The sequence below is a fragment of the Holdemania sp. 1001095H_141210_F2 genome (genome assembly GCF_015558105.1).
In the GTDB taxonomy this organism is placed as follows: domain Bacteria; phylum Bacillota_I; class Bacilli_A; order Erysipelotrichales; family Erysipelotrichaceae; genus Holdemania.
The window spans coordinates 1-48955 of sequence record NZ_JADNPO010000021.1; the positions used below are offsets into that span (position 1 = coordinate 1).

49 protein-coding genes and 1 other annotated feature are annotated in these 48955 nt (G+C 52.1%); of the genes, 31 read left to right on the plus strand and 18 right to left on the minus strand.

Annotation, left to right across the window (positions count from 1 at the left end; translation table 11 throughout):
- Positions 1-350: 350 nt before the first annotated feature.
- Genes I2G61_RS11730 through I2G61_RS11740 form a run of 3 tightly spaced genes read right to left on the minus strand, consistent with a single transcriptional unit; the run spans position 351 to position 2830 of the window.
- Entirely contained in the window at positions 351-614 is a 264-nt protein-coding gene (locus tag I2G61_RS11730) for a hypothetical protein (protein WP_072683096.1), read from the minus strand.
- Between the two features lie 6 nt (positions 615-620).
- A complete protein-coding gene (locus I2G61_RS11735) occupies positions 621-1334 on the minus strand; it encodes a response regulator (protein WP_072683097.1) in 714 nt (237 codons plus the stop codon).
- A complete protein-coding gene (locus I2G61_RS11740; protein WP_229100751.1) occupies positions 1331-2830 on the minus strand; it encodes a DUF4118 domain-containing protein in 1500 nt (499 codons plus the stop codon). The genes I2G61_RS11735 and I2G61_RS11740 overlap by 4 nt, the downstream gene beginning before the upstream one ends.
- Before the next feature lie 358 nt (positions 2831-3188).
- Here I2G61_RS11740 and I2G61_RS11745 point away from each other — a divergent pair, with 358 nt between their 5' ends.
- Both I2G61_RS11745 and I2G61_RS11750 read left to right on the plus strand, forming a co-directional pair.
- Positions 3189-4226: a diguanylate cyclase domain-containing protein gene (locus I2G61_RS11745; protein ID WP_072683098.1), complete on the plus strand. Its 1038-nt coding sequence runs from the start codon at positions 3189-3191 to the stop codon at positions 4224-4226.
- Between the two features lie 64 nt (positions 4227-4290).
- Positions 4291-5754 carry a hypothetical protein gene (locus tag I2G61_RS11750; RefSeq protein ID WP_072683099.1) on the plus strand — a complete coding sequence of 488 codons (1464 nt, stop codon included), beginning with the start codon at positions 4291-4293 and terminating at the stop codon, positions 5752-5754.
- A 332-nt stretch (positions 5755-6086) separates the two neighbouring features.
- On the opposite strand, the gene brnQ is transcribed toward I2G61_RS11750, so the two are convergent.
- The 4 genes from brnQ to I2G61_RS11770 all read right to left on the minus strand — a co-directional run bounded on the left by brnQ (position 6087) and on the right by I2G61_RS11770 (position 9644).
- Complete coding sequence (gene brnQ / locus I2G61_RS11755) at positions 6087-7397, minus strand: branched-chain amino acid transport system II carrier protein (protein ID WP_072683100.1); 1311 nt, start codon at positions 7395-7397, stop codon at positions 6087-6089.
- Between the two features lie 40 nt (positions 7398-7437).
- Positions 7438-7672 (minus strand) — a binding site (T-box leader).
- A gap of 283 nt (positions 7673-7955) precedes the next feature.
- Positions 7956-8825 (minus strand): carbohydrate kinase family protein, encoded by an 870-nt coding sequence (locus I2G61_RS11760; RefSeq protein ID WP_072683101.1) that lies wholly within the window; start codon positions 8823-8825, stop codon positions 7956-7958.
- 190 nt (positions 8826-9015) lie between these two features.
- A complete protein-coding gene (locus I2G61_RS11765) occupies positions 9016-9444 on the minus strand; it encodes a hypothetical protein (RefSeq protein WP_072683102.1) in 429 nt (142 codons plus the stop codon).
- Positions 9441-9644, minus strand: a complete 204-nt coding sequence (locus I2G61_RS11770) for a helix-turn-helix transcriptional regulator (protein ID WP_072683103.1) — start codon at positions 9642-9644, stop codon at positions 9441-9443. The genes I2G61_RS11765 and I2G61_RS11770 overlap by 4 nt, the downstream gene beginning before the upstream one ends.
- Positions 9645-10042: 398 nt before the next feature.
- On the opposite strand from I2G61_RS11770, the gene ispF reads away from it, so the two are divergent.
- From ispF to gluQRS, 5 genes are all read left to right on the plus strand, one after another.
- The gene (gene ispF, locus I2G61_RS11775) at positions 10043-10525 is read left to right on the plus strand and encodes a 2-C-methyl-D-erythritol 2,4-cyclodiphosphate synthase (protein WP_072683104.1); all 483 of its coding nucleotides are present in this window, start codon (positions 10043-10045) and stop codon (positions 10523-10525) included.
- Positions 10522-10821: a hypothetical protein gene (locus I2G61_RS11780; RefSeq protein WP_072683105.1), complete on the plus strand. Its 300-nt coding sequence runs from the start codon at positions 10522-10524 to the stop codon at positions 10819-10821. Before ispF ends, I2G61_RS11780 begins: the two co-directional genes overlap by 4 nt.
- Before the next feature lie 357 nt (positions 10822-11178).
- Positions 11179-11673 (plus strand): RNA polymerase sigma factor, encoded by a 495-nt coding sequence (locus I2G61_RS11785; RefSeq protein ID WP_072683106.1) that lies wholly within the window; start codon positions 11179-11181, stop codon positions 11671-11673.
- A gap of 3 nt (positions 11674-11676) precedes the next feature.
- Positions 11677-12531: an anti-sigma-V factor rsiV gene (locus I2G61_RS11790; RefSeq protein WP_072683107.1), complete on the plus strand. Its 855-nt coding sequence runs from the start codon at positions 11677-11679 to the stop codon at positions 12529-12531.
- Positions 12532-12777: 246 nt separating this feature from the next.
- On the plus strand, positions 12778-13716 hold the full coding sequence (gene gluQRS, locus I2G61_RS11795) for a tRNA glutamyl-Q(34) synthetase GluQRS (RefSeq protein WP_139248533.1): 939 nt from the start codon (positions 12778-12780) through the stop codon (positions 13714-13716).
- 57 nt (positions 13717-13773) lie between these two features.
- Here the strand turns inward: gluQRS and I2G61_RS11800 are convergent, their stop codons facing one another.
- A complete protein-coding gene (locus I2G61_RS11800; protein WP_072683109.1) occupies positions 13774-14394 on the minus strand; it encodes a TetR/AcrR family transcriptional regulator in 621 nt (206 codons plus the stop codon).
- A gap of 128 nt (positions 14395-14522) precedes the next feature.
- On the opposite strand from I2G61_RS11800, the gene I2G61_RS11805 reads away from it, so the two are divergent.
- Complete coding sequence (locus I2G61_RS11805) at positions 14523-15422, plus strand: hypothetical protein (RefSeq protein WP_072683110.1); 900 nt, start codon at positions 14523-14525, stop codon at positions 15420-15422.
- Positions 15423-15494: 72 nt separating this feature from the next.
- Here the strand turns inward: I2G61_RS11805 and I2G61_RS11810 are convergent, their stop codons facing one another.
- Positions 15495-16265, minus strand: a complete 771-nt coding sequence (locus I2G61_RS11810) for a ZIP family metal transporter (protein WP_072683111.1) — start codon at positions 16263-16265, stop codon at positions 15495-15497.
- Between the two features lie 369 nt (positions 16266-16634).
- On the opposite strand from I2G61_RS11810, the gene I2G61_RS11815 reads away from it, so the two are divergent.
- The 15 genes from I2G61_RS11815 (at position 16635) to I2G61_RS11885 (ending at position 30410) form a co-directional block, all read left to right on the plus strand.
- Positions 16635-17111 (plus strand): hypothetical protein, encoded by a 477-nt coding sequence (locus tag I2G61_RS11815; RefSeq protein WP_072683112.1) that lies wholly within the window; start codon positions 16635-16637, stop codon positions 17109-17111.
- A gap of 3 nt (positions 17112-17114) precedes the next feature.
- Positions 17115-17588 carry a hypothetical protein gene (locus I2G61_RS11820; RefSeq protein WP_072683113.1) on the plus strand — a complete coding sequence of 158 codons (474 nt, stop codon included), beginning with the start codon at positions 17115-17117 and terminating at the stop codon, positions 17586-17588.
- A 104-nt stretch (positions 17589-17692) separates the two neighbouring features.
- Positions 17693-18556, plus strand: coding sequence for a DUF4438 domain-containing protein (locus tag I2G61_RS11825; protein ID WP_072683114.1), 864 nt, complete (start codon positions 17693-17695; stop codon positions 18554-18556).
- Positions 18557-19074: 518 nt separating this feature from the next.
- Positions 19075-19911 (plus strand): transketolase, encoded by an 837-nt coding sequence (locus tag I2G61_RS11830; RefSeq protein WP_072683115.1) that lies wholly within the window; start codon positions 19075-19077, stop codon positions 19909-19911.
- Positions 19908-20828 (plus strand): transketolase family protein, encoded by a 921-nt coding sequence (locus tag I2G61_RS11835; RefSeq protein ID WP_072683116.1) that lies wholly within the window; start codon positions 19908-19910, stop codon positions 20826-20828. The genes I2G61_RS11830 and I2G61_RS11835 overlap by 4 nt, the downstream gene beginning before the upstream one ends.
- Before the next feature lie 3 nt (positions 20829-20831).
- The gene (locus I2G61_RS11840; protein ID WP_072683117.1) at positions 20832-21656 is read left to right on the plus strand and encodes a triose-phosphate isomerase family protein; all 825 of its coding nucleotides are present in this window, start codon (positions 20832-20834) and stop codon (positions 21654-21656) included.
- Entirely contained in the window at positions 21653-23101 is a 1449-nt protein-coding gene (locus tag I2G61_RS11845; RefSeq protein ID WP_072683118.1) for a lactate racemase domain-containing protein, read from the plus strand. The genes I2G61_RS11840 and I2G61_RS11845 overlap by 4 nt, the downstream gene beginning before the upstream one ends.
- 92 nt (positions 23102-23193) lie before the next feature.
- A complete protein-coding gene (locus I2G61_RS11850) occupies positions 23194-24291 on the plus strand; it encodes a class I mannose-6-phosphate isomerase (protein ID WP_072683119.1) in 1098 nt (365 codons plus the stop codon).
- On the plus strand, positions 24291-24629 hold the full coding sequence (locus tag I2G61_RS11855; RefSeq protein WP_072683284.1) for a PTS fructose transporter subunit IIB: 339 nt from the start codon (positions 24291-24293) through the stop codon (positions 24627-24629). The genes I2G61_RS11850 and I2G61_RS11855 overlap by 1 nt, the downstream gene beginning before the upstream one ends.
- A complete protein-coding gene (locus I2G61_RS11860) occupies positions 24613-25704 on the plus strand; it encodes a PTS fructose transporter subunit IIC (RefSeq protein ID WP_072683120.1) in 1092 nt (363 codons plus the stop codon). Before I2G61_RS11855 ends, I2G61_RS11860 begins: the two co-directional genes overlap by 17 nt.
- A gap of 5 nt (positions 25705-25709) precedes the next feature.
- A complete protein-coding gene (locus I2G61_RS11865; RefSeq protein ID WP_072683121.1) occupies positions 25710-26570 on the plus strand; it encodes a ketose-bisphosphate aldolase in 861 nt (286 codons plus the stop codon).
- 86 nt (positions 26571-26656) lie between these two features.
- On the plus strand, positions 26657-28615 hold the full coding sequence (locus I2G61_RS11870) for a PRD domain-containing protein (RefSeq protein ID WP_072683122.1): 1959 nt from the start codon (positions 26657-26659) through the stop codon (positions 28613-28615).
- Positions 28616-28644: 29 nt separating this feature from the next.
- Positions 28645-29100 (plus strand): PTS sugar transporter subunit IIA, encoded by a 456-nt coding sequence (locus tag I2G61_RS11875; RefSeq protein ID WP_072683123.1) that lies wholly within the window; start codon positions 28645-28647, stop codon positions 29098-29100.
- Complete coding sequence (locus I2G61_RS11880; RefSeq protein WP_072683124.1) at positions 29093-29956, plus strand: hypothetical protein; 864 nt, start codon at positions 29093-29095, stop codon at positions 29954-29956. Before I2G61_RS11875 ends, I2G61_RS11880 begins: the two co-directional genes overlap by 8 nt.
- Before the next feature lie 163 nt (positions 29957-30119).
- Positions 30120-30410 carry a metallophosphoesterase gene (locus I2G61_RS11885; protein ID WP_072683125.1) on the plus strand — a complete coding sequence of 97 codons (291 nt, stop codon included), beginning with the start codon at positions 30120-30122 and terminating at the stop codon, positions 30408-30410.
- A 3-nt stretch (positions 30411-30413) separates the two neighbouring features.
- Here the strand turns inward: I2G61_RS11885 and I2G61_RS11890 are convergent, their stop codons facing one another.
- Positions 30414-31283 (minus strand): hypothetical protein, encoded by an 870-nt coding sequence (locus I2G61_RS11890; protein ID WP_072683126.1) that lies wholly within the window; start codon positions 31281-31283, stop codon positions 30414-30416.
- Between the two features lie 133 nt (positions 31284-31416).
- Between I2G61_RS11890 and I2G61_RS11895 the strand changes: the two genes are divergently transcribed.
- A complete protein-coding gene (locus tag I2G61_RS11895; RefSeq protein ID WP_072683127.1) occupies positions 31417-32355 on the plus strand; it encodes a LysR family transcriptional regulator in 939 nt (312 codons plus the stop codon).
- Positions 32356-32441: 86 nt separating this feature from the next.
- On the opposite strand, the gene pepF is transcribed toward I2G61_RS11895, so the two are convergent.
- On the minus strand, positions 32442-34208 hold the full coding sequence (gene pepF / locus I2G61_RS11900; protein ID WP_072683128.1) for an oligoendopeptidase F: 1767 nt from the start codon (positions 34206-34208) through the stop codon (positions 32442-32444).
- A gap of 236 nt (positions 34209-34444) precedes the next feature.
- Entirely contained in the window at positions 34445-35203 is a 759-nt protein-coding gene (locus I2G61_RS11905; protein ID WP_072683129.1) for an SDR family NAD(P)-dependent oxidoreductase, read from the minus strand.
- On the opposite strand from I2G61_RS11905, the gene I2G61_RS11910 reads away from it, so the two are divergent.
- Entirely contained in the window at positions 35175-35453 is a 279-nt protein-coding gene (locus I2G61_RS11910) for a hypothetical protein (RefSeq protein WP_139248534.1), read from the plus strand. The two genes, I2G61_RS11905 and I2G61_RS11910, sit on opposite strands and share 29 nt — an antisense overlap.
- 401 nt (positions 35454-35854) lie before the next feature.
- Here I2G61_RS11910 and I2G61_RS11915 read toward each other — a convergent pair whose 3' ends face one another.
- The 3 genes from I2G61_RS11915 to I2G61_RS11925 all read right to left on the minus strand — a co-directional run bounded on the left by I2G61_RS11915 (position 35855) and on the right by I2G61_RS11925 (position 39149).
- Positions 35855-36526: a lysoplasmalogenase family protein gene (locus I2G61_RS11915; protein WP_159432744.1), complete on the minus strand. Its 672-nt coding sequence runs from the start codon at positions 36524-36526 to the stop codon at positions 35855-35857.
- A gap of 254 nt (positions 36527-36780) precedes the next feature.
- Positions 36781-38901, minus strand: a complete 2121-nt coding sequence (gene feoB, locus I2G61_RS11920) for a ferrous iron transport protein B (RefSeq protein WP_072683131.1) — start codon at positions 38899-38901, stop codon at positions 36781-36783.
- 2 nt (positions 38902-38903) lie between these two features.
- Entirely contained in the window at positions 38904-39149 is a 246-nt protein-coding gene (locus I2G61_RS11925; protein ID WP_006058412.1) for a FeoA family protein, read from the minus strand.
- A 227-nt stretch (positions 39150-39376) separates the two neighbouring features.
- Here I2G61_RS11925 and I2G61_RS11930 point away from each other — a divergent pair, with 227 nt between their 5' ends.
- Together I2G61_RS11930 and I2G61_RS11935 are read left to right on the plus strand one after the other, a co-directional pair.
- Positions 39377-40111 (plus strand): hypothetical protein, encoded by a 735-nt coding sequence (locus I2G61_RS11930; RefSeq protein ID WP_072683132.1) that lies wholly within the window; start codon positions 39377-39379, stop codon positions 40109-40111.
- Positions 40108-40872, plus strand: a complete 765-nt coding sequence (locus I2G61_RS11935; protein ID WP_072683133.1) for a hypothetical protein — start codon at positions 40108-40110, stop codon at positions 40870-40872. The genes I2G61_RS11930 and I2G61_RS11935 overlap by 4 nt, the downstream gene beginning before the upstream one ends.
- A 299-nt stretch (positions 40873-41171) precedes the next feature.
- Here the strand turns inward: I2G61_RS11935 and I2G61_RS11940 are convergent, their stop codons facing one another.
- Complete coding sequence (locus tag I2G61_RS11940; RefSeq protein WP_195548305.1) at positions 41172-43007, minus strand: FAD-dependent oxidoreductase; 1836 nt, start codon at positions 43005-43007, stop codon at positions 41172-41174.
- A gap of 122 nt (positions 43008-43129) precedes the next feature.
- Between I2G61_RS11940 and I2G61_RS11945 the strand changes: the two genes are divergently transcribed.
- From I2G61_RS11945 to I2G61_RS11955, 3 genes are all read left to right on the plus strand, one after another.
- Complete coding sequence (locus tag I2G61_RS11945) at positions 43130-43834, plus strand: response regulator transcription factor (protein WP_072683135.1); 705 nt, start codon at positions 43130-43132, stop codon at positions 43832-43834.
- Positions 43815-45281 (plus strand): HAMP domain-containing sensor histidine kinase, encoded by a 1467-nt coding sequence (locus I2G61_RS11950; RefSeq protein ID WP_195548306.1) that lies wholly within the window; start codon positions 43815-43817, stop codon positions 45279-45281. Before I2G61_RS11945 ends, I2G61_RS11950 begins: the two co-directional genes overlap by 20 nt.
- 318 nt (positions 45282-45599) lie before the next feature.
- Positions 45600-46061, plus strand: a complete 462-nt coding sequence (locus tag I2G61_RS11955) for a YbaK/EbsC family protein (protein ID WP_072683137.1) — start codon at positions 45600-45602, stop codon at positions 46059-46061.
- A 44-nt stretch (positions 46062-46105) separates the two neighbouring features.
- Here the strand turns inward: I2G61_RS11955 and I2G61_RS11960 are convergent, their stop codons facing one another.
- Positions 46106-46588, minus strand: coding sequence for a type II secretion system protein (locus I2G61_RS11960; RefSeq protein ID WP_072683138.1), 483 nt, complete (start codon positions 46586-46588; stop codon positions 46106-46108).
- Positions 46589-46675: 87 nt separating this feature from the next.
- Positions 46676-47461, minus strand: a complete 786-nt coding sequence (gene proC / locus I2G61_RS11965) for a pyrroline-5-carboxylate reductase (RefSeq protein ID WP_195395697.1) — start codon at positions 47459-47461, stop codon at positions 46676-46678.
- Positions 47462-47607: 146 nt separating this feature from the next.
- On the opposite strand from proC, the gene I2G61_RS11970 reads away from it, so the two are divergent.
- Positions 47608-48846, plus strand: coding sequence for an HD domain-containing protein (locus I2G61_RS11970; RefSeq protein ID WP_195395696.1), 1239 nt, complete (start codon positions 47608-47610; stop codon positions 48844-48846).
- Positions 48847-48955 lie beyond the last annotated feature (109 nt).

Genomic DNA, 48955 nt, shown 5'->3' on the forward strand with positions numbered 1-48955 from the left:
ACAAAAGGCCCTTATAGGGCCAGAGGATACCACCCGTTTTACGGGTGGTTTTGATGGCGATTTTTACATTATGCTTTAAAAAGCAAAGCCGCTGGGGATAAGCTGGATGAAAAAAGACCGCCGGAAACGATCCATTTCGTTTCCAGCGGCCTTGATGCAGTCCTGATCGACCACTTTCTTTGCGCTCGTTTTAAAGGCGCGTTTTTCTGAATTTGCCGGAAAGTGCGTCCAACCGGACATGACGGACTTTTCACGCACCGCAACAACGCCGGATGATTTCCTGCGGCGTGTTCAATCAGGCATTTCGTTATGACCAGCTCTTGTGTCGAACTGTTGCTTTGAAAGTTGAATTATTTATGATTCCAGCCGTAATATTCGGCGTCTTTTTCCAACGAGATCTCGCTCGTTTCCACCGGCTCATAAAGCCAGAATTCCTCTTTGAAGAACAAGGCCTGCCATTCCTCGATGCTTAACGTGAAGCGGCTGTTGGAATTCTGAATCCGGACCCGCCCGTTCACCAGCGCGTAAAACTGCACCTGATCCGCCTGCCGGGTCAACAGGATTTCACCATTTTTCAGCGCGGCCAGCGCTTCCTGTGTTTGTATTTTCTGCATTGTTTTTTATCCTTTCTGCATGTCCTGATCCACCAGCCGGTAGCCGACGCCGATTTCGGTGACGATGTAGCGGGGCTTCGCGGGATTTTCCTCAATCTTGCGCCGCAGCCCGGCCATTAAGGCCCGCAGTGCCTGCGTATCCTCACCATATCCGCTGCCCCAGATCGAGCTGATCAGATAGCGGGTCGTTAAGACCTTGCCGCTGTTGCGCAGAAACAGGCTCAGCAGATTGTATTCCATCGGCGTCAGGTGCAGCGGCTGGCCTCGCAGTGTGACCTGGCGTTTTTCCAGATCCAGCGACAGCTCGCGGACCGTCAGCACCTTCTGGACCGCCGCTGTGTTTTGGCGGAACGCATGCCGGATCGCTACCCGGATCCGCGCCATCAGCTCGGTAGTGGAAAACGGCTTGGTCAGATAATCGTCGGCCCCCAGATCCAGCGCCTGGGCTTTTTCCTGATCCTGATCACGGGCGGAAACGACCAGAATCGGGATTTCCGACCATTCACGCACCTTGCGGATGACATCCATGCCGTCATAATCCGGCAGTCCCAGATCCAGCAGCATTAAATCATAAACATTCGCCGCCAGCAGCGTCATCGCGCTCTGCGCCGTTGCGGCATTGTCGCTGGCAAAGCCTTCGGCGCTCAAGACATAACTGATAAAATTACGAATCTGCGGATCGTCCTCGACGATCAGGATCCGGGTTGTAAACTTGTTCATTGTGATTCCTCCAAAGGCAGCCGGAATGTAAATTCCGCGCCGCAACAATCCGTGCGGTTGCGGGCGCTGATCGTGCCGTGATGGGCCTTGACGATAGATTCGCAGATTGTCAAGCCCAGGCCGATGCCATGCTGCGCGTCCGCCTGACGGGTGCGCGTCGTGTAAAAAGTCTGGAAAATATGCGCGAGGTCTTTGTCCGCGATACCCTCGCCCCCATCCCGGACTGTGAAAACAGCCTCGTTCTGATCACGCCGCAGCGTCAGCGTAATTTCATCCTGCGGCTGAGTATGCTTCAAGGCATTGTCGAGCAGATTGATCAAAACCTGCTGGATCAATTTGCCGTCCATCGGAATCATCAGCACTTCATTCGGAATGGAAACGTTGATCATCCGCTGCGGCGCCCGCTTGGCAATGTGATCGAGAGCGGAAGCGATGATTTCCTCCGCCGCTTCTTTTTCCAGATGCAAATTCAGATGCCCATCCTGAATGCGGGTCAGACTGAGAATGTTTTCCACCAGGGAGTGCAGCCAGTCGGCGTCCTGATAGATATCCCATGCCAGAGCGCGGCGCGGATCGTCGTTTTCGCTCATGCCGAGAATCATTTCCGAGGTGCCCATGATCGCTGAGAGCGGGGTGCGCAAATCGTGGGAGATCGCCCGCAGCAGATTGCTTCGATACCGTTCCTGGGCCGCTTCTTCTTCCGAGCGGATTTTCTGTCTTGCGGCGCGGAAGCGATCCATCGCCAGCGTGATCATTTCGCTTAACGATTGAAGCAGCTGCCGGTCCGATTCGCTCATCGAATTCATGGTTTCCGCCGGTATCCGCAAAACGGCCAGCTGCACCCCTTTGTTCTGTAACGGCAGACTGACGGTTTTTTCGCTTTGATCAGTTTCGCGGCTTTCCTTCCCGGCCGTCAGACCGCCGCAGGGCAGGGAAAGGGCGCTTTGCCCCGGCAGAGCGCGGTAAAGCGATGCCGGCTGTTCGCTTTCGTTCAGGCACAGACAGCTGATTTCCGTGTTCAAGGCGTTGGAAAGAACCTCAGCAGCCAGCCGTGCGATCTGGGGTAATTCAATTTCTTCGTTCAGCCTTCGGCTGAGCGTATAGTAGGTTTTGATCTCCTGTTCCCGCTGCATCGCGCGCCGGGCGCTGAGCTTGGCTTTGGAAGTCAGAGCGCTGGTGATGAAGGCGGTGACGGTCATGATCACAAACGTGATCCAGTAGCTTGGATCATCGACGGACAGCGACCAGTAGGGAGCTGTGAAAAAGTAATTGAAGATCAGCGTGGCGGCTAACGACGCCAGGACGCCGTAACCGTAGCCGCGGGTGATCCAGGCCGTCAGCAGCACGGCGAGCAGGTATAACAGGACGATATTGGTTTCCGGGAAACCCAGCTGGCGGAATACCAGGCCGACAACCGTCGCGGCGCAAAGCAGTCCCAGCATCTGCAGCCCATGCCGCAGCGTCGCCCAGAAAATCGAAATCCGGGAATTTGACATCTCGCTCATCTCCTGGTACTGATTGTAGCTTAAAAAGCGGAAACTGTCCATTTCTCGCTTTCCCTTGAAAGTTGCGGAAGCGGCATCGGGAAGTTGGCAGGCCGAGCCTGATTTACCCCGGGCAGATCCGGAAGCCGGCGGGCAGCGCCGGATTTACCGTTCTCGTTAAAGACATTTATCCGGAAGTTCGTTATAATAGAAACAGCTGATTCAAAAATCGAACAAAACAAGTTTTTGAAAACGCACAGAAGCGATAAAATTTCAGGATATACCGAACGACAGGCCGGGAATTTCATTGCCCGGTCGACCGGATGAAACATGTTTGTAAGCAAGGCTGAAAAATCAAGGAGTTGATCGCATGGAAAATCTGCCTTCCCCCGAAACTTTTTGCCGGTATCTCTGGCATGAATATCTGGAAAAACAAAATTATACTTTATTGGATCATTGTTTTCTGCCGGAAACGACAATCATCGGTACCGGCGAACATGAGGTCAGCCGCAGTTTTGAGATGTTCGTGCAGAAGATCGCCGCGGAAATCAGCGCGCGGACAACGGCGTTTATCATTGAGGATCAGTGGTATCAAAGTCAGCCGGTCAGCGCCGACTGCACGCTTGTGATCGGCGAGCTGCGGGTTCGGGAACAGACCGAGAATCCGCTGGAATTCATCGGCCGGTTCCGCTTTACAATACTTTTGCGTCAGATGGGCAATCAATGGCGGGTTCTGCATGTACATCAGTCGGTTCCTGATCCGGAACAGGGGACGGATGAATTTTTTCCGCACCGTCTGATGGAACAATCCAACCGTCAGCTGAAACAGCTGGTGGAAGAGAAAACACGTGCGCTGGAGGAATCTTACCGCCGGATGGAATACAATGCCCGGCATGATTCGCTGACGCGGCTGCTGAACCGCCGGTGGGTTGAAGTGCAGATCAGCGCGGCGATGCAGGAAGGCCGCCCGGGCGTCATGATCATGCTGGATATCGACTGGTTTAAGCAGATCAATGATACGATGGGACATCCGCTGGGCGATCAGGTGCTGGAAACGCTGGGCCAGGCGATCCTCGCCGTTTTTCCTGACGCCTTAAGCGGACGGATCGGCGGCGATGAATTCATCCTCTATCTCAGATCGGACCGGGATCAAATCAATCCGCTTTCCACCACGGGGATCATAGAGGAAACCAACCGGCTGATGAGTGTCTGGGAAACGCTTCGAAAACAGAAAGGGCTGACGATTCCTGTCAGCGCCAGTCTGGGCGCCGCCCGGTTCCCGGAGCAGGGACAACAGTTTGATCAGCTCTGGTACCATGCCGATCAGGCTTTGTATCAGGCCAAAGCTGCCGGCCGGGGGTGTATGCGCTTCAGCGGGGAAAAGGATGAACCCTTGAATGGATTGTAAGAAAGAAATCAACTTGAATGTGGAATGTGGGTCAGCCGCGCTGATCTCAGGGAGGAAATCAGAAATGGAATTGTGGAAACAGATCGAACTCTGGAACGAAAACGGACAATACACCCAAATCATTGATGCCATCGAAGCGCTGGAAGAGGCAAAGCTCACGCCTGAACTGATCAGCGAACTGGCGAAAGCGTATAATAATGCCGCGGACGTGAATGACCGGGCAAATTTTGAGAAAGCGATCCAGCTGTTAAAGAGGGTCGAAGAACCGTTGGGAAAGGAGCATACCTGGAATTTCCGGATGGCTTACGCCTATTATTATCTTGATCAGGAAGGCCCGGCGCTGACCTATTTTGAACGGGCACTAAACGCCCGGCCGGGCGATGAGGATACGCTGGCGTTGATCGAAGATTGCCGCAGACGCTTAGCTTTACCGCGCTTTGAGAAGCCGTTTCGGCAGCGGGTGCAGGAGAGCTGGCAGCTGTTTGAGCGTGAAGAACAGGTGCTGCGGGTGCGGAGGCGCAATCGGGTTGAGGGTGAGGAAATCATCAATCAGACAACCCGGCTGCTTCATCCGGCATTTTCAGAGATCGCCTTTGAGTTGGGATGCAATCAGGATCGTTATGATCTGATATTGACGCCTGAGGGCGACCGGGTACGCTTGATAGCGCTGGATTATTATCAGAAGCAGATGCCGGAGAGCTTGAAAAAACGCTGGAATGTGATGATCGGCCGCCAGCCTGCGCTCAAAGCGGCGCTGCGGATCGCGGGCCGGGAGCTTTCGGCGGACGAAGTGCAGGTGTGGATTACAGAGCACACTGAAAAAACGGTGTCGCTGGCGGTCTGCTGCCCGGCACTGGCAGAGCTTATGGCGGAAAATGAAAATCAGGTCTGGTGGATTTTGTCTGTTTTCATTGATCAGACATTGGGCGAGATTGCCGCGATGTCGGTGATTGACGAGGTCAAGCTGTACTCGCAGCCGCAAAGTGATGCGGGGATAACACTGGCGGAACTGCCGGAGGCTTTGCGTGAGATGGGGCTGGATCTCAGCCGCGATCCGGCGCGTGTACTGAAGAGCTACACTGCATATCGGATGGAGCCGGACGAGAAACGCCAGGAACAGGTGCGTGGGGATGTGACGGCCGGTTCGACATGCTGCCCGGTGCTGATCCAGCAGTATTTGCGTGGGATAACGCAGGCGGTTGATGATCTGCATAAGGACGGCATCGCCGCCGGCTTCTTCTATTATCCGATCGACGGGTTTCAGGGGGAAGACCGGGCGAAAGCGATCCTGGATTTCCGCGATGAATTGGAAGCGAAGATCAGCGAAAGGGCCGGGATGGACGCCGCAGCCTGGCTGGGCGGGGCTTCCGGATTGAATTGTGGATATCTGGACTTCATCGCCTGGGATCTCAAAGCGGTACTGGACGCGGCGGTGGCCGTATTTGCCGAAGCGCCGGTGAAGTGGGCCGCCTTTCAGACTTTCCGCGTCAACGTCGGCGGAATCCTGTTGAAAAACGACGAGGAATAAGCGGCAGCGGCCTGCCTGAACTGCCTTTTTGCGAATAGGAAAACGAAAAGCTGACTTCCGGATGATCGGGGAAAATCAGCTTTTTTTAACACAACCTGCCAGGGTGATAACTGGATATGGAAGATCACTGTGCAGTAGTGGCACAAGCATCAAAATTCTAACCGAAGGCAAAGTGATTATCGTGATGTAATGGATGAAGAAAGCTGGGGGAAAACAACAGACAAAATAGGAAACAGAAATCAAGAAAAGTAGTATATCAGGACGTGCTTGCCCATGAAAGATAAGTCTGATTTATAAAACATGGCGCTTCCTGTCTGATTGTTAGAAAAAGGTTAACGCCTTGCTTTCTTTCTTCTGCCCAGAATCAGCGAAAGGCCAAACATCACTATTGCGATGCAGATCCAGCTCAGTGACTGCGAGGCCAGCGGCAGACTTTCCAACAGCTGGGTCAGTCCGGGAATTCGTAAACCCAGGGTATCCAGCTCAGCCAGAACGCTGACGACACCCGTGCTGAACACAGTCAATGGATAGATCAGGCGGTTATCCTTATATAAAGGATCGCCCAATCCCAGCAGGATCAGAACCAGCGCCATTGGATAAATCATATTCAGCACCGGAACGGAGATCGACAGAATCGCCGATAACCCAAAATTGGAAACGCCCAGCGCGAACAGCGTCAGGAATAACAACCATTGAGAATAGTTGATTTTCGGCGTCAGTGAGGAAAAGAATTCGCTGCAGCTGGTTAACAAGCCGACGCAAGTCGTCATACAGGCCAACAGGAAGATCAACGCCATGACCCAGCGGCCGCTTTCGCCAAACAGCGAAGTGACGGCCAGCGTCAGCGTCTGCGCACCGTTAGCGCCGATCGGCATGCCGGAAAGGGAAGTGCCTAACAGCGTTAACATGATGTAAATCACGGCCAGAATCAACCCCGCCAGACAGCCGGCTTTCATACTGGTGGACATGACTTCCTGATCGTCGTCAATCCCCAGCGCGCGGATGTTCAAAGAAACGACAATGCCGAAATTGAGGGCTGCCAGCGCGTCCATCGTCAGGTAGCCTTCTAAAAATCCCTTGATTAACGGCCCGGATGCATAATCGGGCTGCGGCAGGGCCGGCTGTCCTAACGGATGCAGCAGCGCGGCGGCAAAGACGGCCACAATCAACACTAACAGCGTCGGCGTCAGGAGCTTTCCCAGCCGGTCGATCAGCTTGCTTGGATTGCGGGAAAGCAGCCAGGCGATCAGGAAAAATACGCTCGTAAACAACAGAAGGGAAAGCTGCGGGGAGCTGCCTTCCGGAAGCAAGGGCAGGATCGCCATCTCAAAGGGCAGCGTAGCTGTCCGCGGCGTTGCCAGCAGCGGTCCGATCGACAGGTAGATCAAAACCGCGAAGAACAGTCCGAATCCGGCATGAACCTTCTGGGCCAGAACATCCAGACCATTGAAGCGGGACACAACGGCGATCCCCAGCACCGGGAAACCCACCGCGGTGATCAGAAAACCGATTAACGCCGGCAGGCTCTGCGTCCCGGCATTTTGTCCCAGGAAGGGCGGGAAAATCAGATTGCCAGCCCCGAAAAACATTGAAAACAACGTCAGGCTCAGCAGGATCAGATTCTTTTTAGAACATTTTTTCATAAAACTCTCCTTCCAGTTCGATCCACAAAAAAACCGTCCAACAAAGGACGGCTTGACCGCGGTACCACCTTGATTCCGGAAAATTCCGGCTCTTTTCCCATCTGTCAATGGGCTGTGTCTTTAACGGGATCAGCGTCCGGCACTTCTTACTGTCAGTTCAGAAGGCTTCTTCAAGAGGACTTCGGCTGGAATTCTGCCTGCCGGCTTACACCTGGATCCGGCTCTCTGGTGAGGTTCAGAAATTTCCGTCTACTTATTCTTGTCATCGAATCTATACCCTGATTGTATTCAATTTCCGCAGGATGTCAATTCTTTTGTGGAAGATCGACAAAATATTGGTCATGATTTACCGCTAATCAATCAGAATTGAGGTGAACCTCTTGATTTTTCTGGCGGAGATAGTCCTAATCCTCTAACCTTGTCATACTGAAGGAATAGATGCAGGATAATCCCGGTTTTCAATCCCCTTGATCGCACCTTCAATCAAGGATAGCGATTAAAATTGAAGGAAACGGAGTTTTATCAATCTTTCTCATTTGGCTTGGCTTATCTGCCGATTTACTGGGGTTGGGAAGCGGTTCGGGGTTTCAGCTGACATAGCTTTTCTGACAATGCGGCAGGCTCCTGCAGCACGATTGCCGCCGCGGCCAAAGCGGGATGCAGACAATGCTCGATCGGTTTCTTTTGCGTCAGACCTAAGAGCAGTCCGCTTAAAAACGCGTCGCCGCAGCCCAGCGGATAAGCGCCGTCCTTCTCCGCTGGATACGGGCGAATCCCATCCAGCGTTACTAACAGCGCGCCATCCTTATCCAAAGTAATAATGATCCAGCTGACGCCTTTTTTCAACAGCGCTTTCGCAGCCTGCGCCATCGGGACTGAGCCGGCGTAAGCTGTCATTTCATCACGGTTGAGCACGATTCCTTCCCATTTGTCCAATGTGGCCTCCGGCGGAATCTGACCGCTGAAAATCCAGCGTGTCTGCGGCGTTTTGGCTAAGAGCGTCGTTAAGAATGTGAGATCGGTCTGATCGGTGATTCCCCAGTCACATTCTCCCAAGACGCAGTAAGGAAGATCTTCCCCTTCGCCATGGAAGAGAAATTCCGGCTGGATGGACGAAAAGTACAGCCCTTTTTCCGGATCGGAAGCCGAGATGAAAACCGGCGTGCTTTGATTGACAACCGGGCCGTAAACGAAACATGTTTTTTTCTGCAGCTCGTTGACGATTGCCAGTCCGGCGTCATCGCGCCCGAACTTGCTGACAAAATGCGTTTCCAGACCTAAACAACCGCAGTTATAAGCGACATTGTGCATTGATCCGCCGAAGCTTCGCACGATCTGCGCTTTGTTGCAATGCTCCATTTCAAAAGTCTGACGGCCGACAACGACAAGATCAATCATTGACGTTCCGATCACGGCGATTCCATTCATGATTCCCACATCCTTTTCCATCATGATAACAGAAAGTCGGCGGAAAGAAAACTGTCAATCCATGCGGAAAGAACGCGAAATTCCGCGGAAATGTTTCGGATTTAAAAGAAAAAAGGAAGTGGCCGGCTTCCCTTGTGAATTTTGAAAAAATCCTGTATTTTTCGTGAGCCTGACTGACTGTTTAGCAACTTCACATTTCTTTGTCAAACTTCACGCGATAGTAAACCGAAATGCCGACGACGCACAGGTAGGCGGCGACCAAGGACAGGATGACAAAGAGATCCGCGTTCATCAGCGCAAACGATACCATTAAAGCACCGAAAATATAGATCATCGCGTCGTAAGCTTTGCCTTTCGCCCGATTGGCGATCTGAACGTTGCGTTCATCCCGCTGATCAATTTCGATTTGCTTCTGAATCTCAGGCGCGTTTTTTAAAGCTTGACGGCTGATCCAGGCGCCTGCGCCATGACCGAAAACGCCGCAGCCAACGCCGATCAAAAGATAAGGCAGAGCGGGCAGATTATCAACGGGAAAAATGGATGTGCGAAGCAGAAGAAAACCAGCGGCAATCAAAAGCAATCCGGCTGCGGCAAGCAGAAGTGCGTTTCTTTTTTTCATTTTGATTCCTCCTCATCAATGAAAACATCTTCAATACTGACGTCAAAATAGCGGGCAATTTTAAAAGCTAACAAAATTGATGGATTATACCTGCCGTTTTCCAGCGAGCCGATCGTCTGCCGGGAAACTTCCAGGGCGGCTGCCAATTCTTCCTGCTTGATGCCGCGCGCTTTACGCAGCGCTTCCAGTCTGTTCTTCATAAACCTCCTCCATTCATGGAAAGCTTGCTTTCCATTATAGTATAGCATGCTTCGTTGCTATGTCAAGCAGACTTTCCATTTTTCCGGGATAGAGAAGGGGTGGAACAAACGAGATTGAAATGGAGCTGGCGGTCTCTGGTGAAGAACATTCTTTCGATCATTTGCTTTTCTGATCTTTAACACTCAGCTTTTAACCGCTGCGCAGGACGTAATAAGGAAAAGTTCTTATAAAATATTTCAGAGAAAGGATGCGATTTTACGCCGTATTCTTTATAATAAAAGAAAGAAGAATTCGTTTCCCATTCCCCAGGGATGAAAATCAAAGATGGATTTCTGAAATACCCGCGGTTTGATCTGGGGATCGGCGTTCAAGAACACAAAAGAAAGAAGGATAAAACATGTTTAGAATTGGGCAGTCCAGCGATATTCATCAGTTGGCGGAAGGCCGCCGTTTAGTTTTAGGCGGCGTTGAAATTGAACACACGAAAGGATTAGTCGGACATTCCGACGCTGACGCCTTGCTTCACGCGATCGCGGAAGCGGTGATCGGCGCTTTAGGCGAAGGGGATCTGGGAAAGCATTTTCCGGATACCGATCCGCAATACAAAGGCATCAGTTCTTTGATTCTGCTCGAACAGGTGACAGAATTAATGGAAAGCAAAGGCTATCGCATCGGCAACGTCGACGCGCTGATCATGATTGAACGCCCGAAGATGGCTCCGCATATCCCGTTGATGCGTCAAAACATCGCACAGGCGCTGCATTGCGCGCAGGATCAGGTCAACGTCAAGGCGACGCGCGGGGAGAAGCTCGGTTTTGTCGGCCGGGAAGAAGGCGTGCTGGCCCAGGCCATCGTTTTGTTGGAGAAAACGGAAGCATGAGTAAATTCTGTCGTTTCTGGCTGCAGCTGAGTCTGATTTACAATGCCATCATCGCGGTTGAGAGTTTGTTTGGTCAGGCCTGGATGATGCTGGGGATCGCGGCGATCAGTCTGTGGTGTCTGACGCTTTTGATGCAGGGACGTTTGTTGGGGTTGCGTTTATATTGGACGATGTGCGCGACGATTTTCCTGATCAATGTTCTGAATCATGTCGATCTGTCATTTAACTTGTTGAATCTGATCGATCCGGCCATGATGACCTTTCTGGTCATGCGCAGCCGGCAGGCTTTCCGATAAACAAATATTCATTACGTTTGTGTCAGGAGCAGAAAAGACCGGGACAGGATGAACATGTCCCGCTCCAGGCATGAAACAGAATCCCCTCTTTTCCGGATCCGGCCATGTTCGCCATGGGAAAAGAGGGTTTTCCATTTTAGCGAGTGTGAAAAGATCGCGGATAGAAGAGCGTTTCCGGTTTTTCTGTTTTCCGCAGCCATCCATAAAATTGGAAATCGTATAAAAAAGAAAACGAAATTCCAACTTTTACCACAGGTTTAACACCTAATTAAGTAGAAACCCGGAAAAAGATCTTTTTCTAAAATCGGAGGTGATATCGCGGCGGCAATCTGGTTTTAGATCGGAAGGAGCAGGCTCATGAACAGAGAAGAAAAAAAGGAGCTGTTGGAAAAAACGGTTCTGGAACATCAGGCGATGTTGTACAGAATCGCCTTTTCCATTGTCAAAGAGGAACAGTCCGCGCTGGACGTCGTACAGGAAACGATCGTCAAGGCGTATTCGCAAATCGGCCAGCTTCGACAGCCGGAATATATCCGGACATGGTTAGTGCGGATCTGCATCAACGAAGCCAACGGAACATGCCGCAAACAGATCACACAACGTCAGCGTCAGGCATCGCTGCAGGAGTATCAGGGGTATACTCAGGATACATCGCCGATCGAATACAGCGATTTGTTTCAGGCCGTGATGGCCTTGGAACCAAAGCTGCGAACGGTGATCATCCTGCGCTTTTTTGAAGAACTGAAATTTGACGAGATCGCGGCCATGACGCAGACCAATGTCAATACGATCAAATCTCAGGTCTATAAAGGACTGGAATTATTAAAAACACAGTTGAAACAGGAGGTGTAGACAATGCAGGAACCTTGGATAGAGGCCAAAGAGGAATATCAGAATCAACCGCTTCCGCCCCAGCTGAACGCACGGGTAAAACAGGCGATTGCTCAGGGACAGAAACAAACGCAAAAACCCCGGTGGGTAATGAAAGGGCTGATCAGCTTTGCGGCCGCGGCGGCTTGTTTTACTCTGATGATGCATGTGTCGCCGGTGTTTGCGCAAAATGTAGCGAAACTGCCGGTGATCGGCGAATTTCTGCGGCTTGTGACGGGCGTGCAGATTGATAAGGAAGATGCGAATGAAGTCATCCACATCACGCTGCCGAAGGTGGAAAACAGCGGCAATGCGGAATTTGAAAAGCGGATTAATCAGCGGATTGAGGAAGAACTGAACCAGCTGTCCGCCGAAGCCCGCGGCCAGGCGGAAGCGCTGAAAAAACAGGCTGCCAGTCAGAAGGAGCCGTATTATCCAGTTGATTTTTATGCCGATTATCATATTCACTACAATCAGGGAACGTTGCTGAGCTTCTCGATCGACACGACAACGACGATGGCCAGCGGGTATGATCAGCGCTATTTCTTCAATCTGGACTTGGAAACCGGACAGGAGCTGACGTTAGCTGAGGCGATAGGCCCGGAGAATCTTGCGGCGGCAGATCAACAAATCCGCGCCCAGATCGAACGCCAGCTGGCTGAAAACCCATCTTCGTTCTTCGATTTTGATGAGGAAGGTGGATATGCCGGACTCAGCGCGAATCAGAAATTCTTTATTAATGAAAATCGTCAGGTTGTCGTTGTCTATGACGAGTATGAAATCGCCCCGGGGTCCAGCGGAACGCCGGAATTTATTCTGAGTCTGCCTTTGTTGAAATAGACAGCCCGGCTCAGAACGGAGGATACGCTCTGCGGCAAATGCAAATCAATCGAAGCTTGGGCTGGGCTTTGTCAGGACCTGAGTTTTGAAGGAAAGAGTAGAAATGAAATAGGAACACGGAAAACAGATCGGAATCGACGGTCTGTTTTACTTTTAACTGAAAAAGTTTTATCATAAAAATATTCAGATCCGGCCGGATGACGCTGATACGGAAAGCTCGTGAAGCGCAGACCGCCGGAGAAGGAAATGGGGAAGGTTATGGGAGAAAAAGGACAAGTCCGGGGACGGTTTGCGCCCAGTCCCAGCGGACGGATGCATCTTGGCAATGTGACGGCGGCGTTGTTAAGCTGGCTGTCCGTGCGATCTCAGCAGGGAAGCTGGGTGCTGCGGATTGAGGATCTGGATCCGCAGCGCAGCCGGCGCGCTTTTGCTGAACAGATCCTGGATGATTTGCGCTGGCTGGGATTGGATTGGGATGAAACACCGCTTTGGCAGAGTGAGCGTACGGCAATCTATGAAGAAAAGCTCGGTGAGCTGCAGAAGAAGAACCTGATTTATCCCTGTTATTGCAGCCGGACGGATCTGCACAGCGCCAGTGCTCCGCACGGAACGGATGGGGAATTGCTTTACAGCGGACGGTGCCGGAATTTGAGCGAACAGGAAAAACGGACGCTTGAGAAAACCCGCCGGCCGGCAATGCGGGTCCGGGTGGACAATCGGGTCATCGCGTTGAAGGACGGACTTCAGGGACAGGGGGTGTCACGATTGGATCAGACCTGCGGCGATTTTATTGTGCGGCGTTCCGACGGCGTGTTTGCCTATCAGCTGGCGGTGGTGATTGACGATGGTCTGACAGGAATCACCGAGGTGGTCCGGGGGATGGATCTGTTATCGTCCACCCCTCGCCAGATCTATCTTTATCAATGTCTTGGCCTGCCTGTCCCCGAGTTTTACCACATTCCTTTGTTGATGAACGAACACGGGCAGCGGTTATCCAAACGGGATCAGGCGCTGGATCTGGGCGAGCTGCGCCAACGTTGGAGTGCGCCGGAGCTGATCGGGAAGCTGGCCTGGCTGACGGGACTGCGCGATCATTATGAACCGATCACGGCCCGGGAACTGATCGGCGAATTTGCCTGGTCGAAGGTCCGACGGGAGCCGATTGTCGTGCCCGCGGATTTCTAATTTGTTGAAAAAAGCAGCCTGAATGAGAATCGGCTGCTTCATTTTGTTATCACAGAATTATATCCTGGCCTTTGAAATGAAAAAAGTCTTTCGGCAACTAAGGTATTCAGTCAATTTTTCTTTCTGAACATGGCTTTGTAGCAAATACCAGTGAATATCCAAAAAATCAGCGTATGAAATCTGATCCTGCGCTTCCCGGTAAAAAGAATTTTTAATCCATACGATATGACTGTCCATGATCATCCGCGTAAACGCATGCCTTTCCTGTTCGCTTGTCCAGGGGATCAGCCAGCCTTGATCGCTGAGCTGCTGCAGAGACTGCTCAAGATGATTTTCAATCCTGCTTACCGTATCGACGTTATGACGGTAAAACTCCGGCGTTGCCCGGCCCAGTTCATCTTCGGTATAGAAGAAGCGATTGACGATCAAGCTTTCGATCATCGCCCGGATTAATTCGAACAACTCTTCAAAAGTTGCAGCGGGCGGTTGATTTAGAAAATCCGGCCATTTCAGCAGAGCGATCATCAGGTCTTCTTTTTTATGAAAATGATAAGTTAAATTGCCCAGACTGATTCTCAGAGCTGACGCGATATCGCGCATCGTCGTTTCCTGATACCCCTTTTCATTAAAAAAGGTCTGGGCTGTTTTTAGAATTTCTTCTTTCAGATTTTTTTTCATCAGCGATCACCTTGTTTAATTCTAGCATGTGCTCTGCAATCTGACAAACAAACCTGGGTCTTGACAAAGAAGTAACAAACGATTAAACTCTAAATTAGTACAATGTACTAAAATTAGGAGGGAAAGAAATGAAGAATAAACACAGTCTTGCTTTACTGACGGCGGGTTTGATGATGGCGGCTTGTTCCACATCCCCTGCGCCAACGGCAACCCCGGAAACAATGCCGGAACCGACAGCCAGCGCTGAACCGACGACGGTAGATTACCGGGATATCGACGTCCAACAGTTAGCGAAAGAGGGCATGAAGCTGACCTGTGCTTCTGTCTATGGCGTTTACAATCAGGAAGGCGATTCTGTCGACAGTTCGATTGCAGCGACAGTTTATGTCAATGATGAAACCAAGGAAGTCGTCTTTATTGATTTTGTAGAAGCTCTGCTTCCGGTTTCGGCCGGCGGGGCAGAAGGCTGGGCTATTCTCGACGATGAAAAAGCGGAAGCCTTAGGCGGCGCCGTCATTACGGCAGGCGAAAAGCGTTATCCTGCAGCCTTTGAACTGAACGGACTGACCTGGACAGCGTCGTCGGCGGACGATCAGGTTGTTTATACAGCGCCGGTCCATGGCAAAGACGTTGAATTCATAGCCTATGTTGCAACGCAGGAAGGCGGCGCCTGGTATCATGAAGGAATAACGGAACCTGCGCAGCTGCTGGACAGCGAAGGAAAACCGGCGGCCGAAATTCAGATTGGAACAAAAGCGTCGATTCATCATGGCGTCGATTTCTGGCCAAGTCCGATCACCTTCCCGGGAAATATCGAGCTGATCAAAAACTATGTTTACGATCACGGCGTCAATTATGGAACATACCCGGAATCGACAGACATTGCGAAAAATGATGCCGGCGAATGGACCGTTGCGGATGTCACGACCGGCGCCACGTTAGCCGGTGCGCCAAATTATTTCAATCTGATCAAGCAGGCTTATGATCAGATTGAATCAGGTCAGGGAACACCGTTTACCGCAGAGTAACGGCGCAGACAGAAAAAGCTGAGATTGAACAAGGATCCCATCGCGATCCTGATCGTCAATTTCAGCTTTTCTTTACATGATCGAAATCAGCACGAAGCCTAACAGAAACCCGGCCAGCTGGAATACCAGCGGACGCCGGCCTTTTTCCATCAGCGTGACCTGCGGCAAAATTTCATAATAAGTGACATACAACATACATCCGGCTGCCAGCGCCAGCGTGAATCCGATAAACACCGGACTGATCGAACCCAGCAGCACGCCGGCAACCCCGCCGATCAAGGTCGGCAGTCCGCTTAACGCGACCAGAAGCAGCGCCCTGCCTTTGCCCACTCCGCCGCTGCGCAGCGGTACGATCATGCCCATGCCCTCCGGCAGATTATGCAGCGCCAGAAGCAGCGCCATCATCATTCCCGTCTTTACTTCGTACAAGGCGCTGGAGCCGACCGCCATGCCTTCCGGGAAATTATGCAGCGCCACTGAGCCGATCATCATCAGACCCAGCTGCATTAACTTTTTAGTATTGACTTCTTCCATCGCATGATGGTGATGATGCAGATCATCCAGTTCATCCGGCTGTTCATCATGATGATGAAACAGACCGTCAAATTTCAACAGAAGCAGCACGCCCAGACCGCAGCCGGCGACGGCAATCGCCAATCCCGCCTGTTCCAGCGCTTCCGGCATGAGGTCAAAACAGATCATGCTGATCATCATGCCGGCGGAAAACGCCAACAGACAGCTCAGAGATTGCGATGACTTCGGGTCGATCCGCAAACCGAGAACTCCTCCCAGAAGCGTGCCCAGTACCCCCGCAACAAATGTCAATAAAACCGCCATAACCATGTTGATCGCCTTCCTTTCAGCGTCTTTAATTATATCAAACGTGTCAAGAACAATCTGTTTCCCGTAATTTTATTCTGCCCGTTTCTCTCCGTGATAGACCCTTCGCGGGGAATTCGAGGATGAAGCAAAGAAAATTCATCCTGTAAAACAGATGAAAAATTGCGGGAAAATAAAAAAAATCACTGTTTTCTCCAATTTTCAGCTATAATGAAATTAAAGAATACTGTTTAAAAATAAATAAAAAATAGTGAATCAACCATCCGAATGAGAAACTGTCGGAAATGAGAAGTACAAATTGACAAATTAGAACAAAGAAGAAGATGAAATGATGTTTTAGAAGACTTCTCTTCTGAATTGAGGATGAACATTATGAAAAACAAAGGTTTCATCACGATGATGATCTGGATTCTGCTGGGATTTGGCTTAGTTGGGTGTTCCCATCAGGAAGAGGACAAAGAAATTGAAACGATCGTCCGGCGTTTTTTGCGGGAAGTAATTATCCTGAATTTTCATCGTCAGGATGAAGATCTTGACCGACAGGCTGAGGCTGTTTTGGGTCCGATGATGAGCGAATCCGGGATGAAACAGTTAGTTCAGGATCAGGCGTATACGCTGCAAGGCTTGACCGGATTAAGCTGGAAAGAGTACATTACCTATAAGAAAAAGCGATTGGGAATCGTTTGGCAGGGTGAAAGCGTAAGTTATGCGATCAAGATCACGCATCCGGGCTATATGTGGGTACGTGAACTGATTCTCTCATTTGTTCCCAACCCTGAAGCAGATTCGCCGCGATGGCTGATTGATACGGCTTATGTAAGGATTTCTTATCCTGATCAGGAGGAGTAGATTATGAAAAAAGGATTCTTCTGTCTTATCATCACCCTGTGTCTGTTTGGCTGCCAGACAAAACCTACAACCGAGGAAATTCTGCGGACTCAAACGGAACAGTTTCTGGAATTGACAGACACGATCCCAGCCATGCCGCAGGATCTTTTCGATGATGCCAAAACGCTGGACGAGAGAACGGCGCTGGCAGAAGATTGGGGCGCTCAGATCCAGGATTATCTTTCGCCAGTGATGACAGATGAGGCGATCGAGGCATTTGTCGCCAACCGAATGCCGGAAAACTTTAACCGGTTTCTTGGCTTTGAGGAGGCAATGCAAACTCAAGACTGCCGTCAGATCAGTGATGTGGCAAAACTCAGCGGCGGGGATTATGATGTCACGGTTACCTATACCACCGAAAAGAAGACGGTGAAGCTGCTGCTGAACTTTAAAGAAACGGAAGACGGCTGGCGAATCACATCCCTGCGCCGACGGTGATCCAAAGGCGTAAGACACAAATATTAACAGCGGGGACAATCCTCGCTTTTATGCAATGAAAATTAAATGGTATAATAGGCTCAATGAGAAAGCGAGGAATTTCAATGATCAAATTCAACAAAGAACATTTAGTCATGCAATCCGTTCAGGGCAAGGTTCATCCGCCGGTAATGAAACGCCAGTATCGCGTCGGCAGCGACGGACGGCCATGGATTCTGCCGGCGACCGGCGGGATCACGTATAATTTCCAGATTGGCGACGGCTGTATGGGGCTGGCCGGCGATCATGTCGAACCGGGCGTCAGTACGAAGAATCCCGATCCGGCTATGGATATGGCGTACAACACCTTGACCTGCATCGGCAATCAGGCTAAGGTCATCACCGGCGAAGCAAAAGGTGCAATAGGCTACGTTACGGGAAAGCACGGCGGTATTGATCACGTCATGATTGCCTTTGAACAGGAAGTGTTGGAAAAACTGACGGTCGACGATCAATTTTTAGTCAAAGCCTGCGGTCAGGGGATGACGCTGACGGATTATCCGGAAATCACCGTCATGAATCTGGACCCGGAGCTGTTGAATAAGATGGGGATAGAGGAACAGGACGGCTGTCTGGTCGTGCCGGTCACGAAGGTGATTCCGGCGGCGTTAATGGGTTCGGGCCTGGGCAGCGATACGATGCTGAGCGGCGATTATGATATCATGACGCGCGACGCGAAATCGTTTGCGGAGCTAAGGCTGCAGGAACTGCGGTTCGGCGATATCGTAATGATTCAGGATCATTGCAACGATCATGGCCCGGATTATTGCCAGGGTGCCGTGACGATCGGCGTCATCATCCATGGCGACAGCTACATTTCAGGGCATGGCCCGGGCGTTACCGTTTTGATGAGCTGCCGTACACCGAAGATCAAAGCCAGACTGGATTCGAATGCCAATCTGGCAAACTATCTGAATTTCAAGAAATAAACGTCAGAATTCAGCGGGACAAAGCGGCAGCGACAAGTCGGAATGACAGAAGAACCGGCGTTTTATCCATAAAGTAGATCTCATTTCTGATCCGGAGGTGGGATCTTTTTTTGCGTTTGCTCAGCGAAAAAAGGCCTGAGTCAAAAAAGGAGGACGAAGTTTAGCCGGCGCTTTGTTTTGGCAAAGGCAAACTCCATGCCCATGCAAAGATCGGCAAGGGGTGTGATGAGTTCGCTGACTTGACGTTGTTCTGAGGTGTTTTTCTGCGTTGGTTTGCGTATTTCGAAAATGTCCGATTGAACCAGACTTTCTTTGATTCCCCAGCCATTTTTCCTCACGCAAGATTCAGGCAGCTGACCCGATCCGCAGGCATGTCTGACACAGGGGCGAAGTGGCATAAAGGCGGATCTGTATCGTTTTGTAAGGAATAACGTCAAATTTACCGGAACTTTCTGGACCTGATCGTTCAGTATTCATGGCATTTCTGCTTTTATGATTAAGGCAAGGAGGCGAGTGTCATGAATGTTCGACAATTACAAATCGCCGCGGATCAGATGCGGTTGGATATCCTTGATGAAATCACCACGGCGCAAAGCGGGCACATCGGCGGAGCGTTGTCGATCTGCGAACTGCTTGCGGTACTTTATGGAGAACACATGAAGATCCGGCCCGAGGAACCGGCATGGCCGGACCGCGACCGGCTGGTATTATCGAAAGGCCACGCATCCTCCGCACTGTATGCGGCGCAGGCGGCGCATGGGTATTTTGACCGGGCGGAGCTGAAAAAATTCCGGTCGATTGACGGAATCCTGCAGGGACATCCCAGCATGACGAAAACGCCGGGGGTGGATATGTCATCCGGTTCGTTAGGCCAGGGATTGTCATGCGCCAATGGCATGGCGTTAGCCGGCCGGGTCGACCATAAAACCTACCGCGTGTATTGCATCTGCGGGGATGGGGAAATGCAGGAAGGACAGATCTGGGAAGCGCTGATGACGGCCGCTCATTATAAGCTCGATCAGTTAACGCTGTTCGTCGACCGCAACGGCTTACAGATCGACGGTCCAACTGCGCAGGTAATGAATATCGAACCCCTGGAAAAGAAGCTGGCTGCTTTCGGGTGGTTTGTGCAGACGATCGACGGCCACGACGTCGCCGCCATCGACCAGGCGATCAAGCGTGCCAAAGCCGCATCCGGGAAACCCTCCGCCATCATTCTCAATACGGTGAAAGGCAAGGGTGTTTCCTTTATGGAAAATATCGTCGGCTGGCATGGAACACCGCCGGATTTAAAACAAAGTGAACAAGCCCGCAAAGAATTGGAAGCGCGGCTTCACAAGGAGGAACAAGCATGACGAAAGCCACGCGGACAGCGTATGGCGAAGCGCTGGCGGAACTGGGGGAAACTTATGATTTTCTCGTTTTGGACGGCGATTTGTCCAAGGCAACACAGACCTGTCTGTTTGCCCGGAAATATCCGGAACGCTTCTTTGATATGGGCATCGCCGAACAAGATCTGATGGGCACAGCGGCCGGCATGGCCAGCTGCGGCAAAACCGTCTTCGCTTCCACGTTCGCGATGTTTGCGGCGGGCCGGGCTTACGAACAAATCCGCAACGCGATCGCTTATTCTCATCTGAATGTAAAAATCGGTGCGACCCATGGCGGCGTGCTGATCGGCGAGGACGGCGCCTCCCACCAGTGCATTGAGGATCTGGCGCTGATGCGGGCGATCCCGGGAATGACCGTGATCGTTCCCTGCGATGAATTTACGGTGAAATCGGCAGTGGAGGCGGCGATTCTCCACGAGGGTCCTGTCTACCTGCGGTTTGGGCGGACTTCTTCCCCCGCGGTGCATCGCCCGGACGTCAAGTTTGAAATCGGAAAAGGTCTTGTCGTCAAGGATGGAACCGACGCTGCGATTCTGGCCATCGGTGATCTGGTGTATGAAGCTTTGCAGGCAGCGCAGATTCTGGAAAGAGAAGGCATTGCGGCTGCGGTTGTCGATATGAGCACAGTCAAGCCGGTTGATCGCGGACTCATCTGTCATTACGCCGCCAGGACCGGGAAGATCCTGACCGCTGAAGATCATAATGTTATCGGCGGATTGGGCAGTGCGGTCAGCGAAGTCGTCGCCGAATTGGGACAGGGGCAGGTCCGCCGGATCGGAGTCCAGGATCGCTTCGGAACTTCAGGCAAGCGCGATGATTTGAAGAAACGCTATGGTCTGGATGCGGAAACGATCGCTCAGGCGATCCGGGATTGGAGGTAAACCATGGATCATCTTTATGTGAATTTAAAACGTTTTGATATTTCGCCCCGCAGAGGCGGCGTCAATCGTCTGGCGCCGATGGATCAATGGGCAGCGACGATCATCCGTCAGGTAGAATCAGGATTCACGTTCACTTCCCAAACCGACGTGACGTTTTTCTTCCCGGAAGCTCATTTAATTCCGGCAGTGGCAGCGGCGAAGAAAATCCATGTCGGCGCGCAGGGCGTGTTGGGTCTTGATACGGAGGCCGGCGGAAATTTCGGAGCGTTTACGACGAGTCTGACCGCGAACGCCGCTGTGGAATTGGGCTGCCGGGCGGTGATGATCGGTCATGGCGAACAACGGGCAAAAGAACGCGCATTGTTGGAAGCGGCCGGCGTGGAAGCGGAAGACGCGATTTCCCGGACGTTGAATAAGGAAGTTCTGGCTGCGCAGAAAGCGGGACTGGACGTGCTGTTTTGCATCGGCGAGAGCGCCGCGCAGCGTCCGAAGTGGCAAAGCGTGCTGCAAACCCAGCTGGAAATCGGCCTGGCGGGCGCGGATCTGAAAAAAGTCGTGATCGCCTATGAGCCGCTGTGGAGCATCGGACCGGGGAAAATCCCGGCCTCGCCGGATGAGATTCGGGAAGCGGCCGTAAAAATTAAACAGGTGATTCCCGTTCCGGTCGTCTATGGGGGCGGTTTGAAGAAAACCAACGCGGCAGCGATCGCGCGGATTGCCCAAATCGACGGCGGGCTGATCGCTCTGACCCGTTTTGAAGGCGAGATCGGGTTTTACCCCGATGAATTTCTGGAAATCATGCAGGACTATCAGGAGGCGCGAAAATGAAAGTAGAATTGGAATACGGCCCGGGAACCATCTGGGCCGAACTGCCGGACACGACCGACATCTTTATCCCGGGCGTGACGGTGCCGGATCCGCCCCACATTCCGGAAGACCAGCTGGTACAGGCGACGCAGGACAGTCTGCTTCATCCGATCGGCATGCCGCCGTTAAGCGAGTTGGCTCATCCCGGCAGCCGCTGCGTCATCGTTTTTCCCGATCGGGTGAAAGGCGGGCAGCAGCCGACAAGTCATCGCAAGGTGGCGATCCGGCTGATCGTCGACGAACTGATCGCGGCAGGGGTTCGGCATCAGGATATCTTGTTGATCTGTTCCAATGGTCTGCACCGCAAGAATACCGAGCCGGAGCTGCGCGGGATCCTCGGCCCGGAACTGTTTGGAGAATTCTGGGGGACGGGGCAAATTCTGAATCACGACTCGGAAGATTATGAACATCTGGTCGATCTGGGGAAAACCGAACAGGGCGATCCGGTCATCATGAACAAATATGTTTACGACGCGGATGTCGCAATTCTGATCGGCCATGTCCAGGGCAACCCCTACGGCGGTTATTCCGGCTGCTACAAACACTCGGCCACCGGGATCACGCACTGGCGTTCGATCGCTTCGCATCATGTCCCATCCGTCATGCACCGGGCTGATTTCACGCCGGTCAGCGGCCACAGCCTGATGCGTGATAAATTCAATCAGATCAGCATGACGATGGAAGAGCGGATGGGGAAGAAATTCTTCTGCTGCGACGCCGTGCTGGACACGCAGTCCCGGCAGATCGCGATCTTTTCCGGCTATGCGAAAGAAATGATGCCGTTAAGCTGGAAGGTCGCTGATCGGCGAACCTATGTGCCGTGGGCGGAAAAGAAATACGATGTGCTGATTTTCGGGGCGCCGCAGTTTTTCCACTATGGCGAGGGAATGGGCACGAACCCGATCATGTTGATGCAGGCGATCTCCGCGCAGGTGATCCGGCTGAAACGCATCATGAGCGACCGCTGCGTGATCATCTGCCAGAGTCTGTGCAACGGGTATTTCCACGATGAGCTGTGGCCGTATACGCGCGAGATGTTTGAGATGTTCCAGCACGATCAGATGAATACGCTGCCGGACATGAACCGGGTTGGGGAATATTTTGCGACAAACGCGGAATACATCCGGCGTTATCGGTTTGCCAACGCCTTCCATCCCTTCCACGGGTTCAGTATGATCTCATGCGCGCATATCGCCGAGATGAACACCGCGGCAATTTATATCACCGGAGCGATGGAACCCGGCTACGCCCGTGCGATGGGCATGAAAACCCGCGCTACTGTGGAGGAAGCGCTGGCCGATGCCCAACAGAAATATGTCGGCGGGCATCCCAACATTCTGGCGCTGCCGCTGACCTTTAAGACCAGCGCCGTCCACCTGATGATGAAGGATCAGCACCTTGATTAACCAGCGGCCCCTTCCCATCCGCAGCCATCAGAAAAATAAATGACATCTGTCTCAGGCAGAGTGACGAAAGGTTGAAAGAAAGAAGGAAAATTATGAGTGAAGCTTCCTCAAGAATCTGGATTTTTGATCATGATCGAATCACCCGTCCGTATATCGGCGGCACGCTGTTAAATCAATGGCGGAGAATGGAACCCGCTGAAAACAATCATCAATGTGAAGAATTGCTGGTCACCTCGATCGGCGCAATCTCATCGGGACATGGCGAGGGTTATGCGATCAGCCGCACAATCGCGGCGCAGGGCGGCAAACGGCTGGACGCGATCATCGCGGAAGATCCTTCCGGCGTGCTTGGCCCGCGCAGTCAGAAACGGCTGCCCAATCAGCTCGGCGTGCTGGCGCGCGCCGGCGATACGATCGTCCGGCTGGTGCTTCAATGCCATCCGCACAAGGAAGACGCCGCGCGTTATTTTCACAGCCCCTGCGGCAAGACCGAAGCCTGGTACATCGCCCGCACGCAGACCGTGAACGGGCAGCCCAGCTGCATATATGCCGGCTTTTTGCCGGGAGTTACCGCCGCCCTGTGGAAATCTCTGTTTGAAAAGCAGGACGTCGCGGCGATGGTGAGTTGCCTGCACAAAATTGAAGTGAAGCAGGGCGACGTCATTCTGATCCCGGCGGGGATGCCGCATGCCGTGGGGCCGGGCTGTCTGTTTCTGGAAATCCACGAATGCAGCGATATCACAATCCGCGTGGAACGGCAGGTCAACGGCGTGACGTTAACAGATGAGGAAATGTTCAACGGTCTGGATGGCGAACATGGCCTCGGACTGTTTGATATGACGACCTATACGGAAGACGAAATCCGCCGGCGGGTGATTATGCATCCGAAGGCGGAAGTCCTCCAGGGCGCAAGCCGATCGGTCATGATGATTGATGAGACCGATACCGACGCCTTCGGGATGCAGATCGTCGAGGTTCATGGGGAATATACACTGGCCAATACCGACGAACACCGGCTGTGCGTGCCGATTGACGGCGACGTCAAACTGACAACGCCGCAGGAAAGCGTCACCCTCACTCAGGGCTGGGGCGCCCTGATCCCGGCGGAATGCTCCTCGGTTACATTACAGGCAGAAACGGCGCGGGTCCTGATCGGACTTCCGGCCGTGATAAAGGAGGAATCAAAATGATGAAGATCGTTGGCGTGGCCGCCTGTACGGCGGGGATCGCCCACACCTACATCGCCCGTGAAAAGCTGATGAAAAGCGCGCAGCTCCGCGGACACCAAATCCATTGCGAAACGCAGGGAACAATCGGCGTTGAGCATGAGTTGACGCCCGAGGACATCAAAGCTGCGGATGTCGTGATTCTGGCGATCGACGTGGCAATTACCGGGATGGAACGCTTCAAGGGGAAGAAAGTCGTTAAAGTCGATACGTCGACCTTAATCAAAAACCCGATCGCCTTGATCCAGAAAGTAGAAAAAGCCATAGAGAAAGAGGGAACTTCGCATGAAAAAAACGTTTAGAGAAATGAAACAGCACATTCTTACCGGCATCAGTTATTTTATTCCGCTCGTTGTCGCCGCCGGTTTAACGATGGCGATCGGCCGTCTGATCGCAGGCCAGAGCGTCGCCAACCTCGGTGAAAGCGGGATCGGCTATTGGCTGTATCAGACCGGCAATCTGGGCATGCAGCTGATGGTCCCGATGCTGTGCGCGTACATCGCCTTCAGCGTCGCCGGCCGTCCGGCGTTAGCGCCGGGCTTCATCATCGGTTATGTCGCGAATAATATCAAAGCTGGGTTTATCGGCGGTATGATCGGCGGCCTGTTGGTCGGTTATCTGGTCGTCCTGATCAAAAAGTATATCAAGCTGCCGAAATCGCTGGAAGGCATCATGCCGGTCATTATCATTCCGTTTTTATCCACAGCGGCTGCCGGGCTGCTGATGTACGGCGTGCTCGTCGGTCCGATTACCTGGCTGACCAATCTGTTAACCACATTCCTGACCTCGCTGTCGGAAGGCTCGCGGTTTATTTACGGCGCGGCGCTGGGCAGTATGGCGACGTTTGACTTCGGCGGTCCGGTCAACAAGGTCGCGACAGCGTTTGCCAACGCGTTGTATACCGACGGGATTCGCGACGCGAAGACCGTGCAGATCATCGCTTCGATGATTCCGCCGTTTGGGATCGCGATCTCCTGTCTGTTAACCCCGAAAAAATATACCCGCAATGAAAAAGAAACCCTGAAATCCGCGGTGCCGATGGGCTGCGTCATGATCACTGAAGGCGTCATTCCGATTGCCGCGCGGGATCTGGTTCGAGTTGTCGTTTCCTGCGTTGTCGGTTCGGCGGTCGCCGGCGGCTTGTCGATGATGTGGGGTGTTTCTTCCGAACTGCTCAACGGCGGCTTCATCGCATTCCCATTCTTCAGCGATCCGATGAAAGGGTTGATCTGTCTGGCGATCGGCAGCGTGATTACCGGCGTTGTGCTTTCCTTCTTAAAGCGTCCGGTCAGCGCGGCGGATGAAACCGGCGAGGATCTGGGGCATGAAATTTCTGAAGACGAACTGGATGAAATCTCCTTCGTCAACGTGGAGTAATCACCATGTTGATCACATTGAAAGAAATGCTGGCGAAAGCCAGAGAAGAACAGTTTGCTGTCGGAGCCTTTAATACGACCGATCTGAATCTGGTTCGGGCTGTGATCGAGGAAGCTGAAGCGACGCAGTCGCCGGCGATTCTGCAATTTGCGCCGGGAGAGTTTAACTTCGCCACGCCGGAATTCTTTGCCTATGTAACCCTGCGGATGCGCAACAGTGACGTTCCCTTTGCTTTGCATCTGGACCATGGCAAGACGGCGGAGGATTGCCTGCGGGCGATCCAGGCCGGATTTACTTCGGTGATGATCGACGGTTCCCAGCTTCCATTTGAAGAAAATATGCGGCTGACCCGGCAGGTTGCTGAACTGGCTCATGCCTGCGGCGTATCCGTGGAAGGCGAAATCGGAACGATCGGCGCGATGAGCACCTCGGACGAGGGCGGCGTGGAAAACATCACCTATACCAATCCGGAAGATGTAGTGAAGTTTGTTGAAGGCACAGGCGTGGACGCTCTGGCTATCGCGATCGGTACAGCTCATGGTTTATATCCCAAAGGCTTTGTCCCGAAGCTGCAGCTTGAGCTGCTGAAGCAAATTCATCAAGTCGCACCGGTTCCGCTGGTTTTGCACGGCGGCAGCGACAATCCGGATGAAGAAATCCGTCAGGCCTGCGCGATCGGAATTCAGAAAGTCAACATTTCCAGCGATATTAAGCAGACCTTCTTCCGCACCCTGCAGGCAACGCTGGATGAAACCCATGGTTTTCTGCCGCCGAAGATGTATGGCCCGGCAATCGCCCAAACCCGCAGCACCGTCCACGCAAAAATGGAACTTTTCGGTTCGCTGGGCAAAGCGTCCTTCTATTAAATCAGATACATAGCCAGGGCACACCGCTTGACAAAGAGGAGGATGCAGGAACACGATGAGAAAGAAAACGACAAAGAGGTGACGCGATGAGGATGAAGGCGAATAAAAAAAACCGGATCAAGCATCAGATCCTGCAGATTCTGCTGGAAAACGAATGGTTTTCAGCCTCCTCCATCGCCCGTTTGTTAAACCTCTCGGAAAAGAACGTCCGCGGCAAGATCGACGAACTGAACGATGTGCTCCGGCAGAAGAATCTCGGTGAAATCATCAAGGTGCCGGGGAAGGGCAGTCTGTTGAAAGCTGACAGCGAACAACGCAAGGCCCTTTCCAGTCTGTATGGTTCCTATGAGGTGGAAGATATCGTCAATGGCGAATACCGGCTGTATGTCTATCTGCGGATCCTGTTGTCCCGCTTCGGCCATCGGCTGACCGTCGCTGAATTGAGCGAGCTGACCTATGATTCCCTGCCCGTCTGCAAGAAAAACCTGGAAACCTGCGCGCAATGGCTGAAAATGTTTTCGATTGATCTGTCCGTGCGGCGCAATTACGGGATAGATTTAGAAGGGCAGGAGGTCAGCTGCCGGCTGGCGATCAAACATCTGGTGATCAACGACAAGGCCCATTCGATTGAAGCGAATATCCGCTATTTTGCCAAGGGCATCAATCTGGAGCTGCTTTCCGAATGTATCGACGCTGTTGAAAAATCGTGGAATTTCAGTTTTACCGAGGAATCCTACAACAGTATTCTGTTGTTTGCGGCGCTGGCGGTCACCCGTTCGGATATGGGACTGCTTCAGCTGAAACAGGAAGAAAAAGACATCGTCGTCAAATATAACGAATATGAGCTGTCCCAATCGTTGTTTAAACAGATTGAGGAAAAGTTTATGATCCGGATCGACGACGAGGAAGTGAAATACTTTGCGATTCAGCTGCTCTGTTCGCAGATGATCCACAACGGTGCGGCCGATCTGGAATACGGCGTGCGGGATTACGATAAGAAAATCAAAGAATTTGTTCAGCGGATTATTTCAGTCGTTTCCAATATCATGAACGTCGATCTGACAATGGATCACGAGCTGTATTACGGCTTGTTGAATCACATTCGCCCCGCCGTCTTCCGCATGAAATTTGAGAAGCACTCCACCGCCAATCTGACCAGCTTTATCCAGGAGGAATACCGCAAGACCTACCGCGTGTCGTGGGCGTTGAGCATCCTGTTTGAGGAGTATTACGGAATCCAGATTTCTTCGACGGAGCTGAGCTATATTACTTTATATATTCAGGCTTCTCTGGACCGGCTGGAACCGCCGCTGACGATTCTGCTGATCACGGAGCTGGGCATGGGCCTGAATCAGATGTTCTGCAACAAGATCAAGCTGGCAATTCCGAAGATCAAGGAAATCAAAATCCTGAGCCTGCACGATCTGGACGTCGGCGAGCTGGCGGGCTATGATCTGATCATTTCCACTTCGGCGCTGCCGGTGCAGGACGAGCGGATCGTTTATATCGAATCGCTGCTGAGCGGGCATGGCATTGAAGAATTGAAAGAGAAGATCGAATATTTAAAGAAGACGAAAATTAACCAGAAATCACATTTCGATGTCTCCTGCCATACGCTGTTTGATCCGCGGCTGATTTTGATCCATCCCGCAGCCCGGGATAAAAAGGAATTGCTGCGGAAGATGACAGACCGGCTGCTGGCGTGCGGAGCAGTCAGCGAGAAATATCTGGGCACGGTGCTGGAACGGGAAGGCGCTGTGTCAACCTGCATCGGCAACGGCGTCGCGATTCCGCATGGATATGCGAATTATGTCAATCAGTCGCGGGTGGTCGTGGCTGTGCTGAAAGATGCGATGCAATGGAATGAGGAAGAACAGGTGCGGCTGGTTTTCCTGCTGGGACTTCGGGTCAACACCCGTTACGAATCGGAAAAGACCCAGTTGTTTTACAAGAGTTTTTTGGAAATGATTGATACCGAACAGGACGTCAGTGAACTTTGCCGCCTTTCCCAAGAAGAACTCTCTTTCCCAAGAAGAACTCTATAAATTTTTAGTTCGATAACAGGAGGAACACCATGGAATTGGAGAATGTTTTAGATGAAAAAATTATGACGGTTTCGCTGAAAGCCGCCGATAAAGACGACGCGCTGAAGCAGATGGCCCGGCAGTTGAAGGAAAATGGTTATATTGCGGATGTCGAAGCGTTTGTCGCGGATATTTACAAGCGGGAAAAAGAGGGGATCACGGGGATTGGCAACGGCGTCGCGATCCCCCATGGCAAAAGCGACAGTGTGTCCCGGATCGGCGTTGCCGTCGCCAACCTTGAACACCCGATCAAATGGGAAACGCTGGATGGCAAACCGATCGAAACGATCTTCCTGTTTTGCGTCAGCAACGATCAGAATTTTGCCCGCAATCACATGATCCTGCTTTCCCGGCTTGCCGCCAAGCTGGCGGATGATGAGCTGCTGGATAAAATCAAGCAGGCCCGGTGTCCGCGTCAGATCAGGGAATATCTGCTTCATGGCTGAGGTGGAAAGGGAGGCAATCCGGCTGACTCAGGGATCAATGGAAGCGATGATTCACCCCGGACGGGGCGCATTGATCAGCTCGCTGATGTGGGCGGGACGGGAGTGTCTGCACCGTTTGCCGGAGAACATCGCTTCCAGCGAACGTCCGCGGTGCGGAATTCCGGTCATGTTCCCTTATTATGGGAATCCCGGCGGCGGTGTCCTTAAATTAAAAGGCCGGGAATATCCGGCGGGACTTCATGGTTTTCTTCATTCATTTCCCTGGACCGTAGAGGATTTAAAAGTGAATCAGGCAATACTGCGCATGGACAGTGATGAAGAATTGGCCGGACGTTATCCGTATGCTTTTCATGCCCGGATGACGATTACGCTGACGGATGAGGGCTTGATTTCCACAGTGGAGATTACCAATGACTCCTCAGAAGTCATGCCCTGTGATTTGGGGATGCATCCGTTTTTCCTGATTGAGGATTATGATGCGCTGACGCTTGTCGCTCACCCTGAAAGAATGGAAGATGCTGCAACGGGAATCCCGCTGGATCATCTGAAGAAAGCCAGTGTTTTGGCACAGGGGTGCTTTTTGAGCCATTGTCCGATGATTGCGGTGGAGGATCCCCTGCGGAATCAGCGGATGGAACTGCGATTGGAAAAAGGATATCGGAATCTGATGGTGTGGTCCGGCGACGCGCATCGTTTCCTGGTGCTGGAACCGCTGACGGGACCGTTGGATGGCATCAATCAGAAGCAGGCCGGACTGAATCTGGCGCCCCGGGCAAGCGCCAAGATGACCTGGTCGCTGCGGTTGAGCCGATTGAAGCCGGAAACCGCTGCGGATTGCCCCAACGGCATGGAATGAGAACAGAACCCCAATGAGGTTGGAAAAAAGCCGGATGATGCACTGATCAAGGCAGAGTCCCATCGGCTTTTTTATGATTTTATTTCCGAACGTTCTTTAAAAATGATAAACTGAAATCAGAGAAAGATTTCTAACGTTAATTAGAACAGAAGCGGAACAAAGAATGAAAATAGCGGTACTCAGCGATATCCATGGGGACTTTGACAAGCTGAAGATGATCCTTGATCAGATTCAAGGAGCGGATAAGCTCGTCTTGTTAGGGGATTTGGATGCCGGGGGAGATTTTCCTTCCGCTCGCCGGATATTCCCAAATCAGAAAAAGCTGGAATCTATGAAAGAGTATACTTTCCGATTCCAGCTCATTTTTTCTCTGCGCGGTTGCTTCGATGGTTGTTCTTGCAGGAAGAAACAACAAAATGGGAAGTCCGCAGCGGCAGCGCAAGTTACCGGTTAAACCTTATTCAAAAGCCTTTTGCCAGGCAGCGTAGTACATTCCGATATAGTTTTCGTATTCCGTCGCCGTGGCGCCGGTAACAACGTCGCCAACCAGTCCGACATTATCTTCATTTCTGCCGAATTCTCCTTCCGGGAACTGATTTTCAATGCAGAAATCGCCGATCTTTTTCAGGTTGCCGCTCCAGCCCAGTTCGCCGCCTTCAATGCCATAGCCCGTGCCGACTGCGGTCCAGTGTCCGATCAACGTCTTAAACCGGGACTGCGTTTTATCCAGATGTACGCCGTCTTTCCGATCCAGCGTGTAGGTCGCGCAATCTTCGATCGGATTTCCCTCTTCATCCAGACACCAGTAGTTGCCGGCTGCCAGCTGTTCCATATACCAGGCCGCTAAATCTTCGTTCAAGATCTCCTTGCTGAAATCCTTGATTTGATCATTGCTGTAAATCGGCATGCCGGTTCCGTCCCCTTCGCCGGTCAGGATGATGGCCTCATCCCCAGTTCCTAATTGGACTTGTCTGGCATAATACCCCTTTGCACCCGTGACGGCTACACCGGGGATGTAGTTGCTTTCATCCATGCCGGCAATTTCTTCTTCGGTGAACGTCGCCCAATGATCCGGCAGATGACATTCCTCAAATGTGTAACCGGTCGCTTTACCCTCTTTTACCGTCACGGTCGCTGTGGCCAGGTAAGCCGGGTGATCGTAATACGTCATGTACGAAGTGTAGCTGCCATCCTTTGGCTGTTTCACCTCTTCCGCCGGAACAGTCGGCTCCGGGGTTGTTGTGGTTTCCGGCGCTTTCGTTGTCGCGCAAGCGGCCAGAGAGAACGCCGTCATGCAAGCGGCGATCATCATCAATCCTTTCTTCATTTCTTCTTTCCTCCTTGTATGCTTCATTATAGTGAAAGAATGAACGAATGACGCAAACAAAGCGTTGAACTGATCATCAACTATTTGTTACAATAGTGGTAGCGCAGAATGTCTGCCGCGGGAGGGTTTTGCCATGAATCTGGAACAGCTGAAATATTTTATCGACGTGTGCGAAACCGGCAATATGACTCAAAGCGCCAAAAAATTCTATATCTCTCCGCAGGGTCTGAATAAAAGCCTGCGATCGCTGCAGAAGGAGCTGGATGTCGACTTGTTGATCTTTCAGCAGCGCAAAACGGAAATGACCGAGGAAGGACGGCTCTATTACACGCAGATCAAGGATCTTGTGCGGCAGCTGGAACAGATCAACGACGATATCCGCCGGAATTCCGATAAGACGCTGAGCGTGGCAATCTCAAGCAATACCTATGCGATGGTGCAGGGACTGCTGGAACAATTTGAGCGCACGGAGCCTGAGGTTCGGGTGATTCTCAGCGAGTACTCGGATAAAATCGTTGAGGAAAAACTGCTGCGGCAGGAAGTCGACGCCGCCTTCATCACCGGTCCGATCTTCACCAGCGAACTGCAGAACGTCCGGCTGTTTGAGGCGTATAACGAATTATGCGTGCCGCGGGGACATCGGCTCGCTTCGCACAGCTTCGTCACCTTTCACGATCTGGTCAACGAACCTTTTTTAACCTTAAACGAAAGTTATAAAATCTACGATTGTTACAACGTCCACATGCGGATGGCCAATGCCGCGCCGCGGATTGTGTACTGCGGCTGCGATCTGGAAGCAATCCGCCGGCTGGTCGAGGAAGGCAGAGGGCTGGCGATCAGCAATCCTCAGTTTCCGATCGAAAGCGAAAAGATCGTCAAAATTCCGATGCGCAACAAGAATCCATGGCAGCTCAGCGTGGCGATACCGCTGCGGCCGCAAAGCCGGATCGCCGAACGGTTTTTCCAGATCGTGCAGAAAGCCGCGCTGCCGTTAAATAAGAAACTGCCGCTGTCTTCTGCCATCGCGCCGGCCAGCTTCCCGGCATCCGAGGATCAGATTCAGGCGGAATAAAAAGAGAAGATTAAAAAATCCTGCTTCGCTCGGAGTCTGCCGGGCAAAAGCAGGATTTTTGTTGTGCCGAAAGCACGTGGGGAAATTCAGATTTCCCGCATCAGCTTTTCAAACTGATCCAGCGTTTCTTCAAAATAGCGGAACGCGTCGTCATAGACCTGTTCGCCGCGCGGATCCGCGCCGGCTTCAACCAGCTGATCAATCGGAGCGCAGCTGCCTCCGCGTGTTAAAAAGCGCAGGTAAGCTTCCGTTTCTCCTCTGAGAATCCGGGAAGCGAAGGATAAGGCGACGGACATGCCGATCGTGTATTTATAAACGTAGAAGTTGTAATAGAAATGCGGAACGGAATAGCATTTGTATTTTTCCAGTTCATGCACGGTGACGGATGGACCATAGTAGTCCTGATTCAGTTTGTAATAATAATCTGTCAAATCGGAGGAAGACAGAGCCTGCCCGGCTTCCAGCTGCTCGTGCAGCCATGCTTCAAACTGGGCGAACATCGGCTGACGGTACAGCGTTCCGACCAGCTGCTCCAGCATGTTGTACAGCAGTGAAGCCTTCATTTTCGGATCGTCGCTGTTTTGCAGCATGTACTGGTTCAGCAAGACTTCGTTGACCGTGGAAGCAACCTCCGCGACAAAGATGCGGTAATCCGCCAATAACGGCCGATTGGCCCGGTGGGAGAAGAACGAATGCATCGAATGGCCCAGCTCATGCGCCAGCGTGCTTAAGGAATCATAACCGCCGGTGAAGTTGGTCAGGACAAACGGATTGGAATCGTAGGTGCCCCAGGAATACGCACCTCCGCGCTTGCCCTGATGCGGATAATAGTCGATCCAGCGCTCAGCCCGCGCCCGTTTTAATAAAGCCTGATATTCTTCGCCTAACGGCGCTAACGCCTGATCCAGAATTTCAAAGCACTGATCAAGATCATAATGTGCATCGACAGCCTGAACTAACGGGACGTTCAAATCATAACTGGTGCAGTCATCCAGTCCCATGATCTTCTTTTTTAATTCGTTATAACGCCAGAAAGTTTTGTGATATCTGGTGTTGGCCATGTCCAGTACCTGATTAAACAGCGGAACATCCGCGCCGTCCTCAAACAGGCTTGCTTCCAGCGCGCTGGAGAAATGATGCAGCTTCGCCTGGAGCACCTGTCCCTGAGCGTGGCCGATCAAGGTCGAACAGAAAACGTTCTGATGCCGGCGGTATTCTTCATAGAAATGCTCAAACGCCTGCCTGCGGATTTCTCTGTCCGGATTGTGAAGCAGCTGGTTCATGATCGCCTGATTTAAGAATTCCTCTTTTCCGTCGATCATCACCGGTTTAAATTCCGGTACGAACGCTTTGAATGTTTTCTGCGGATTCTGAAACAGATCGCTCATCTGCGCCAGCAGCTGCTCGGTCTGAGCGTTCGGACGATGCGGGATGGTGCGGAACGTTTCTTCCATCGGATAGCGGTAATCTGCGCAGTCTTCCGCGTTCAGATACGTTTCGATCACATTGCGATGCTCGATCAGTTCCTGATCGACAAAGGTTGTCGCCGCTGCGGCCTGATTGACAAAAGTGACCGACTTGGCCAGATTCTGCTGGACCTGCGGATCCTCCGGTTCCACGTCGGCGCGCATCTGGGCATAAACCGTCAGATTTTCGCACTGCCGCTGCAGTTCCTCCTGTCTGTCCATAAAGCTGCGGAAGCTTTCACGGGACTCCGTGATGTGTCCCTGTGCCTGCGTGATCTGGTTCAGCAGCTGTTTCGCATGTTTTAGAGCGGCGTCAAACTGGGCCTGATCGGCGAACAATCCGCTCAGATCCCAGGTATCTTCAATTCGAATTTCTTTTCTTTCCATGTTGGATATCACCTCTGCCTTCCATTGTATCATTAATTCCTGATTTTCCCATTTCTTCCTTTCGACAAAAAGAAAAAAATTCCGTTTTCTTCCGGAACTTTTCTCGGATTCAAATGTTCGCTGACTCATAAACGCGGATGGGAAAGTCAGCGGTGCTTTTCGCTTTGTGGGGAGAACGTTTTTTTTGGTAATTCAGGGAAAGGAAACCCTGAGCGCAGGCTGTGCTATCCGGCAGATTAAGAGTGCATGTGCAGACCGCCGTCCAGCATGAAGCTCTGACCGTTGAGATAAGCGGAATCGTCAGAGGCCAAAAAGGCGATAATCGGTCCGCAGTCCTCTTCCGTTGTGCCGATGCGATGCAGCGGAGACTGGCGTTCCAGCGACTTCAAGGCCGCCGGTTGGGTGGTGCGGAACGTCTCGGTCGAAATGATCGGCAGGAAGACGTTGGAGGTAATCCCATACTGCCCCCATTCCCGGGCGGCTGTGCGGGTGATCGCACGGATGGCTTCCTTTGCCATGCCGTAAGCACCGAAACCCTCGTTGCCGTCAACACCGGCAGCCGAGGCGGTGTTGATGATCCGGCCCCAGTGGTTTTCCTTCATGTAAGGATAGCACAGCTGCATGAATTTCAGACTGGCCAGCGGTCCGGTCTTGTAAGCGAGTAAGGCATAATCGCTGTCGATATCGGGAATTGCCCGGTACAGCATCGCGCCCTGAGCGCAGTTGACAAGAATGTGAATGGTGTGAAAGCGGGCGATTGTTGCTTCGATGGCCCGGTGGATCTGGGCGTCGTCGACAACGTCGCAGGCGACCGTCATCACTTCGCCTTCGTTATCCCGATTTTCAATTTCGCGGCGAATCTCGTCGAGTTTTTCCTGACGGCGGGCACAGAGGACGACGGAAGCCCCATGCGCGGCTAAGACCTTCGCGATCCCCGCGCCGACCCCGGAGCTGGCCCCGGTGACGATGGCAATTTTACCAGAGAGTTTACCCATAAATCTCACCTTCCTTTATTTTAGTATAGCACTAACTCGTGAGGAAAGAGCAGAATTTAACAAAGTATTGCTTTCACAAAGCGCTCTGAGGGAAAAACCAAAGACAGCGGACTATGAAATTCAGAAATCAATTTTTTCAGAGAGCTTGCAGCTGTGCGATAGCCTTGCGGTGGAGCGCTTGCGCCACTGTGCTCCGCTGCTTCTACAAACTGCCGGAAAAGACGCTCGCCGCTCTTGGGGACAAGCATAAAATCTGAGTTTCTTCGAATGGGGGAAGTGATGAAACGTCCCGGGGTCAATCTGCCGAGCGAGGCCGAATTGCGATAATCAAACGGCGGCTGCCGTATTTTTGGATCAAGGCGAGACAGGTTTGTTTGCGCTGTTGGGCCGGCACTCCCACTGAGGTTCTAAAGAAGATTTCAGACATGGACAATGCCTCGATTCGTTATAAAACAGACTGTTTCTTATGTTCGTTTAAAAGGATATCTCCAGAAATTTCTGCGCTTACGCGCGCTGATCAATTTGGCAAAAGCAATCATACAGACTTCGCGAAGCCGGCAGATTCCTGACCGGACAAAAGAATAAACCGCACGTCAGCGTTCTTCCCAATGGAGAACTTCAGGCTTTGCTTTCATGGAAGGCAGGATGACCTCACCGTGCGGCATGAGCGAAGCAAAGCAGGGCTGGCAGATAGAACGGCCAGATCCAGCCGCCGGCCGCCGCCAGCGGACCGCCCAGCTGAAAGAGCACGACGTTCAGGTCGCACAGAGCTAATAACACGGTTCCCATTGCCGTCCAGAAACGAAACCGGATATCGGCTGAAGGGGGTTGAAGCTCAGATGGATTCTTCCCAAGCTTGTCAAACGCGGATTTCAAAAGGAAAGTATGCGTAAGCATTCTCAGTGCCGCGATGAGGTTAAAGCTGGTTTGAATTGCGTAGAACATCACCAGACAGATCATTTCCGGCAGTTTCAGAAGCAGTCCTGCGATAAAGAACAAGCCGCCGAGGATCAGGCACAGCTGGAGTGTTTGTTCCCGGGAAATCAGGCTGAAGCTCAGACACAGCTGGACAAGACAAAAGCCGGCGATCCCGGTTTCCCATTGCCGGGTAAATAACAGAAACAAATCGGCCAGGGCACAGCCGGTCAGAACCAGAAGCGACAGAGGATCCGCCTGCTGCTCCTTCCCTTTTGACATCAGCGCGCTTGCCAGACACAGGACAACCCCGATCCACTTCCAATATTCAATCTCCGCAGCTCCCGGCAGAACCCCATTCTCCATTCCCAGAATTAAAACGCAGAAAAAGACCGCAAGCAGAAACATCTGCGCCACCTCCTGCATTTTAGCCTGCCCCTTTCCGCACAGCCTTATCAGGTCTTTGCCCAGTTGCGAGGATTACTGTCTTTTCTGTTCTGACCGAAATCGGTCTGAAATAGACCGTTAAAAAGAAAAAGGAGCGCCGGCAGCGCTCCAACAGGGAGGGAAGAAAGGTGAAGATCACAGGGGAAAGAAAACTGAATGATCGTGCAGAAAGAGAAGGTTTACCGCTGTGGATGAACGGATTTTCTTATTCCTGTTTAGAACAACCGCAGGATAAACGCCGCCAGACTGCAGCAGACGACACCACATACCGTCGGGATCAGGATCGCCGCGGCGGTCCATTTGACACTCTTGGTTTCCTTGTAAATGGTCAGGCAGGTCGTCGAACAAGGCCAGTGAAACAGCACGAAGATCAAGGTGCATACCGCCGTTGTCAACGTCCAGTCCTGCGCCAGAAACAAGTCCTTCATCGCGCTCAGACTGCTCATTTCGATCAGCGAGCCGTTGGCCATGTAGGCCATGATGATGATCGGGATGACGATTTCATTGGCTGGAAATCCGAGGAGGAAGGCGACCAGAATTACGCCGTCCAGTCCCATGAAGCGGCCTAACGGATCGAGGAACCCCGACGCCCAGGCGAGCAGCGACTGCCCCTGCACGCCGACGTTGGCCATCACCCACAACAGAATCCCGGCCGGCGCGGCGACCGTGATCGCCCGCCCCAGAACGAACAATGTGCGGTCAAAGACCGAGCGAACCAGCACCTTGCCCAGCTGCGGCCGGCGGTAAGGCGGCAGCTCCAGCGTGAACGAGGAAGGCACACCGTTTAAGACCGTGGCCGACAACAGCCGGCTGACTAAAAACGTCATACCTAGTCCCAACAGGATCGTCAGGGTTAAAAGCAGCGCCGACTGCAGCGACTGCGTCAGCCCTGCGGCCGAGCCGAGAAAGAACATGGTCAGAATACTGATCAGCGTGGGAAATCTTCCATTACAGGGAGCAAAATTATTGGTCAGAATCGCGATCAGCCGTTCCCGCGGAGAGTCGATGATCCGGCAGCCGATCACCCCGGCGGCGTTGCAGCCGAAGCCCATGCAGGTCGTCAGTGCCTGTTTGCCGCAGGCATGCGCCTTGGCGAACGTTTTGTCCAGATTGAACGCGACGCGGGGCAGATAGCCGAGATCCTCAAGATAGGTAAACAGCGGGAAGAAAATTGCCATCGGCGGAAGCATAACTGCGACTACCCAGGCTAATACGCGGTACATCCCCTCGCTCAGCATCGTGACGATGACACCCGGCAGATGCAGCGCCGTCAGAAACTTCGCCAGCGGCGCTTCCAGAGAGAATAGAAATTCCGCCAGCATCTGCGAGGGAATATTCGCGCCGGCCAGCGTGATCCATAACACCAGACACAGAAGCAGGATCATCAGAGGAATCCCGGCCCAGCGGGAGAACAGAATGCGGTCGATCTGCCGGTCGCGTTTCATCGCCTCGGCTTCGTTCATCGTCACAGTCTGTTCCGCCAGCTGCTGCGCCTGCTGGACCGGGCACTGGATCAGCAGGTCCGGCCAGTTGTCGTTTTTATACGTCTGATCGAGCACCTTGCGGCTGCGCAGGGCCAGACTGTGAAGTGTTTCAATATCCGCCTGATTTAAAGCTGTCGATGCGTAGAGCGACTTCAGCGTCGAGTCCGGATTGTTCAGAATCTGCAAGGCAATCCAGGGAATGTCGTAGGCCGGATCGAGCATCCGCAGCTGTCCGCGCAGGCGGTCCAATTCGTTCTGAATGACAAACGGATAATTCAGGCAGGCGATCTGCGTGCGGGGATGCTCGCATAGTTGCGCGACGGCGTCCATCAATGCGTCTAATCCCTGATGACTGCGGGCGCTGGCGGCGACGACCGGGAGCTGAAGCAATTCACTCAGCTTTTCCAGATCGATTTCAATTTTCTTTTTGCGTGCTTCATCCATCAGATTAACGCAGACGACGACATTCGCGGTCATCTGGAGAATTTGAAGGACGAGGTTGAGATTCCTTTGCAGGGCGGTCGCGTCGCACACCACGATCGTTACGGCGGGCTTTTGGAAACAGATGAATTCGCTGGCGATCGCTTCCTCAGCGCTGTTGGCGATCAGGGAATACGTTCCCGGCAGATCAACCAGCGTGTAGTCCGTTTCCTGATGCCGGGCGATGCCTTTGGCCAGCGCGACGGTTTTTCCCGGCCAGTTGCCGGTGTGCTGGTTCATGCCGGTCAGCTCGTTGAACACGGTGCTCTTGCCGACGTTCGGATTGCCGGCCAGCGCGATCAGAGTCTCGGAATCACCGAACTGGAAGCGGCGGCTGGCTTTCGCGCTGGTCGACTGAACAGTAAGTCCCATACCTATTCCTCGTCATGCTCGACAAGGATGGAACGGGAATCTTTGTCGCGAATGGCAATGACCGTACCGCGGATCAGATAGGCCACCGGATCGCCGGCGCAGCTTTTGACCAGCGGAATCAGCTCGGTGCCCTGAACTAACCCGATATCCTGCAGGCGGGTGCGGATCGAACCGGTGCTGTTGAGCTGGGTGACTTTGCAGCGCTTACCCAACGGGATCTGATTTAATGAACATTGGACGATACTCATAGTCAATTCCTCCTTTAAGTTGGTCATGGGAAAGCTTGTTTCCCACTACCAACTTATGTGAAGGGAAAGCGTGCTGCTAGGCTTACGGAACAGCCTGCAAAAAGAAAGGGGGAAAAAGCGGACTTCGATGCGCTGAATGATGAAGGAATTCTTACAATTTCTTTGTTCGCTGAAAGAACGAAAAACGGGATGATATAATTTTATAAAGAAAGGGGAATTCAAAAGCCATGAAGAAAACAAGGGTACTGGAATCCAAAACGCTGACCGTGCTGCTTTTGCTTGTGATTCTGGGCAATGTTATTGGAATAGTCAGCACGCGCCGGCATCAGTTAACGCCGACGGATTACCGGCACTGCGGTGTTTTTGAGTTCAGCGGAGCAAATGGGAGCGGCCATGTTGAATTTACCAATGCCGAGTCTTCTTATAATATTACACGGCAGGGGGAATTCTGCGCCAATATGGAATTCTTCGCAAAATCAGAAACCGGGCTGGTTCCGATCTCGGCGCTGAATCGGCTGCATAACGGTGATTCGCTGCTTGTGATTCCGGTTTATGATTCAGTGTATGCCGAACTGCTGAAGGTCAAGCCGGACACCTCGCCTCTGATGCTGCAAGTGGAAGGTCTGTCTGAAGGGCTGACAGAGCGGGATCCGCGGCTGGAGGCTCAGAAAGCGGAGATTCTGCGGATCCTGACGCCGCACTTTACGGGACAGCCCGACTGGATTACATATGCCTTGCGCACAGACGAGCAGGGCGAAGTGAATATGATCATCATCTTTGAGGATCTGGACACTGAACAGATTTATGCCGTGGAGGTCACGGGCGCCTATTTTGACGAGCAGGATGTTTTCCATTTTGGAGAAAAAGAATTGCGCCTGGCTGACGTCCGGGAATTTGAGCGGCAGGCTGCTGCGGATTCGACCTGGATCTGGGGGAATGGAAAGGGATTGGCGAGCGAATGAAACAAAAAGGAATCAACCTTGTGCTTCTGGCTGTTGCGGCGTTAACGCTGGTTTTGCTTGGACGCAGCGTGATGCAGGAACCGGTAGTGGCAATCAGCCGCGAAGTGTGGGAATATTATCATACATCCGTATATTCAGGATATCCCTCGACGCCCAATCGAAGAGAATGGAATCCGCGGCTGCTAAAGGACGATCTGCGCTATGCCCGGCAGGCAGGCGATCTGGAATGGCTCGATCAGCTCAAACGTGTCCAGGCCGCGTCCCGCTGTCAGACACCCCGGTATAACTGGTATCCGGCATGCAATATCCTGCTGACCGACGAACCGCGGATACAGGGATCAATCCCTTTATTGACCCGGGAAGAAGCGCAGACGCCGGACGTCCAGGCCGCGCTGGAGGAAATCCTGTTTCGCTTTGCCAGCCTGCGCTATAAACAGAATCCCGAAGGAACATTGACGATTGAAAACGCATATTTTATTGATTCAGAGCTGGGCAATACGGCTCAGCTGTTCGCCTGGGTGAGGGAGGATTTGGGGGAATCGGAAGAAACGAAAACCTTCGTTTTAGTGATCCACAATCTCCATCAGGCAGAAAACCGCTGGGTTTACTGGAATGATCACTATGGTTACAGTTCTGATTTTTGCGATCTTGTCCTTCCGCCTGACGAGGACTGGCCGGAATATCACGCGACCCCGTTGCCGCTGATCGAAGGTGCTTCGATGCGGTTCGATGAAATGGAATGGATGCTCGGCCGTTTGTAGACGAGAAAAAGGTGAAAACGCCTCTTTCTAAAACGATCATTCTTCTCTATTGCGATTTTTGGATAGGGCATTCAACGAACTGCGATTATTGGAGGTACTGATGAAAAATGAATTGCGATTTTTCAAGGATCGCTGGATTTCACAAAAGAATCGGTTTGCGCAAAACTTTGTAAAACATAATCTGACGTCCACAAGCTGACAATTAAAAAACCAGACCGGCACAGTGCGATGACTGCGGCAGTCTGGTTTTGTCGTTTTGATCTGGAAATAACAGAAATGAAACAGCGTGGGGACTTCCTTTATTTGCCCGCGTTTTTCGCAGCGTTTGTGCCTGCGGTATAACCGGAGAAATTGGCCCATCCCTGCATCATCGCCGTCATGGAATCCGCGCCGTTCGCGCCGCCGACAACGCAGCCTGCGCCATAGAGATTAGCGATCGGATTGCCTTCCGCATCCACAATCTGGAGATTTTCGTTTGCTTTTAAGCCGCCCAGCGTCGTTGCGAAACGCGGCTTCTGTTCGACGATGACATAGGTTCCTTCTTTTAAAGCTACCGGATCCGGTTTGTCAAACTGTGTGTCTTTTCCGGCGGCGCACATCTCGTTGTAGTTAGCGACCGTCGCGGCTAAGCCTTCTGCGTCGATGCCCATCTGGCCTGCCAGCGCGCTCAAATCTTCACCTTTGACGATAATCGGCTTGCCATTGTTGGAAACTGAATACCAGTCCTCGATCGAAGCTTCCGAAGGGATTAACTTATCTTCCACAGATTTGGCAAGATAGGCGGCATAGGCGTCTTCATCCATGACCAGATAAAGAATTTTATCTTCCTGAGCCACGGTAGCATTAGTGATGTCGCTTAATGTGCCGACTTCGCTGACTACGCGTTCACCCTTGGAGTTGACATAAATCGCACCGTGGCCGTTGGTCGCTGCCGTCGAACTGGCGGTGGCGGCTAACCCCTTGGTCGGGAGCTTTTCAACACCCTGCGCGTAAACCTTGACTAAATCCAGATTGATCGTCGCCGCGCCGACTTCTTCACCCATGACCAAGCCATCGCCGGTGTCGCTGTCGCGGCCATAGAACAGATATCCATCCAGCGATTTTGGAAGCAGCTCCTGGTTCGCGCCGAAGCTGCCGGTCGCCAGGACGACGGATTTCGCGTTGAAGGTGACTTCCTTGCCTGCCGCATCCGTGCCCACAGCGCCGATCACCGCGCCGTTGTCATCCGTGAGAAGCTTGGATGCCCGCACATCGGTGAACAGCTGACCATGATTTTGTGCCAGCAGCGTCTGCATCTGATCCAGGAAGGAAACGGAACGTCCGACAACGCCGATCTGCCGGGAAGCGGAATGATCCGGATACTGCGTTGCGGCCGCGTCATAAGCAATTTTTAAATCGTCGGTCAGCCAGTCGATGCACTCGCCGATGTTGTCCGCAAGCAGTCTGACCAGCACCGGGTCGTTCTTTTCCAATCCGACCTTCATGATATCTTCATACAACAAATCGGAAGAATCCTGCGTTTCATTCAGGACTTCTTTTTGAATCCGGGAATTGGTGGCAACCATCGTGCCGGCATTTAAGACCGTATCGCCGCCGATGAAGCCGTTCTTTTCCAGACAGATGACATTCGCTCCGGTCTGAGCGGCCCGTACGGCGGCCGTAATGCCGGATCCGCCTCCGCCGATGACCAGCACGTCGCAGTCATAGCTGTCGTTGAGTGCTTCCGCCGCGACTTCGGTGTTGAAGCAGGTATTCAGATCTGCGCCAGCCTGAGTCAGCGCGTCTTTGACTGCGGAAATAAAGGTGGCGCTGGTGATCGTCGCTCCGGTGATCGTATCCAGATTGACGGTTTGGTTGGCGATGATCTCATCGGTCAGCTTTTCCATTGCGTTGGTGCCGATTCCGGCCGTCTCCGACGATTCAACGACGTTGATTGATTCGATCGCCTGATCACTGACCGTGACCTCAATCGTGATCGGCGCGTTGTGGCCGGTGACGGTCGCAGTATAGGTTCCCGGCGTCAGCGCGGCGGCTGAGGTATCCGGGGTTGGCGTGCCGGCGCCGCCGTTGTTGCCACAGCCGGCGGCTGAAGCAGCGAGCACCAGACATAAAGCCAGTTTAAGAAGCTTTTTCATTGTCTTTCCTCCTCTTACAATGCAACAAGATAATAATTTAACAATGTGTTGAAAATATTTTGTTTTTGACACAGTTTTGACGCAATTCTGTTGTTTGTTATAATAAAAACGGGAGAACAAACATGAAAACGATTTTAATAGTGGATGATAACGAATCGATCTGCAACATTTTATATCATTATGGAAAAGAAGCCGGCTACACGATGGTGATCGCGCATACCGGTCAGGAAGGACTTACCTATTTTACCAATTATAAGCCGGATGTCATCCTTCTGGACGTGATGCTTCCGGATATCGACGGCTTTGAAGTCTGCCAGTGTATCCGCAAAGTATCCCGTGTGCCGATCTTGATGATTACTGCCAAGACAGCCGATCAGGACCGCGTCATGGGACTGGATATCGGGGCGGACGATTACATCCTCAAGCCGTTTTCCTGTCAGGAGGTGATGGCGCGGATCCGCGCGGTTTTGCGCAGAACGGAGGACAATCCGGAACAGGCCGATTTCGTTTATGGAAATTTAATGATTCAGGAAAGCCGGAATTTAGTCAGTCTGGACGGCAAGCCGATCAATTTGACAAAGAAAGAAATGGAGCTGCTGGTGCTGCTCGCTTCTCATCCCGGCCGGGTGTATTCCCGCGAGATTCTTCTCGATCTGGTTTGGGGATACAGTGGGGAAAGCTATGACCGGGCGGTGGATTCCTGCGTGAAGCGGCTGCGCGCCAAGCTGGACGAATATCCGCACCCCTGCTTCTCCATCAAAACGATCTGGGGCGTAGGGTACAGTTTTGCCTATGAGGAAAAAAAGCATGAGCAAGCTGACAAGTAAGCTGGTCGTTATGTTCAGCGCCGTGATTCTGAGCTATGCGGTGATTCTGGTGTATAATTTTTCGCACTTCACTGCCGACGTTCTGAATTCACATCACGTCGATATTATTTTCCGCGGCGCGGAAAACGCGGCGGAAACCTTTGAACGCATGCTTCCGGAAGACACGCGGCCGGATAACTTTATCCAGGCGGTTCGGGATACGGGAAATGCGGAATACAGTCTGGCCCTGCTTTCCGATATCAGCGATTACAGCTATTCCCTGTGCGATCAAAATGGCGAATATCTGTACTTAAACGAAGATCAGCTGATTCAGAAAAACGATATCACTTTGATCCCGGAAGCGGAAACCGTCCGGGATTCAGCGCTGGCGGGAGAAAGCTCCTGTCTTGAGTTTCCGACGGAAGAAGGGCATATCATCGCCGGGGCCGCGCCGATTCATAATAATCAGGGAGAAACTGTCGGTGTTCTTCTGATCCTGCATCAGGCCGGCGATTCCGCGGCGATGCAGTCGAAGATCAACCGTTTTCTTTTCGGGCTGACACTGGTCGTTTTACTGCTGCTTCTGTTAGTCAGCGTGTTCATGTCCTTTCATTTTACCGCGCCGATCCGGAAAATCACGCAGATTGCCAACGAGCTGGCGCATGGCAATCTGTCGATTCAAACGAATATCCATCAGAAGGATGAAATCGGACAGCTGGCCTATTCGATGGATCAGCTGGCGATTGAGTTGTGCAAAAGCAAGGAAATTCAGAGAAACGAAGCGAAAATGCACGATAATTTCCTGGCGGATATCTCGCATGAATTAAAAACACCGGTGACCGTGATTCGCGGGTCGCTGGAATCGCTGGCGGACGGGGTGATCAAGAATCCTCAGGATGTCGCCGCCTACTATCGGCAGATGTTGGCGGAAAGTCAGTACCTGCAGAAACTGATTCAGGACCTGTTGATGATCTCAACCTTGAAAACCAAGGAATTTAAAATTAAACAGGAGCCGGTTCATCTTTCCGAGGTGATGTCCGATACGGCGATGAGCGCCCGCGGCATGGCGATGAAAAAGAAAATTCAGTTTGTCACGCAGCCGCCGGAGAATGATTTCGTCATCCTGGGCGATTATGAGCTGATCCGCAAGTTGTTGATGTTGATTCTGGATAACGCGGTTAAATACACAGAATCCGGAAAATCTATTTATTATTATCAGACCGACCGCGGAGAAATTGTGATTCAGGACGAAGGCGCAGGCATGGATCAGGAAGCTCTTTCCAATATCTTTAAACGCTTTTACCGGCAGGGAAAAGGAATTGAGCGCGGCAGCTCCGGAATGGGGCTGGCAATCGCAAAAGAAATCGCCGTCCGGCATCAGATTGAGATTCAGGTTGAAAGTGCAGTGGGCACGGGCACGACGTTTACGCTTGTTTTTCCAATAGATAAAATGCGTGTTGAGAAATAACAGACGATAATGTAACCACTGATTGAAGAATTTCTTAGCATGAGAGTTTATTTCCGTAGTTCCTTAACTGATAATTAAAAAAGCATAAAAAAAGAATTCCTGCCCGCCCAACCGATGCATCAAACGATACCACGGACAGAACTCCCGCAGCGAAAGAGAGACGGAATTCTTAATTATTAAATATCTGTTCATGTAAAATGGCTGAGATTTTTAATTGCAGAAGCGTGATGTTTCAATGTAACCTGATATCGTATTTCGTCAATTCTTGCGTCTTCCTTCAAAGTGAGGTAGGATTAAAAACAGATTGGGAGTGATGTTATGGCGATTGAACAAGCCCGGGAATATTTAAAAGCATGGGGCTGCGCCGATCAGATCATTGAGCTGGAGCATTCCAGCGCAACGGTGGCGTTAGCGGCCAAAGCGCTGGGCACGGAGGAAGCGCGGATCGCGAAAACCTTGTCGTTTTGGGTGCAGGATCAGCCGGTGCTGGTCGTAACGGCCGGGGACCAGAAGATCGACAATGCGAAATATAAGGCGTTTTTCCATGTGAAAGCGAAAATGTTAAGCTATGAGGAAGTGGAACCGGTGATCGGTCATCCAGTCGGCGGCGTCTGTCCGTTCGGCATCCGTCCGGGAATTCCTGTTTATTTGGATGAATCGCTTCAACGGTTTGAAACGGTGTTTCCGGCCTGCGGCAGCGGCAACAGCGCGATCGAGCTGACGCCGGACCGGTTGTATGAAATCGCGCAGGCACAAGCGTGGATTAACGTGTGCAAATAAAAAAACATTCCGATCCACGTTTCCCGTTGACCGGAATGTTTTCGTTATTCTTCACGAAAGGATAACGGTTTGCATGAACCGGCAGCCTCACACTTTAAATAGGTACCGTTTTCATAGGTATAATAATCGGATTTAAATTTCTCACTTGTATAATATTGAATAAGATACGTCGTTTGTCCGTAAAGAATTGAATATCGTTTTGCGAGTTCCTCTCCGATCATTTCTTCGATTAATTCGGTAACTCTGATTTCATATTCCTGATTGCCTCCCGGCATGGCAGAGTTAAAAGGAAGGAGAACTTCGCTGTTCTGATTAAGGAGATAGCCTTCCTGAACGCGGGCTTTGATGTCGGCGGCGGTAAACGCTTTATCAATTTGTTTCAGATTATTCAATGCGGCGGTATCCGCTGCCGTTTCTGTGAAACCGGTCAGCTTGGGGACCAGCATGATTAACAAGGCCACCAGAATCGCAACAACGACAATGCATTCAATCAAAGTAAAACCATTTTTCTTTTTTTTCTCTTTCATCCTTATCACCGCATTAAGTATATCAATTTGACTGCGGTTAGTTATATTCAATTACAGTATAAAACTTTCTGATTGTGTAAAAAGGGATCAGCCGGAAATCTGGTTTGTTTTTTCAATGATCGCGTCGACCGCTTCCAGCATGGCTGAACGTAAGCCCAGGGCTTCCGCTTTTTCCACGCCGACGATCGTGCTGCCGGCTGGGGAACAGACCTGATCCTTCAAAATTCCCGGATGCAGTCCGGTTTCGCTCACCATCGCCCCGGCGCCTTTCACGGCCTGAGCTGCCATCGCATACGCCTGAGCGCGCGGAATTCCGTGTTTGACCGCGGCGTCGGCCATCGCTTCAATTATCATATAAATCAAAGCCGGGGTGCTGCCGGTCAGGGCGGATACCGCGTTCATCTGCGCTTCCTCGATCACCGCGGTTTTCCCGGTCATGGCCAATAAGGAAAGTGCCAGCTGCTTTTCCGATTCCGTGACTTGGGCGTTAAACGTCAGCGCGGTAAACCCTTCCCCGACAGCCGCGCAGGTGTTGGGCAGGGTGCGGACCAGATGGACGTTTTCACCCAGGCGCCGGGCGTACCAGTCCAATGTCAAAGAAACGGCGATCGTCACGACGAGCGTTTCCGGCCGCAGCGCCGGTTTGATCTCGGCGAGCACCTCCGCCATTTTAACCGGTTTGACCGCCAGAAATAAAACGTCGCTGACCTTTGCCACTTCGGCTGAGGAATTCAGCTTCTGTGCCGGGAAATCCGTCTTTTCCGCTAAATGCGGCGAATACGCCGCCATCGCATAAGCCTGCGTTTTCTGAGTAATGCCGTGAATGATCGCCGATGCCATATTGCCTGTGCCGATCCAGCCGATTGTCGTCATAAAAAGTCCTCCTTTTTTTAACCGGTCCTGCCGGTTTTCTTCGATTTGGTTTCATTATACAACAAACCATCAAACTCAGCCGCTCGTGAATTGTAATTATCGGGATAAACCTTTAAAATAAAAGCAGAAAGGCCAGGTGGAAAACAATGTTTGAGAAACTCAACGAAGTCAAAGTGCTTCGCGATCCAATTCATGGCTATATTCACGTTGATCTGAAAGTGATCTGGGACTGCATCAACAGCCGCGAGGTCCAGCGGCTGAAGCGGATCCGGCAGCTGGGCGGGGCGTTTCAGGTTTATCATACCGCGGAGCATTCCCGGTTCGCGCACTCTTTAGGGGTGTATGAGATCGCCCGGCGGATGGTCGAGGAAGTCCGCGATCTGCGGGAAACGCTGAGCGAGGAGGAAAAGATTACGGTCATGGCCGCCGGTCTGCTTCATGATCTGGGGCATGGTCCGTTCTCCCATGCGTTTGAATCGGTGACGATCGCCAGGCATGAGGAAATGACGCGCCGGATCATTCTGGAAGATACCGAAGTCCATCGCGCGTTAGTCCGTTGCAGCCCATCGCTGCCGGAAAAGGTGGCGGCGGTGATCGACCACACCCATCCCAATAAAATTCTTGTTCAGATGATCAGCGGTCAGCTGGACGCTGACCGGATGGATTACCTGCTTCGGGATGCGTACTTCACCGGGACGAAATACGGGGAATTTGATCTGGAACGAATCCTGCGGACCATTCGCGTGCGCGATCATAAAATGGTCGTCAAGGAAAGCGGCATGCATTCCGTCGAGGATTACATCATGGCCCGCTATCACATGTACTGGCAGGTTTATTTTCATCCGGTATCGCGCAGCTTTGAGTCGATGCTCGCGCTGATGTTTGCACGGTTAAAACAGCTGCGGGATCAGCACAGTCCGATTCTGGAACAAATTCCAATTTTCAACGCATTCCTCTCAGGACGCGGCGTCAGCGTCGAGGATCATTTTCTGATGGATGAATCCGCCTGCAACTATGGGTTTACGCTGCTGCGGCAAAGCGCAGATCCGATCGCGGCGGATCTGGCGCGGCGGCTTTTGGACCGCGATCTGTTTCAGTCCTGCGAAATCCATACGCACGATCAGCTGGAAGCGATGCGTGCACGGTTGGTGGAAAACGGCTGGGATCCGACGTATTATCTGACCGTAGACGAAGTCCGCCAACGGCCATATCAGCCTTATCAGGGAAATGAAAATTCGATGGTCTGGGTTTTGATGCAGGATGGCACGATTGAGGAATTATCCGATGCCTCGGTCATCGCGGCGGCACTGGTGCATGGGGAATCCAAGAATGATCTGCGGATGTACTATCCGCGGGAAATGGAGAGTGACCCTCCGGGCCGGTAAGCCTGTAAAATTCTCTGCGGAAAGATTCCAAAAGCTGGAAATCATGATATAATACGGCTGACGATCCGCGCGGTTTTCCATTCCTGCGGATCAAACACAAAAAGTAGAC

Coding starts and splice junctions, on each gene's coding strand:
- I2G61_RS11800 (WP_072683109.1), bottom strand. CDS start 14,394: ATGAAAAAAAATCTGAAAGAAGAAATTCTAAAAACAGCCCAGACCTTT.
- I2G61_RS11765 (WP_072683102.1), bottom strand. CDS start 9,444: ATGAAAAAAAGAAACGCACTTCTGCTTGCCGCAGCCGGATTGCTTTTG.
- I2G61_RS11870 (WP_072683122.1), top strand. CDS start 26,657: ATGAGGATGAAGGCGAATAAAAAAAACCGGATCAAGCATCAGATCCTG.
- I2G61_RS11845 (WP_072683118.1), top strand. CDS start 21,653: ATGAAAGTAGAATTGGAATACGGCCCGGGAACCATCTGGGCCGAACTG.
- I2G61_RS11925 (WP_006058412.1), bottom strand. CDS start 39,149: ATGAGTATCGTCCAATGTTCATTAAATCAGATCCCGTTGGGTAAGCGC.
- I2G61_RS11770 (WP_072683103.1), bottom strand. CDS start 9,644: ATGAAGAACAGACTGGAAGCGCTGCGTAAAGCGCGCGGCATCAAGCAG.
- I2G61_RS11735 (WP_072683097.1), bottom strand. CDS start 1,334: ATGAACAAGTTTACAACCCGGATCCTGATCGTCGAGGACGATCCGCAG.
- I2G61_RS11940 (WP_195548305.1), bottom strand. CDS start 43,007: ATGAAAAAGCTTCTTAAACTGGCTTTATGTCTGGTGCTCGCTGCTTCA.
- I2G61_RS11820 (WP_072683113.1), top strand. CDS start 17,115: ATGAAAAAAGGATTCTTCTGTCTTATCATCACCCTGTGTCTGTTTGGC.
- I2G61_RS11905 (WP_072683129.1), bottom strand. CDS start 35,203: ATGGGTAAACTCTCTGGTAAAATTGCCATCGTCACCGGGGCCAGCTCC.
- I2G61_RS11910 (WP_139248534.1), top strand. CDS start 35,175: ATGGCAATTTTACCAGAGAGTTTACCCATAAATCTCACCTTCCTTTAT.
- I2G61_RS11895 (WP_072683127.1), top strand. CDS start 31,417: ATGAATCTGGAACAGCTGAAATATTTTATCGACGTGTGCGAAACCGGC.
- brnQ (WP_072683100.1), bottom strand. CDS start 7,397: ATGAAAAAATGTTCTAAAAAGAATCTGATCCTGCTGAGCCTGACGTTG.
- I2G61_RS11785 (WP_072683106.1), top strand. CDS start 11,179: ATGAACAGAGAAGAAAAAAAGGAGCTGTTGGAAAAAACGGTTCTGGAA.
- feoB (WP_072683131.1), bottom strand. CDS start 38,901: ATGGGACTTACTGTTCAGTCGACCAGCGCGAAAGCCAGCCGCCGCTTC.
- I2G61_RS11840 (WP_072683117.1), top strand. CDS start 20,832: ATGGATCATCTTTATGTGAATTTAAAACGTTTTGATATTTCGCCCCGC.
- I2G61_RS11790 (WP_072683107.1), top strand. CDS start 11,677: ATGCAGGAACCTTGGATAGAGGCCAAAGAGGAATATCAGAATCAACCG.
- I2G61_RS11955 (WP_072683137.1), top strand. CDS start 45,600: ATGGCGATTGAACAAGCCCGGGAATATTTAAAAGCATGGGGCTGCGCC.
- I2G61_RS11730 (WP_072683096.1), bottom strand. CDS start 614: ATGCAGAAAATACAAACACAGGAAGCGCTGGCCGCGCTGAAAAATGGT.
- pepF (WP_072683128.1), bottom strand. CDS start 34,208: ATGGAAAGAAAAGAAATTCGAATTGAAGATACCTGGGATCTGAGCGGA.
- I2G61_RS11930 (WP_072683132.1), top strand. CDS start 39,377: ATGAAGAAAACAAGGGTACTGGAATCCAAAACGCTGACCGTGCTGCTT.
- I2G61_RS11960 (WP_072683138.1), bottom strand. CDS start 46,588: ATGAAAGAGAAAAAAAAGAAAAATGGTTTTACTTTGATTGAATGCATT.
- I2G61_RS11830 (WP_072683115.1), top strand. CDS start 19,075: ATGAATGTTCGACAATTACAAATCGCCGCGGATCAGATGCGGTTGGAT.
- I2G61_RS11780 (WP_072683105.1), top strand. CDS start 10,522: ATGAGTAAATTCTGTCGTTTCTGGCTGCAGCTGAGTCTGATTTACAAT.
- I2G61_RS11950 (WP_195548306.1), top strand. CDS start 43,815: ATGAGCAAGCTGACAAGTAAGCTGGTCGTTATGTTCAGCGCCGTGATT.
- I2G61_RS11855 (WP_072683284.1), top strand. CDS start 24,291: ATGAAGATCGTTGGCGTGGCCGCCTGTACGGCGGGGATCGCCCACACC.
- I2G61_RS11825 (WP_072683114.1), top strand. CDS start 17,693: ATGATCAAATTCAACAAAGAACATTTAGTCATGCAATCCGTTCAGGGC.
- I2G61_RS11880 (WP_072683124.1), top strand. CDS start 29,093: ATGGCTGAGGTGGAAAGGGAGGCAATCCGGCTGACTCAGGGATCAATG.
- I2G61_RS11835 (WP_072683116.1), top strand. CDS start 19,908: ATGACGAAAGCCACGCGGACAGCGTATGGCGAAGCGCTGGCGGAACTG.
- I2G61_RS11760 (WP_072683101.1), bottom strand. CDS start 8,825: ATGAATGGAATCGCCGTGATCGGAACGTCAATGATTGATCTTGTCGTT.
- I2G61_RS11810 (WP_072683111.1), bottom strand. CDS start 16,265: ATGGTTATGGCGGTTTTATTGACATTTGTTGCGGGGGTACTGGGCACG.
- I2G61_RS11740 (WP_229100751.1), bottom strand. CDS start 2,830: ATGTCAAATTCCCGGATTTCGATTTTCTGGGCGACGCTGCGGCATGGG.
- ispF (WP_072683104.1), top strand. CDS start 10,043: ATGTTTAGAATTGGGCAGTCCAGCGATATTCATCAGTTGGCGGAAGGC.
- gluQRS (WP_139248533.1), top strand. CDS start 12,778: ATGGGGAAGGTTATGGGAGAAAAAGGACAAGTCCGGGGACGGTTTGCG.
- I2G61_RS11805 (WP_072683110.1), top strand. CDS start 14,523: ATGAAGAATAAACACAGTCTTGCTTTACTGACGGCGGGTTTGATGATG.
- I2G61_RS11865 (WP_072683121.1), top strand. CDS start 25,710: ATGTTGATCACATTGAAAGAAATGCTGGCGAAAGCCAGAGAAGAACAG.
- I2G61_RS11915 (WP_159432744.1), bottom strand. CDS start 36,526: ATGTTTCTGCTTGCGGTCTTTTTCTGCGTTTTAATTCTGGGAATGGAG.
- I2G61_RS11745 (WP_072683098.1), top strand. CDS start 3,189: ATGGAAAATCTGCCTTCCCCCGAAACTTTTTGCCGGTATCTCTGGCAT.
- I2G61_RS11970 (WP_195395696.1), top strand. CDS start 47,608: ATGTTTGAGAAACTCAACGAAGTCAAAGTGCTTCGCGATCCAATTCAT.
- I2G61_RS11750 (WP_072683099.1), top strand. CDS start 4,291: ATGGAATTGTGGAAACAGATCGAACTCTGGAACGAAAACGGACAATAC.
- I2G61_RS11935 (WP_072683133.1), top strand. CDS start 40,108: ATGAAACAAAAAGGAATCAACCTTGTGCTTCTGGCTGTTGCGGCGTTA.
- I2G61_RS11850 (WP_072683119.1), top strand. CDS start 23,194: ATGAGTGAAGCTTCCTCAAGAATCTGGATTTTTGATCATGATCGAATC.
- proC (WP_195395697.1), bottom strand. CDS start 47,461: ATGACGACAATCGGCTGGATCGGCACAGGCAATATGGCATCGGCGATC.
- I2G61_RS11885 (WP_072683125.1), top strand. CDS start 30,120: ATGAAAATAGCGGTACTCAGCGATATCCATGGGGACTTTGACAAGCTG.
- I2G61_RS11945 (WP_072683135.1), top strand. CDS start 43,130: ATGAAAACGATTTTAATAGTGGATGATAACGAATCGATCTGCAACATT.
- I2G61_RS11890 (WP_072683126.1), bottom strand. CDS start 31,283: ATGAAGAAAGGATTGATGATGATCGCCGCTTGCATGACGGCGTTCTCT.
- I2G61_RS11875 (WP_072683123.1), top strand. CDS start 28,645: ATGGAATTGGAGAATGTTTTAGATGAAAAAATTATGACGGTTTCGCTG.
- I2G61_RS11860 (WP_072683120.1), top strand. CDS start 24,613: ATGAAAAAAACGTTTAGAGAAATGAAACAGCACATTCTTACCGGCATC.
- I2G61_RS11815 (WP_072683112.1), top strand. CDS start 16,635: ATGAAAAACAAAGGTTTCATCACGATGATGATCTGGATTCTGCTGGGA.